This window comes from Gordonia sp. ABSL11-1 (genome assembly GCF_030315685.1).
Classification (GTDB): Bacteria; Actinomycetota; Actinomycetes; order Mycobacteriales; family Mycobacteriaceae; genus Gordonia.
In genome coordinates, this window is record NZ_JASXSI010000029.1 from 1 (window position 1) to 55,024 (window position 55,024).

53 protein-coding genes, 1 pseudogene and 2 riboswitches are annotated in these 55,024 nt (G+C 65.9%); of the genes and pseudogenes, 30 read left to right on the forward strand and 24 right to left on the reverse strand.

The annotated features are described in order from the left end of the window. Window positions 1–648: HNH endonuclease signature motif containing protein (locus QSJ19_RS23270; protein ID WP_286323390.1), on the forward strand; the 648-nt coding region annotated here is incomplete at its 5' end. A gap of 149 nt (window positions 649–797) precedes the next feature. Here QSJ19_RS23270 and QSJ19_RS23275 read toward each other — a convergent pair. The 3 genes from QSJ19_RS23275 to QSJ19_RS23285 all read right to left on the reverse strand — a co-directional run bounded on the left by QSJ19_RS23275 (window position 798) and on the right by QSJ19_RS23285 (window position 3,801). Continuing rightward, a complete protein-coding gene (locus tag QSJ19_RS23275; protein WP_353507173.1) occupies window positions 798–1,154 on the reverse strand; it encodes a hypothetical protein in 357 nt (118 codons plus the stop codon). A gap of 239 nt (window positions 1,155–1,393) precedes the next feature. Beyond that, entirely contained in the window at window positions 1,394–3,466 is a 2,073-nt protein-coding gene (locus tag QSJ19_RS23280; protein WP_286323392.1) for a DUF2339 domain-containing protein, read from the reverse strand. Between the two features lie 86 nt (window positions 3,467–3,552). Continuing rightward, window positions 3,553–3,801 carry a DUF2530 domain-containing protein gene (locus QSJ19_RS23285; RefSeq protein WP_286323393.1) on the reverse strand — a complete coding sequence of 83 codons (249 nt, stop codon included), beginning with the start codon at window positions 3,799–3,801 and terminating at the stop codon, window positions 3,553–3,555. Window positions 3,802–3,994: 193 nt separating this feature from the next. Between QSJ19_RS23285 and QSJ19_RS23290 the strand changes: the two genes are divergently transcribed. Beyond that, window positions 3,995–5,401 carry an NCS2 family permease gene (locus QSJ19_RS23290; protein WP_502876335.1) on the forward strand — a complete coding sequence of 469 codons (1,407 nt, stop codon included), beginning with the start codon at window positions 3,995–3,997 and terminating at the stop codon, window positions 5,399–5,401. A gap of 146 nt (window positions 5,402–5,547) precedes the next feature. Beyond that, complete coding sequence (locus QSJ19_RS23295; protein WP_286323395.1) at window positions 5,548–6,018, forward strand: MarR family transcriptional regulator; 471 nt, start codon at window positions 5,548–5,550, stop codon at window positions 6,016–6,018. 76 nt (window positions 6,019–6,094) lie between these two features. On the opposite strand, the gene QSJ19_RS23300 is transcribed toward QSJ19_RS23295, so the two are convergent. Then, a complete protein-coding gene (locus QSJ19_RS23300) occupies window positions 6,095–7,339 on the reverse strand; it encodes a GNAT family N-acetyltransferase (protein WP_286323396.1) in 1,245 nt (414 codons plus the stop codon). A 103-nt stretch (window positions 7,340–7,442) separates the two neighbouring features. On the opposite strand from QSJ19_RS23300, the gene QSJ19_RS23305 reads away from it, so the two are divergent. Then, window positions 7,443–8,297, forward strand: coding sequence for a TrmH family RNA methyltransferase (locus QSJ19_RS23305; RefSeq protein WP_286323397.1), 855 nt, complete (start codon window positions 7,443–7,445; stop codon window positions 8,295–8,297). Beyond that, window positions 8,294–8,644: a DUF2537 domain-containing protein gene (locus QSJ19_RS23310; RefSeq protein WP_286323398.1), complete on the forward strand. Its 351-nt coding sequence runs from the start codon at window positions 8,294–8,296 to the stop codon at window positions 8,642–8,644. Before QSJ19_RS23305 ends, QSJ19_RS23310 begins: the two co-directional genes overlap by 4 nt. A 119-nt stretch (window positions 8,645–8,763) precedes the next feature. Here QSJ19_RS23310 and QSJ19_RS23315 read toward each other — a convergent pair whose 3' ends face one another. The 4 genes from QSJ19_RS23315 to QSJ19_RS23330 all read right to left on the reverse strand — a co-directional run bounded on the left by QSJ19_RS23315 (window position 8,764) and on the right by QSJ19_RS23330 (window position 12,641). Beyond that, entirely contained in the window at window positions 8,764–9,537 is a 774-nt protein-coding gene (locus QSJ19_RS23315) for a DUF6928 family protein (protein ID WP_286323399.1), read from the reverse strand. 11 nt (window positions 9,538–9,548) lie between these two features. Then, window positions 9,549–10,571: a septation protein SepH gene (gene sepH / locus QSJ19_RS23320; protein WP_286323401.1), complete on the reverse strand. Its 1,023-nt coding sequence runs from the start codon at window positions 10,569–10,571 to the stop codon at window positions 9,549–9,551. A 323-nt stretch (window positions 10,572–10,894) separates the two neighbouring features. Further along, window positions 10,895–12,040 carry a phosphoserine transaminase gene (serC, locus tag QSJ19_RS23325; protein ID WP_286323402.1) on the reverse strand — a complete coding sequence of 382 codons (1,146 nt, stop codon included), beginning with the start codon at window positions 12,038–12,040 and terminating at the stop codon, window positions 10,895–10,897. Window positions 12,041–12,050: 10 nt separating this feature from the next. Continuing rightward, window positions 12,051–12,641 (reverse strand): hypothetical protein, encoded by a 591-nt coding sequence (locus QSJ19_RS23330; RefSeq protein ID WP_286323403.1) that lies wholly within the window; start codon window positions 12,639–12,641, stop codon window positions 12,051–12,053. Window positions 12,642–12,801: 160 nt separating this feature from the next. Here QSJ19_RS23330 and QSJ19_RS23335 point away from each other — a divergent pair, with 160 nt between their 5' ends. The 3 genes from QSJ19_RS23335 to QSJ19_RS23345 are packed head-to-tail and all read left to right on the forward strand — an operon-like array spanning window position 12,802 to window position 16,038. Beyond that, window positions 12,802–13,467: a TetR/AcrR family transcriptional regulator gene (locus tag QSJ19_RS23335; protein WP_286323404.1), complete on the forward strand. Its 666-nt coding sequence runs from the start codon at window positions 12,802–12,804 to the stop codon at window positions 13,465–13,467. Beyond that, window positions 13,451–14,398: an ABC transporter ATP-binding protein gene (locus QSJ19_RS23340; protein ID WP_286323405.1), complete on the forward strand. Its 948-nt coding sequence runs from the start codon at window positions 13,451–13,453 to the stop codon at window positions 14,396–14,398. Before QSJ19_RS23335 ends, QSJ19_RS23340 begins: the two co-directional genes overlap by 17 nt. Next, a complete protein-coding gene (locus QSJ19_RS23345) occupies window positions 14,395–16,038 on the forward strand; it encodes an ABC transporter permease (protein ID WP_286323406.1) in 1,644 nt (547 codons plus the stop codon). The genes QSJ19_RS23340 and QSJ19_RS23345 overlap by 4 nt, the downstream gene beginning before the upstream one ends. 39 nt (window positions 16,039–16,077) lie before the next feature. Here QSJ19_RS23345 and QSJ19_RS23350 read toward each other — a convergent pair whose 3' ends face one another. After that, window positions 16,078–17,205 (reverse strand): citrate synthase 2, encoded by a 1,128-nt coding sequence (locus tag QSJ19_RS23350; protein WP_286323407.1) that lies wholly within the window; start codon window positions 17,203–17,205, stop codon window positions 16,078–16,080. A gap of 140 nt (window positions 17,206–17,345) precedes the next feature. On the opposite strand from QSJ19_RS23350, the gene pdxH reads away from it, so the two are divergent. The 6 genes from pdxH to QSJ19_RS23380 all read left to right on the forward strand — a co-directional run bounded on the left by pdxH (window position 17,346) and on the right by QSJ19_RS23380 (window position 23,691). Then, a complete protein-coding gene (gene pdxH / locus QSJ19_RS23355; protein ID WP_502876336.1) occupies window positions 17,346–18,041 on the forward strand; it encodes a pyridoxamine 5'-phosphate oxidase in 696 nt (231 codons plus the stop codon). A 77-nt stretch (window positions 18,042–18,118) separates the two neighbouring features. Beyond that, complete coding sequence (locus tag QSJ19_RS23360; protein ID WP_286323409.1) at window positions 18,119–19,393, forward strand: MFS transporter; 1,275 nt, start codon at window positions 18,119–18,121, stop codon at window positions 19,391–19,393. Between the two features lie 241 nt (window positions 19,394–19,634). Further along, the gene (locus tag QSJ19_RS23365) at window positions 19,635–20,387 is read left to right on the forward strand and encodes a FadR/GntR family transcriptional regulator (protein WP_286323410.1); all 753 of its coding nucleotides are present in this window, start codon (window positions 19,635–19,637) and stop codon (window positions 20,385–20,387) included. Between the two features lie 315 nt (window positions 20,388–20,702). Continuing rightward, window positions 20,703–21,473: a precorrin-6A synthase (deacetylating) gene (gene cobF / locus QSJ19_RS23370; protein ID WP_286323411.1), complete on the forward strand. Its 771-nt coding sequence runs from the start codon at window positions 20,703–20,705 to the stop codon at window positions 21,471–21,473. Then, on the forward strand, window positions 21,473–22,948 hold the full coding sequence (locus QSJ19_RS23375) for a cobyric acid synthase (RefSeq protein ID WP_286323412.1): 1,476 nt from the start codon (window positions 21,473–21,475) through the stop codon (window positions 22,946–22,948). Before cobF ends, QSJ19_RS23375 begins: the two co-directional genes overlap by 1 nt. Next, on the forward strand, window positions 22,948–23,691 hold the full coding sequence (locus tag QSJ19_RS23380; protein WP_286323413.1) for a cobalt-precorrin-6A reductase: 744 nt from the start codon (window positions 22,948–22,950) through the stop codon (window positions 23,689–23,691). Before QSJ19_RS23375 ends, QSJ19_RS23380 begins: the two co-directional genes overlap by 1 nt. Here the strand turns inward: QSJ19_RS23380 and cbiB are convergent. From cbiB to QSJ19_RS23410, 6 genes are all read right to left on the reverse strand, one after another. Then, window positions 23,684–24,643 carry an adenosylcobinamide-phosphate synthase CbiB gene (gene cbiB / locus QSJ19_RS23385; protein WP_286323414.1) on the reverse strand — a complete coding sequence of 320 codons (960 nt, stop codon included), beginning with the start codon at window positions 24,641–24,643 and terminating at the stop codon, window positions 23,684–23,686. The two genes, QSJ19_RS23380 and cbiB, sit on opposite strands and share 8 nt — an antisense overlap. Window positions 24,644–24,714: 71 nt before the next feature. Further along, a complete protein-coding gene (locus QSJ19_RS23390; RefSeq protein WP_286323415.1) occupies window positions 24,715–25,500 on the reverse strand; it encodes an adenosylcobinamide-GDP ribazoletransferase in 786 nt (261 codons plus the stop codon). After that, window positions 25,497–26,558: a nicotinate-nucleotide--dimethylbenzimidazole phosphoribosyltransferase gene (cobT, locus tag QSJ19_RS23395; RefSeq protein ID WP_286323416.1), complete on the reverse strand. Its 1,062-nt coding sequence runs from the start codon at window positions 26,556–26,558 to the stop codon at window positions 25,497–25,499. Before cobT ends, QSJ19_RS23390 begins: the two co-directional genes overlap by 4 nt. Window positions 26,559–26,567: 9 nt before the next feature. After that, window positions 26,568–28,991, reverse strand: a complete 2,424-nt coding sequence (gene cobBC, locus QSJ19_RS23400; RefSeq protein ID WP_286323417.1) for a bifunctional hydrogenobyrinic acid a,c-diamide synthase/histidinol phosphate aminotransferase CobBC — start codon at window positions 28,989–28,991, stop codon at window positions 26,568–26,570. After that, complete coding sequence (cobO, locus tag QSJ19_RS23405; protein ID WP_286323418.1) at window positions 28,985–29,599, reverse strand: cob(I)yrinic acid a,c-diamide adenosyltransferase; 615 nt, start codon at window positions 29,597–29,599, stop codon at window positions 28,985–28,987. Before cobO ends, cobBC begins: the two co-directional genes overlap by 7 nt. Beyond that, window positions 29,599–31,665 (reverse strand): VWA domain-containing protein, encoded by a 2,067-nt coding sequence (locus QSJ19_RS23410; RefSeq protein WP_286323419.1) that lies wholly within the window; start codon window positions 31,663–31,665, stop codon window positions 29,599–29,601. The genes cobO and QSJ19_RS23410 overlap by 1 nt, the downstream gene beginning before the upstream one ends. A 25-nt stretch (window positions 31,666–31,690) precedes the next feature. Then, a riboswitch (cobalamin riboswitch) is annotated at window positions 31,691–31,873 on the reverse strand. 10 nt (window positions 31,874–31,883) lie between these two features. Here QSJ19_RS23410 and cbiE point away from each other — a divergent pair. Then, window positions 31,884–33,104 (forward strand): precorrin-6y C5,15-methyltransferase (decarboxylating) subunit CbiE, encoded by a 1,221-nt coding sequence (gene cbiE, locus QSJ19_RS23415; RefSeq protein WP_286323420.1) that lies wholly within the window; start codon window positions 31,884–31,886, stop codon window positions 33,102–33,104. Window positions 33,105–33,109: 5 nt separating this feature from the next. On the opposite strand, the gene bluB is transcribed toward cbiE, so the two are convergent. From bluB to QSJ19_RS23440, 5 genes are read right to left on the reverse strand one after another with little or no spacing between them, the layout of a single operon-like run. Next, window positions 33,110–33,793: a 5,6-dimethylbenzimidazole synthase gene (gene bluB / locus QSJ19_RS23420; RefSeq protein ID WP_286323421.1), complete on the reverse strand. Its 684-nt coding sequence runs from the start codon at window positions 33,791–33,793 to the stop codon at window positions 33,110–33,112. After that, on the reverse strand, window positions 33,790–34,572 hold the full coding sequence (cobM, locus tag QSJ19_RS23425; RefSeq protein ID WP_286323422.1) for a precorrin-4 C(11)-methyltransferase: 783 nt from the start codon (window positions 34,570–34,572) through the stop codon (window positions 33,790–33,792). The genes bluB and cobM overlap by 4 nt, the downstream gene beginning before the upstream one ends. After that, a complete protein-coding gene (locus QSJ19_RS23430; protein ID WP_286323423.1) occupies window positions 34,569–36,095 on the reverse strand; it encodes a precorrin-2 C(20)-methyltransferase in 1,527 nt (508 codons plus the stop codon). Before QSJ19_RS23430 ends, cobM begins: the two co-directional genes overlap by 4 nt. Then, a complete protein-coding gene (locus tag QSJ19_RS23435; protein ID WP_286323442.1) occupies window positions 36,092–36,745 on the reverse strand; it encodes a precorrin-8X methylmutase in 654 nt (217 codons plus the stop codon). Before QSJ19_RS23435 ends, QSJ19_RS23430 begins: the two co-directional genes overlap by 4 nt. 20 nt (window positions 36,746–36,765) lie before the next feature. After that, a complete protein-coding gene (locus QSJ19_RS23440) occupies window positions 36,766–37,671 on the reverse strand; it encodes a ferredoxin-like domain-containing protein (RefSeq protein ID WP_286323424.1) in 906 nt (301 codons plus the stop codon). Between the two features lie 170 nt (window positions 37,672–37,841). Here QSJ19_RS23440 and QSJ19_RS23445 point away from each other — a divergent pair, with 170 nt between their 5' ends. The 5 genes from QSJ19_RS23445 to QSJ19_RS23465 are packed head-to-tail and all read left to right on the forward strand — an operon-like array spanning window position 37,842 to window position 41,831. Next, window positions 37,842–39,029, forward strand: coding sequence for an acetyl-CoA C-acetyltransferase (locus tag QSJ19_RS23445; protein ID WP_286323443.1), 1,188 nt, complete (start codon window positions 37,842–37,844; stop codon window positions 39,027–39,029). Window positions 39,030–39,089: 60 nt separating this feature from the next. Beyond that, complete coding sequence (locus QSJ19_RS23450) at window positions 39,090–39,803, forward strand: energy-coupling factor ABC transporter permease (RefSeq protein ID WP_286323425.1); 714 nt, start codon at window positions 39,090–39,092, stop codon at window positions 39,801–39,803. Beyond that, window positions 39,790–40,143 (forward strand): energy-coupling factor ABC transporter substrate-binding protein, encoded by a 354-nt coding sequence (locus QSJ19_RS23455; RefSeq protein WP_286323427.1) that lies wholly within the window; start codon window positions 39,790–39,792, stop codon window positions 40,141–40,143. Before QSJ19_RS23450 ends, QSJ19_RS23455 begins: the two co-directional genes overlap by 14 nt. 18 nt (window positions 40,144–40,161) lie before the next feature. Then, window positions 40,162–40,914: a cobalt ECF transporter T component CbiQ gene (gene cbiQ / locus QSJ19_RS23460; RefSeq protein ID WP_286323428.1), complete on the forward strand. Its 753-nt coding sequence runs from the start codon at window positions 40,162–40,164 to the stop codon at window positions 40,912–40,914. After that, on the forward strand, window positions 40,911–41,831 hold the full coding sequence (locus QSJ19_RS23465) for an energy-coupling factor ABC transporter ATP-binding protein (RefSeq protein ID WP_286323429.1): 921 nt from the start codon (window positions 40,911–40,913) through the stop codon (window positions 41,829–41,831). The genes cbiQ and QSJ19_RS23465 overlap by 4 nt, the downstream gene beginning before the upstream one ends. 25 nt (window positions 41,832–41,856) lie before the next feature. Here QSJ19_RS23465 and QSJ19_RS23470 read toward each other — a convergent pair whose 3' ends face one another. Further along, window positions 41,857–42,432: a cob(I)yrinic acid a,c-diamide adenosyltransferase gene (locus QSJ19_RS23470; RefSeq protein ID WP_286323430.1), complete on the reverse strand. Its 576-nt coding sequence runs from the start codon at window positions 42,430–42,432 to the stop codon at window positions 41,857–41,859. Between the two features lie 126 nt (window positions 42,433–42,558). Further along, a riboswitch (cobalamin riboswitch) is annotated at window positions 42,559–42,681 on the forward strand. 29 nt (window positions 42,682–42,710) lie between these two features. Here QSJ19_RS23470 and cobA point away from each other — a divergent pair. The 6 genes from cobA (at window position 42,711) to QSJ19_RS23500 (ending at window position 49,511) form a co-directional block, all read left to right on the forward strand. Then, window positions 42,711–43,889, forward strand: a complete 1,179-nt coding sequence (cobA, locus tag QSJ19_RS23475) for a uroporphyrinogen-III C-methyltransferase (RefSeq protein WP_286323431.1) — start codon at window positions 42,711–42,713, stop codon at window positions 43,887–43,889. Between the two features lie 123 nt (window positions 43,890–44,012). Beyond that, window positions 44,013–44,432, forward strand: a complete 420-nt coding sequence (locus QSJ19_RS23480) for a cobalamin B12-binding domain-containing protein (RefSeq protein ID WP_286323432.1) — start codon at window positions 44,013–44,015, stop codon at window positions 44,430–44,432. Beyond that, on the forward strand, window positions 44,408–45,853 hold the full coding sequence (locus QSJ19_RS23485; RefSeq protein ID WP_286323433.1) for a phenylacetate--CoA ligase family protein: 1,446 nt from the start codon (window positions 44,408–44,410) through the stop codon (window positions 45,851–45,853). Before QSJ19_RS23480 ends, QSJ19_RS23485 begins: the two co-directional genes overlap by 25 nt. Next, window positions 45,850–46,845, forward strand: coding sequence for a methylmalonyl Co-A mutase-associated GTPase MeaB (meaB, locus tag QSJ19_RS23490; RefSeq protein ID WP_286323434.1), 996 nt, complete (start codon window positions 45,850–45,852; stop codon window positions 46,843–46,845). Before QSJ19_RS23485 ends, meaB begins: the two co-directional genes overlap by 4 nt. After that, window positions 46,838–48,556 carry a methylmalonyl-CoA mutase family protein gene (locus QSJ19_RS23495; RefSeq protein ID WP_286323435.1) on the forward strand — a complete coding sequence of 573 codons (1,719 nt, stop codon included), beginning with the start codon at window positions 46,838–46,840 and terminating at the stop codon, window positions 48,554–48,556. Before meaB ends, QSJ19_RS23495 begins: the two co-directional genes overlap by 8 nt. 214 nt (window positions 48,557–48,770) lie before the next feature. Further along, window positions 48,771–49,511, forward strand: a complete 741-nt coding sequence (locus QSJ19_RS23500) for a FadR/GntR family transcriptional regulator (RefSeq protein ID WP_286323436.1) — start codon at window positions 48,771–48,773, stop codon at window positions 49,509–49,511. Window positions 49,512–49,533: 22 nt separating this feature from the next. Here the strand turns inward: QSJ19_RS23500 and QSJ19_RS23505 are convergent, their stop codons facing one another. Continuing rightward, window positions 49,534–49,908 (reverse strand): hypothetical protein, encoded by a 375-nt coding sequence (locus tag QSJ19_RS23505; protein WP_286323437.1) that lies wholly within the window; start codon window positions 49,906–49,908, stop codon window positions 49,534–49,536. A gap of 85 nt (window positions 49,909–49,993) precedes the next feature. After that, on the reverse strand, window positions 49,994–51,013 hold the full coding sequence (gene ilvC, locus QSJ19_RS23510; RefSeq protein ID WP_286323444.1) for a ketol-acid reductoisomerase: 1,020 nt from the start codon (window positions 51,011–51,013) through the stop codon (window positions 49,994–49,996). A 204-nt stretch (window positions 51,014–51,217) separates the two neighbouring features. Between ilvC and QSJ19_RS23515 the strand changes: the two genes are divergently transcribed. From QSJ19_RS23515 to QSJ19_RS23525, 3 genes are read left to right on the forward strand one after another with little or no spacing between them, the layout of a single operon-like run. After that, entirely contained in the window at window positions 51,218–51,865 is a 648-nt protein-coding gene (locus QSJ19_RS23515; protein ID WP_286323438.1) for an L-lactate permease, read from the forward strand. A gap of 39 nt (window positions 51,866–51,904) precedes the next feature. After that, entirely contained in the window at window positions 51,905–52,543 is a 639-nt protein-coding gene (locus QSJ19_RS23520; RefSeq protein WP_286323439.1) for a GntR family transcriptional regulator, read from the forward strand. Then, complete coding sequence (locus tag QSJ19_RS23525; protein WP_286323440.1) at window positions 52,540–53,781, forward strand: MFS transporter; 1,242 nt, start codon at window positions 52,540–52,542, stop codon at window positions 53,779–53,781. Before QSJ19_RS23520 ends, QSJ19_RS23525 begins: the two co-directional genes overlap by 4 nt. Window positions 53,782–53,817: 36 nt before the next feature. Here QSJ19_RS23525 and tpx read toward each other — a convergent pair whose 3' ends face one another. Then, window positions 53,818–54,318, reverse strand: a complete 501-nt coding sequence (tpx, locus tag QSJ19_RS23530) for a thiol peroxidase (RefSeq protein ID WP_286323441.1) — start codon at window positions 54,316–54,318, stop codon at window positions 53,818–53,820. 164 nt (window positions 54,319–54,482) lie between these two features. On the opposite strand from tpx, the pseudogene QSJ19_RS23535 reads away from it, so the two are divergent. Then, window positions 54,483–54,882: pseudogene (locus tag QSJ19_RS23535) on the forward strand (M67 family metallopeptidase); the annotation flags it as partial. Window positions 54,883–55,024: the final 142 nt, after the last annotated feature.

Here is a 55,024-nt window from a genome sequence, read left to right on the forward strand (position 1 = left end):
AATGATCTGAAACGCGAAGCTGGTGTGGCGACCACCGCCACCGGGTCGCTGCTGCCGATCGGCGACGTGATCCGACTGGCTGCCGACGCCCAGCAGTATTTGGCGGTCTTCGCCGAGCACACCGCGGTGCCGTTGTATCTGGGGCGGGCCAAACGGTTGGCCTCGCAAGGGCAACGGTTGGCCTCGTTCGCCCGACCCGACGGCGAGGTGTGCTCAGCGCCTGGCTGTGATCAGCCGGCCACCCAGGTCGAGATGCACCACGCTGCACAGGATTTCGCCGAGGGCGGCGCGACTGACATCGTCGACTTGGCGCCGGCGTGTCCCAAGCACAATCGGATGGTCGGGCATCGGGTCGGGCAGTTCACCACCGGTGTATACCGAGTTGGCCCGCACGCAGGGCGTGCCTGGTGGCGGCGCAACAGTTCTCCCGATGCGCCACCCAATCCCGAGCAGATGAATCGGCGTCCCGACATCGCATCGCTCTACAACCAGTATTTGGGGCAGGCGCGTGCCCGGATGCACCCACCACCACCGACAACCGAACCACCACCGGAGTCCAGGCTGCAGCTCGCGGAGACCATCCCGCCACCGCTCTCGGTCGTGGAAGCACGCCTGGCACTCCTGCTCGTCACGGGCACCCGCTCCTGACCGTGGTCCGGGCCTGACAGCTCGCCGACCGAGCCCAAGACTTCATCGAGTGTGCCCACCGCCACGGGGACACTCGACAAGAATTGAGCACGGTCAGCGCTGTGCGGCGGACTCACGCTCGATGGTGTGAGGTGACCGCCGCCGAGCCGTCATGGCCCTTGTGGGTGGTCTCGGAGCTGAGTGCAGCCGCTGGCAATGGCGTGAATCCCCAGGTCCTCGCTGCGGATTCCGTCGAGAAAGGAGGTCAGGTATCGCTCGTAGACGTCGGGGGCGACGTCGCGGGTGCTGTCCATGATGGGGGCCATCGCCGACTGGATGAACGTGACATCGGTCGGTTCGAAGTCGTCGCGGATGACTCGGGCCTCCTTGGCGCGCCGTACGAGTTCGACGATCAGGGAAGCGATACGGACGCGGACGTCGGCGATCCGTGTGTCGCCGAGGGTCGGATCGTCGAGGATCTGATGCAGACCGCGATCGCCGAACTGCATCCGCAGCGCGCGTCTCAGGTGAGTAGGTCAGCGCCTTCCACGGGTCTGGTTCGTCGAGCGCTTCCCGGGCGACCGCCTCGACCGGCCTGCAGCCGTTCTTCGAACAGCGTGTCGATGATCTCTTCCTTGTTCGCGAAACGACGGGACGCCGTGCCGACCCCGACGCCTGCATGTTCCGTACGCGCCGGAACCCGTCGACAAGGAGGTCACCGACGCCATGCCGCTGGACCTGGACGTCGTGACCTTCGGCGGGTAGGTCAAAGGTGAGAGTGCGCCGCTCCGCGCGACGTCTCGTCGCGGCCCAGGATCTTCGCGTACCACGACCCCAGGGCGAGCAGGCTCAGGCCGACCACGATGAACACGACGACCCGGAAGATGCCGTCGAGGGTGGCCAGATCGAACAGGAACAGTTTCGCCATGGCCGCTGCGACGAGGGCCAGTCCGCCGGTCACCGCGGCGTTGCGTGAGGGGCCGTGCATCCTGCGTGCGTAGAGAAGTGCCGTCGTTGCCAACGCCATCCAGCAGATGGTGGTCGCGACGTGTCCCGCGAGAAACCCTCGGTCCCCGCCGATGAGCACACCCACCACCACGCTGACCAGGGCGACGGCGTAGATGACGGTGACTGCCGCGACCGAGGAGGCCAGCCGACCCACCCAGGCGAGTTCCGGGGCGGTGCCGATCATCTGCGTCACCGCCCTGGCGATCACCACGGCCGCAGCGGCCAACAGCAGGCCCGAGATCAGGATCGTGGGCGATGCGGCCGCCGCTGTGGCATCCGCGTCGGAGAGGACGCGGATCGGGGCGTCGGTGAGCAGACCCTGAAGACCGAACAGCCAGAACATGATCGAACTGCCGAGCCACACCGGCGCCAGGGTCGACCGTGACCGGGTGGAACGTGGCCCCGTGGAACGCGACTGCGTGAAAGCTGATCGGGCCGCGGTTGCTCCGATCGCCGACAGGCCGAGGATCACGGGCACCGCGACATCGGCATCGAAGGCGACTGCGGTCGCGATGAGCAGCAACACCGCTGCGAGCGCGGCGAGGACCTGACGTACGACCGGGGAGAAGCCCCGCCGGTCACGGCACAGACCGACGACGGCGAGGACGAGCGCGGCGGACGCTCCCGCGATGCCCGCCGCGGTGACTCTGTCGACCACCGCGCCCGATGCCAGCACCGGGATGGTCGAGCAGACCACGATGACCGCATGGGCAACGCCGTGGGTACTGTTCGGGAGCAGGATCACCGCGGACCCCAGAGCGAGGACCAGCGTCAGGGACACCGCGAGCGAATACTGCCACGCGGAGCCGGTGTCCGACGAGGTGATCGAGGTGAACACCGCGATCAGCGTCAGCGGAACCACCGGGGCCGCCATCCGGACGGCGTGCAACCAGATCCAGTCGCGGCCGATCTGAACACCCAGTCCGGCTGCGGCGAGGACGATCATGAACGCGATCAGCACGAGGTCGAGCCCGTCGGTCAACACCGGAGCCAGGACGATCAGCGGTACGACGACGAGCAGGCCGAGTGCTTCACTGTCCCAGAGCCGTGCGATCGCGAGCCCGCCGCCGGCGACGACCGCGGCCACGGTCAGTCCGGCGACGATGGGCAGCCAGCCGTAGATCCTGGTGGCGGCAAGGACGTCCAGATAGGCGGCGGCGACTCCGGTCGCCGCGAGGGCGACGGCGCCGGTGCGCCCATCGGCCCTGCGGCGCAACCAGGCTGCCGCACCGATGAGCCCGCCGGCGAGGATCGCGCCACCGGCGACCCGGAACTCCGGTCGCAGAACGCCGGCCTGCGCGGCGAGCACCAGCAACAGTGCGACGCCGATGAGCGTGACGGCGACCCCCGCCGCGGCCAGGAGCTTGCCGACCGTACCCCGATCCGACGCCGACGAAATGCTCTCGGACAGAGATGGTCTGGGCGGTGTCGGCGGCAATGTGGGTGGCGGTGCCTGCGGGTGTGGCCGTCCGATGTGGGCCCGGGGGGCATACCCCTGGGGAGGATATGGCTGTGTCTGATTCTGGTGAGCCGGATAGTGCTGCGCCGGATATGGCTGTGGCGCATACGACTGGATCGGCGTCGGCCCTCCCGGATACGCTCGGCCGGGGTAGGCCTGGGTGGCCATCTGTGGGTACGGCGTCGCGACCGGTGGTGCGGGGTGCGGGGCCGGTCCGTCGGACTGTGGCCGACGCGCACCGCGCGACGCCAGGACCGTCCGCAGCTCCTCGAACTCTGCAGACACGGTGGACATCTGGCGCGAGATACCGGCGAACTCGGCGGCGATCCGGTCCAGGACCGCGGTGGGCTCGGCGTCGGGTGATGTGGTCATGACCCGAGCATGTCGCCGATTGCTCCCACGCGGATGAGTAACGCTACTCACCTGCGTTGGGGGTTTGTCCCGGAAGGTGCCTCCGGTCAGTCGAGTCCCTGCTGCGCCGTCCGGTCGCCGCGCCGCGACGCGGCCCGCTGTACGAGAAAGATAGTCGTACCGAGCACTCCGACGGCCAGTCCGACGAGACAGACCTGAACCGCGCGGTCGCCACCCCACCCGGTCATCCACACCACGACGGTCGCGACCATCCACACGACCATCCCGGCGATGATGACGGGCTCGGGGGCTCGCAGGACGCGCGGGAGTTCGGGGATGTCGGATGCATCGGGCATGGCTTCAGAGTAACTTTCGACTGTGCCCACCGATCCGTCGAGCGAGCCCACGAAATCGTCGATCGAGTTCGCGGAGTCGTCGACGGCGTCCACCTCCTCATCGAACGCGGCGTCACCACCGGCAGACCCACCGCCGACGGCAACCGGAGACACGCCGACGGCACACTCCGGGACCCTTGATCGCTTCTTCAAGATCAGTCAGCGTGGGTCGACGCCGAGCCGTGAGATCCGCGGCGGTCTCGTCACCTTCTTCACGATGGCCTACATCGTGGTGCTCAACCCGATCATCATCGGCGGCATACCCGGGGGCGACAAGAACGCCGACGTCCTGGGCAACGTGCTCCCGCTCGCGCAGGTCGCGGCGGTCACCGCACTCGTCGCCGGCGTCATGTCGATCATCTTCGGGCTCGTCGCCAACTACCCGTTCGCGATCGCCGCGGGGCTCGGCATCAACAGTCTGCTCGCGGTGACGATCGCACCGCAGATGACCTGGCCGGAGGCCATGGGTCTCGTCGTGATCGACGGCATCATCATCGTGTTGCTCGCGGTGACCGGATTCCGCACCGCCGTCTTCAACGCGGTCCCGGCCGAGCTGAAGGCGGCCATCGCAGCCGGTATAGGTGCGTTCATCGCCTTCATCGGTTTCGTCGACGCCGGGTTCGTCCGCCGGATCCCGGACGCAGCGGGCACGACGGTGCCGGTGCAGCTCGGCACCGACAACTCGATCACCACGGTCCCGACGCTCATCTTCTGCCTCGGTGTTCTGTTGATGGGCGTCCTGGTGGTCCGCAAGGTCCCCGGCGGTCTGTTGATCGGCATCGCGATCACGTCGATCGTGTCAATCATTCTGGAGGCGACTCTCGACCTGGGGTCAAGCGTCAGTAATCCGAACGGGTGGAGTTTGTCGGTCCCCGAAGTGCCGGACGGACTCGGCGGGCTGCCCGATCTGAATCTGGTCTTCGACGTCGATCTGTTCGGCGCCTTCACCCGGATCGGGGTGCTCGCGGCCTCGGTTCTCGTATTCACTCTCGTGCTGTCGAACTTCTTCGACGCGATGGGCACGATGACCGGGCTGGGCAAGGAGGCGGGACTCGCCGACGAGAAGGGAAACCTCCCCGGCATCGGCCGCGCACTCGTCGTCGAGGGCTCCGGTGCGATCGCCGGTGGTGTGGCGTCGTCGTCGTCGAACACGGTCTTCGTGGAGTCGGCGTCGGGTATCGCGGAAGGGGCCCGCACGGGTCTCGCCAACATCGTGACCGGTGTGTTGTTCCTGGTTGCGATGTTCCTGACCCCGCTCTACGAGGTCATCCCGCTGGAGGCGGTCGCGCCCGCACTGGTCGTCGTCGGGGCACTGATGATCGGTCAGGTCACCTCGATCGACTTCACCAAGTTCTCCTACGCCCTGCCGACGTTCCTGACCATCGTCACCATGCCGTTCACCTACTCGATCGCCAACGGCATCGGCGTCGGATTCATCAGCTGGGTGGTCATGGCGGTGGCATCCGGGAAGGCCAGAACCGTCCACCCGCTGCTCTGGATCGTCGCCGCGGTGTTCGTCGCCTACTTCGCGCGCGGACCGATCTCCGACCTCATCGGCTGAGCCGGCGTCGATCAAAGAGACCAATCTGCAACGCCCGTTGTGGGCAAATGCCGCTATTGCATGGCACCGACGCGGAAGTGAATTACGCTTAGCATCGGAAAACACGTGGTCTCAGACACAGATCGCACGAACAGGACACCTACGACATGACACTCACACACCTCGACCTCCAGGATCTCGACATGTCGGAACGGACCCTCTCCGGCGAGTTGTCCCTGGCCATCGTGCGATTGGCGAGACGGCTCCGGGGGAGACGGGTGAGCAAGGTCGTGTCGCTGACCCAGTTGTCGGCGATGTCGACCCTCCATCACGAGGGGCCGATGACCCCTGGTGCTTTGGCCACGGCCGAACGTGTTCAGCCGCCGTCGATGACGCGGGTCATCGCATCGCTCTCGGACATGGGCATGGTCCGCCGTGAGCCGCATCCGACCGATGGTCGTCAGGCGATCGTCACCCTGGCAGACCGCGGCAATGAGGTGATCAACGCCGAACTCGACGCCCGCGAGGAATGGCTGAGCGCACGCCTCGACGAGCTCACCCCGTCCGAGCGTGAGACGTTGGCAGCGGTCGTCCCGATCATCACCAAGATCATCAGCGGCGGCGACGACGGCCACTGAGTCGCTTCTCCGGTAGTCGGCCCGCCGGTCAGCGGAGACGCTAGCGGCGGTTCACCAGGTGACGGCTCGGATCGCGTCAGAAGAACGTGCCGGCGAACGGGGCCTGTGTCGTCGTGAAAGCGCGGTCGAGGACGTCGAGCGTCTCCGGACCGTCCGTCCACAGCCGGTCAGCGGCCGCAAAGGTGCGTGCCGTCATCCCACCGAGGAACAGCGAGCCGAGGACCGAGATGTCGAGTCGGACCGTCGGCGCGGCCACGCTCGGTACCACGATGGCGCCGCCGTTGCGGATCGACAGGTCGAAGACGCCTCCGCGGCCGCGGAATTCGTCGGTCACCTCGATGACGACATCGAGATCGGCGGAATAGCTGCGCGCGGTCAGCGCCCGAGGGACGTCGAGGATGCGCAACCACATCTTGTCGTCGACGCCGGTCACCGACACCGCCCTGTGGTTGGTCAGCTTGGCCTGCAGCGGGTCGTCGACCGGGATCGACGCGGTGAGCGTGGGCAGGAGATCGAGTCCGACGAGGACGCGCCACAGATCGGTGTGGGCGGCGTCGGTGACGGCGAAGACCTCGGCGACGTCGGCACGAGTGGGCTCGATGGACGTGTTGATCCGGTAGCTCGCGTAACCGTCGGGATGCAGGAGGTAGTGCAGCCCGCTGCTGTGCGCCGGGCGCTGCGATTCGCGGTCGGCCAGGATCGGATCCCACCAGGATCGTGACCGGGCGAGCGCGCCCGGGGTCATCGCCGCCCATCGTGCATGCAATTCGGGGATTCGCGCTGCGACGTCGTCGGCCGTGGCGTAGTTGACCGGCGACGACTTGCGGTCGGCCCGACGACGGACCTTCGCCGCGGCGAGGTCGACGCTGATCTCGGTGGAGAAGCACGCGGGGCCGAAGCCGAACCGCTCGTAGATCGTCGCCTCACTCGCGGTGAGGATGGCGAACACCTGCTCCTCGGACTCCCATTGATCGAACAGCTCCGTGATCATCGTCCGCAGGATCCCGCGGCGACGATGGGTACCGGCGACCGACACCCACGACAGACCGGCCGCGGGATGCTGCGTCTCGCCGGGCACGGTCATCGTCATGCGGTAGAACATCGACACCCCGACGAGCGGTCGACCGACCAGTCCGTCGGGGTCGCGCACGAGGACGACGTCGGCGTTGTCGACCTTCCCGCGCATGTCCGCCTGCTCGGCCGCCGACAGCGGATTGGTGAACAAGAAGGCTCGGGCGTCGGTCGCGAAGATCTCGTCCCAGTCGTCGTCGGTGGCACGAGCCACGGTGAGTTCGGACGATGCGGCCTGCGGAATACTCACCCGACAACCGTTTCACAACGCCCTCGACAGGCATCGCCCAACCCCTCCGAAATCGCCATGGCCTGCCCGAAGCGGTCGCGCGGTGGCTTGGCAGACTGTCGAGGTGGACAGCATCCGAGTCGACGTCATCGACATCGACGACCCCGCCGATCCCCGCGTCGACGACTTCCGCGATCTCAACTCGGTCGACCGCCGACCCGATCTTCCTGCACTCCCCGGCGGACGGGTCGGCAAAGGACTGGTGATCGCCGAGGGCGTGCTCGTCGTGCAACGCATGATCGCGTCGCGCTTCGCCCCGCACGCCTTCCTCGGCGTCGACAAACGACTGACCGAGCTCGCCGACGACCTCACCGAGCCGTCACTCGACGGCGTGCCCTTCTATCGTGGGAGCGCCGAGGTGATGGCCGAGGTCGTCGGATTCCACCTGAACCGTGGTGTGCTGGGTGCGGCGCGCCGTCCACCGGCCCTGCAGGTCGACGACGTGATCGCGATGGCACGAACCGTCGCGATCCTCGAAGGTGTCAACGACCACGAGAACATCGGCAGCATCTTCCGCAACGCCGCCGGTCTCGGAGTGGACGCGGTCCTGTTCGGCGCGGGATGCGCCGATCCGCTGTACCGACGGTGCGTCCGCGTGTCGATGGGGCATGCACTGCTGGTGCCATTCGCACGGTTCGACGACTGGCCGCGGGACCTTCCTACGGTGCGGGACGCGGGATTCCGGCTCGTCTCCCTCACCCCGGGGGAGGGCTCGGTCCCGCTCGCCTCCGCCGTCGATGCCGACCGGATCGCGTTCCTGGTGGGCGCGGAGGGGCCAGGACTGTCCGAGACGGCCATGCGCGCCAGCGATGTCCGCGCCCGAATCCCGATGAGCCGCGGCACCGATTCGCTCAACGTGGCGACGGCCGCGGCGATCGCGTTCTATGAACGAGCCCGATCGGGCACCATGGACGTATGACCTCACCCGACCGCGAGCGTCCCCGGCGACTGTCCGCTGCTGCGCTCGCGTCGTCGGCGGCCGATGACGATCGGGTTGTCGAGCCGACGCCCTGGGGCCTGGGCATCACCGTGACCATCGCCTGCGCCCTGTTCGCGACGTTCCTGCTCGTCGGTGTCTACGAACTGATCGGCGGTCTCGTTCCGTGGCTGGGGGTGGCGGCAGTCGTCGTCGTGACGGTGGGCCTGGGATGGACCCTGTGGGATCTGCGCGATCGGCCCGTCTGGCGCTGGATCGTCTGGGGCAGCCTCATCGGACTGCTGGCCGGATCAGGTTCGGCCGTGGCACTTCTCGCGCTCGGGCGTTGATCGCTGCGCCGTCCGCCACTTGATCTGTGAGGAATGAGGCGCCAGCCGAGTGTCGAAGGGGGCCTTCGTGACACTCGGCCTTCGGCGCTGCGGACTTCTTCGGGATCGAGTGCGGACCGTCAGCCGAAGCCGAAGTACCGCGCCAACTTCCCGCGTCGTCGCGTCGGCTGTTCGGTATCGTCGGCGGGCTCCGGACCGACGGTCGCGACTCCGCTGCGATGCTGGTAGCGCTCCCTGTCCGCCGCCGACGGAACGTAATCGGACGGATGAATGGCGAACGCGGTGACGGGAATCCGGTTGGGATCGAGATCGGACTCGACGAATGGTGGGGTGAACCGGAATCCGAGCCACTCCCGGTTGGCCTGTTCGGCGAGTTGTTGCGGGTGGAACGGCAGGGCGAGCGGTTCGGGTGCGACCCCCGGCGCGTACTGCAGCGGGAAATCGCCCGCCCAGAAAGGCCTTTCGAACGGATAGGGGAGGCCGGTGTCCTCGACGATGGTGATCGGGTCGGCCGCGAACGATCGGCGCAGCTCGCCGTCCTCCCACCGGGCGAACGCACCCACCGAACGTTCCGGATCGGTGACCAGCAGCGTGGCCGCCGCGCTCTGTCGGATGGACGCGATCGTTCGGGTCAGGGTGGACGGCTCGGTCGTCGCGAACAGCGAGCAGGAGATCACGGCGAGACGCCCGTACCAGCCGGCGTAGACGTGGGCGTCCTGGGCGGATGCCGCGGCGGCCAAGCTGGTGTCGGCAACCGGCACCAGGACCCGGTCACCGTAGATTGCTTCCGCCAACTTCTGTGATGCGACAACGTCATTGGCCGCACATCCGCGGAGGAGTGCGACGGGATCGTCGCTGTCGAGGAACCAGAGGGTGACTGCGCGTGCCGACACGTCGATAGAGGTTAGCTGTTGCCGTTGCTGCGGACGCCGAGGAGTACGTCTTCCCACGCCGGGACGGCCGGCTTGCGGGAGCGACGGCGCGGCTTGGCGGGCGCGGCATCCGAACCGTCGGCGGACTCGCCCGATGCGGTCGTCGCGGCGGGCGCGGTGTCGTCGTCCGACTCGGTACCGGTGCCCTCGCCTCGGGTCTCGGTGGTCCCCTCGGATGCCGGCTCGCTCCAGCGGTCGTTGTCGTCGGTGGAACCGAAGTCGAGCGCGACGGTTCCGTGCTCGTCATGAGTCGGCGGGATCGCACCCGACCGGGTGCGCTGCGCATCGATCAGGCGATCGGCGTCGAAGGTGACCTCGTCATGGCCGTCGGCCGAGCGGCCGGCCACCCGGGCGGGTTCCACCGCGGGTGCGAGATCGGGCGTGGCCACCGGGGTGAGTCGACGACGCGGCGTGATGGTCTCGGGGTGGGTCAGTTCGTCGGCGAGGTCGTCGAGCGGATCTGCGGTGCCGCCGTGGGCTCCCGGCTGGAAGCGCCAGTGTGCGTGGTTGTCGGTGCGGCCCACGTGCCAGCCGACCTGTACGACCCAGTGGCCGTCGTCGCCCTTCCACGCGTCCCATTCGACGTCCTGCTGGCTGTGGCCCAGCGCGGTGAAGGCCTCGGCGACGACCTCACCCAGGGTGGAGACCGACGGTCCGTCCTCGCGGATCGGATGGGACAACGATGCCAATTCCGTCGCGCGGGAGCGCTCGAGCAGGACGGGGTGGGCGAAACGTTCGATCTTGTCGAGCGGGACGCCGGCCAGGGCGGCGACCTCGGTCACAGTGGCGCCCGCACGGATGCGGGCCTGGATTTCGCGTGGCCGGAGTGAGCTTTCCATTTCGATCTCGATCTGCCCCAATCGTGAGATGTCACCGCGGGCCGCGGCGCGGAGACGCTCATCGGCTGCGATCCGGAACTTCTCACCCGACTCGGAGTCCTGGCAGATGACATGGCTGCCATCGGTCTCTACGCCGACGACGCGAAGCTCACGCATCTGCTCCTCCTCCAGCCACCACGAGTGCGGGCATTGCGGTCAGGGTAATCCAGCCCGGACTCGTCCGAGCGCGGGACACGCGGTAAAACCGCAGATCAGCAAGGTTGTTGCCGATGTGGCCCGTGGGGCCCAGGCTACAGGTGTGTCACCTGATGGTCACCCACGCGCTGCCTGATGGTCGACCAGCCGCGAGTGGGCGGAGCGAGCCCGAGGCGTATCGCGGCCTCGCACATCGATCTCGATACGCCACTCACTCTTGTTCGCAGCTACTCGATCAGCGATGGGTGTGCGGCCACCACTCGATCAGTGGTGCGGCCCTTGCCTCAGAGCTTGTCGACGACGAAGTCGATGCACTCGGTCAGCTTGCTCACGTCGTCGGGGTCGATCGCCGGGAACATGCCGACGCGTAGCTGGTTGCGGCCGAGCTTGCGGTACGGCTCGGTGTCGACGACACCGTTGGCGCGCAGGGCCTTGGCGACGGCGGCGGCATCGACGTCGTCGTCGAAGTCGATGGTGCCGACGACCTGGCTGCGGTGTGCAGGATCGGTCACGAACGGCGTCGCGAATTCGCTGGCCTCGGCCCACTGGTACAGCCGTGAGCTGCTGTCGGCGGTTCGCGAGACGCACCAGTCGAGTCCGCCCTGCCCGAGCATCCACTGGATCTGGTTGTCGAGCAGCAGGAGTGACGCGACCGCAGGTGTGTTGTAGGTCTGGTTCTTGCTGCTGTTGTCGACCGCGGTCGGCAGCGACAGGAACTCCGGGCACCAACGGTCGGTCTCGGCGATCTGAGAGATGCGTTCGAGGGCACGTGGGCTCATCAGGGCGATCCAGATGCCGCCGTCGGAGGCGAAGCATTTCTGCGGCGCGAAGTAGTAGACGTCGGAATCGCCCACTTCGACCGGCAGTCCACCGGCACCCGAGGTGGCGTCGATGGCGACCAGCGCGTCGTCGGAACCGGCGGGCCGGGTGACCGGCACGGAGACGCCGGTCGAGGTCTCGTTCTGCGCCCAGGCGATGAGGTCGATGCCGCCGAAGTCGTCGGCGGTCAGGGCCGCCGGGTCCGGAGCGGTGCCCGGGTCGGTCGAGATCACCGACGGCGAGTCCAGGAACGGCGCTTTCTTGGCGACGGTCGCGAACTTCGACGAGAACTCGCCGTAGGTCAGGTGCAGTGAACGCTGCTTGATCAGGCCAAAGGCCGCGGCGTCCCAGAATGCGGTGGTGCCGCCGTTGGACAGGACGACCTCATAGCCCTCGGGGAGGGCGAACAGCTCGGCGAGTCCGGCTCGGATCGACCCGACGACGTTCTTGACGGGAGCCTGTCGGTGGCTGGTGCCGAACACCGACGCCCCGGTGTCGACGAGGGACTGCAGTTGTTCGGGGCGCACCTTGGACGGACCGCAACCGAAGCGGCCGTCCGACGGCAGGAGGTCGGCGGGGATCGTGATCGGTGCGGTGGCGGTGTCACTCATACCGGTGAGTCTAGGGATGTGGCCGCGACCACCCTGGTCGTGGTCCCTCGTCACCGTCGGCGGCGACGAGTCCCGCCCGCCAGCCAGGTGCCCGGCACCCCGCAGGTGGGCGCAGTGATGTCAGGTCATGACCGCTGCGCACCAGCAGCCATGCGATGACCGAGTTCGAGTTCCACATGTCGCCGACGCCGATCTCGTCGCGCCCCCAGGTGTGCATCGGCACCTCGCCGGCGAGTTCGATCAGAGCGGACGTGCGCGTCGGATCGGACGGGATCTCGGTGTGTGCCAAGGCTCGATCGAGATCGGGAATGGTGCCGCCCGGCCAGCAGCGGATCTCGTAGCGGAACAGGCGGAAGCGTCCCAGCCATCGCAGGCCCACCGGTCCGGTCATGCGCACACCGCGGTCGGTGTGCCGGTCCGCCCACGCCGGTGCCTGCTCGACGGTGTGGACCAGGCCGTCCTGCTCGACGGTCAGTGCGGCGTGCACGAGTTGTCGGCGGGTTCGGTGCTCCCTGACCGCACAGACCGCCTCGTAAGCGCGACCGCAGTGGGGAACCACGCTGCTGCCGGCACCGAGCGGAATCCAGTGGAGTGTCGTCACCTCCATCACCGTCCTCGGGTCGCCTGTCTCGTCAGTGTGCACGCCAGAGCAGATGACGGAGAACGTAACGCTCACCGTTACGTTCTCCGTCATCTGTGAATCGGGGCCTACGGCGCCGATCCCTTTGACCTCCGCTGAACACGCGTTTAGTCTACTGAACATGCGTACAACGCATGCCGACGATCGCACGACCCGTGCCCGTCTGCGAGACACCGCGATCGAGGTGTTCGCCCGCGACGGGTTCTCGGCGACCGTGCGCACCATCGCCGACGCGGCCGGGGTGAGTCCGGGGCTGGTGATCCATCACTTCGGCAGCAAGGAGAAGCTGCGTTCGGAGTGCGACGACCACGTATTGCGCCGGACCCGTGAGGTGAACGAGGCCAGTCTCGACGTCGGCGCCGGCCCACAGGCGTTCGGCGGAATTCTCACCACACTGGACACGATCGATGAGGACGGGCCGCGCATCGTCTATCTGATCCGCAGTCTGCAGGCGGGTGGCGACATGGCCCGGCAGTTGCTCGATCACCTCGCCGGCGACGCCGAGGCCACATTCCGTCATGGGGTCGTGACGGGCACCGTACGTCCGTCGCGGGATGAACGTGCGCGGGCGCGTTACATGGTCGCGCAGTCGATGGGCGCACTGCTCGTCGACGTCGTCATGCATCCCCCTGCGGACTGGTCGGATGCCGGCTCGATCCTGCGCTCCTACGTCGACCGCGTGCTGGTCCCCGCGACGGAGGTCGCCGTCCACGGCGTGATGGCCGACGAGTCGTTGCTCGACACGGTGCTCGCCTACCGAGAGGAACACGATGCGCCCACGAACTGATGCGGTGATCGATGTGGTCGGACTGTGCAAGCGATTCGGTTCCTTCCGCGCTCTCGACGGTCTGGATCTGCGTGTGGCGCCGGGGGAGGTGGCCGGGTTCCTCGGGCCGAACGGGGCGGGGAAGTCGACGACGATCCGCGTCCTGCTGGGTCTGTATCGACATGACGGCGGACATGCACGTGTCTTCGGTGCCGATCCGTTGTCCGATGCCGTGGACATCCATCGGCGGCTCGCCTACGTCCCGGGCGACGTGAACCTGTGGCCACAGCTGACCGGCGGTGAGTGCATCGACCTGTTGCTGTCGCTGCGCGGGGTCCGCGTCGAATCCGGTTCGCGCAAAACCGAACTCATCGACCGGTTCGAACTCGACCCGACCAAGAAGGCATCCACCTACTCGAAGGGGAACCGGCAGAAGGTGGCACTCATCGCGGCGCTGTGCGCCGACGCGGAACTGCTCATCCTCGACGAGCCGACGTCGGGGCTCGACCCCCTGATGACGCGACAGTTCATGAACTGTGTGCGGGAGCGGGCCGCGGCCGGCTCCGCGGTGTTGATGTCGAGCCACATCCTGGCCGAGGTCGAGGAACTCTGCGAGACGGTCACGATCATCCGCGCGGGACGCACGGTCCAGTCGGGCAGTCTCGCGGACCTGCGCCATCTGCGCCGGTCCCGGGTGACCGCCACCGTGGCCGGTGATCTCGGCGACCTGTCGATCGTCGACGGAGTCCACGACCTCGACGTCCAGGACGGTGTCGTCGTCTTCACCGTCGACGACGCGGCACTCGGCGCGGTGACCAGAGCACTCGCCGGCCTCGACGTCAGTGCCCTGTCGGTCGAACCGCCGAGCCTCGAAGAGCTGTTCCTGCATGCGTATTCCGACGACCCGGTCTTCGCCGACCAAGCGCTGTCCGACGACGGGACGCGGCCATGACCACCGTCGTGTCCGCGACATCATCTGCGACGCGGGCGCCGAGCTCGTCGGCGCTGTTCACCCGGACCGGACTCCTGTTGCGCCTGGCCGTTCGTCGTGAGCGGCTTCTCGCGGTGATCAGCGTAGTCGTCTTCGCGCTGATCAACTCCTCGACCGCGGCGTCCATCACGAGCATGTACTCGACCGCCGAACAACGTGCCGGTGCGCGGACCGGTCTCGGCGGGAACGCGGCATTCCTGTTCTTGCTCGGTCCCATCGACAACACCGATTCCGCTGCCGCACTGACTGTCTGGCGGGCCGGCCTGTTCATGATCGCTGCACTCGCGGTGTGTGTCGTGTTGCTCGTGGTCCGCCAGACCCGTAAGGAGGAGGAGCTCGGCCGTGCCGAATTCGTCCGGGCGGGTGCCACCGGACCGTTGGCATCGCTCGCGGCGGCGTCGATCGCGGCCACCGCCTTCAGTGTGGTGATCGCACTGGGGATGTCGGTGATGCTCTTTCCGTTGGGGGCCGGGGTCATCGATGTGCTCGCGGTCTTCGCGCAGTACGCGAGCACCGGGATGGCAGCTGCCGGAGTCGCGCTCGTCGCCGCGCAGATCGCGAAGACCTCTCACATCGCGAATCTGACGGCCTCCTCGGTGGTGATCCTCGGCTATCTGCTGCGGGGTGTCGCCGACGCCTCCGGCAGCTGGGGCGGGCTGCGGTGGATCTCGCCGATGGGGTGGGCGGAATCGATCGATCCGTTCGCCGACAACGCCGTGTGGTGGGCACTGCCCTCGCTTGCGGTGTTCGTGGGCGGTGGGATCCTGGCGGGAGTGCTGTCCCGGCGCCGCGACATCGATGCCGGCCTCATCGCGCCACGACCCGGACCGGCGGCGACATCGCGCCTCTCGTCGCCCGAGGCGGTGGTGGCCCGACTGACCCTCCCGCTGCTGGGTTCCTGGGTCGGCGCGCTCGTCGTCTACGGTCTCGTGGTGGGCTTCATGCAGCCCTCGGTCGACGAACTCGCCTCGGGCAACTCGCAATTCGGCGACGTCGTCCGCCAGTCCGGGGTCGACGCCGATCTGAGCACCCTCTTCGGGATCACGATGATGGGGTTCTTCGCGGTCGCTGCGGGTACATGGGCGGTCAACGTCGCGACGCGGATGCGGGGTGAGGAGACCCGGGCCCGCACCGAACTCCTGCTCGCCACGCCGACCGCACGCGGCCGGTACCTCCTCGACCACGCCGCTCTGACCGGCGCCGGTGTCGTCGTCATCCTGGAGCTGGCCGCGACCGCGTTGACCCTCGGGAACGGGATCGCCGGCGGTGACTGGTCGTCGGCGGGCGGCGATGCGTTCCGGTCGGCGACGGCACAGATCCCGGCCGCGCTCGTCATGTCGTCGATCATGCTGGCCCTGTACGCGATCCGAACCGCCCTGGTGCCGATCGGGTGGTTGCTGGTCATCGTCGCTTTGTTCCTCGGACCGCTGTCCGGCATGTTCGACTTACCCCAGTGGGCGCAAGATCTGTCGCCGTACACGCACACCCCTCTGGTGCCGGTCGAGCCGATGGTGTGGACTCCGGCGATCGTGATGCTCTGCCTCACAGTGGTGTTCACGGCTCTGGCGTGGGCGGCATTCCGGTGGCGCGACATCGGGTGAGGTCCCACCCAGCCGATGCCGACAGTCGCCCCCGGCGACTCAGAGCCCGGGCTTGGTGAGTTCACCCCAACCGGGGACGTCTTCGGGCCGGCGTGGGGCGGGTCCGGTGTAGATGGCGGCAGGTCGGACGAGTTTGCCGAGACGCTTCTGTTCGAGGATGTGGGCGCACCAGCCCGCGGTACGTCCGCAGGTGAACATCGCGGGCATCATGTGCGTGGGCACCTCGGCGAAGTCGAGGATCACCGCGGCCCAGAACTCGACGTTGGTCTCGATGGCCCGGTCGGGTCGACGTTCTCGGAGCTCGGTGAGTGCGGCCTGTTCGAGGGCGGCGGCGATCTCGTAGCGAGGGACGCCGAGTTCCTGTGCGGTGCGGCGCAATACGCGGGCGCGCGGATCTTCGGCGCGGTAGACGCGGTGGCCGAAGCCCATCAGTTTCTCTTTGCGGTCGAGGACGCCGCGGACCAGGCCGCGGGCGTCGCCGGTGCGTTCGACCTCTTCGATCATCGGGAGCACGCGGGCGGGGGCGCCGCCGTGCAATGGTCCGGACATGGCGCCGATCGCACCGGAGAGTGCGGCGGCGACGTCGGCGCCGGTGGAGGAGATGACGCGTGCGGTGAAGGTGGAGGCGTTGAGGCCGTGTTCGGCGGCGCTGACCCAGTACGCGTCGATGGCGCGGATGTGTTGGGGGTCGGGATCGCCCTTCCAACGGGTCATGAAGCGTGCGGTGACGGTGTCGCACTCGTCGATGATGTGTTGGGGGACGGCGGGCTGATGGATGCCGCGGGCGGATTGGGCGACGTAGGACAGCGCCATCACCGAGGCGCGGGCGAGGTTGGCGCGGGCGGTGGCGTCGTCGATGTCGAGCAGTGGCTGGTAGCCCCAGATGGGGGCGAGCATGGCCAGGGCGGCCTGGACGTCGACGCGGACGTCACCGGTGTGGATCGGCAGCGGGAAGGGTTCGGCAGGGGGCAGGCCGTCACCGAAACGGCCGTCGACGAGCAGCGCCCACACGTCGGCGAAGGTGACGTGGTTCTCGACGAGGTCCTCGATGTCGACGCCGCGGTAGCGCAGATTGCCACCGTCCTTGTCGGGCTCGGCGATGTCGGTGGTGAACGCGACGACACCCTCCAGGCCGGGTACGAAATCGTCAGGGACGTTGTTCGCCATGGTGACCACCCATCTCGACACTTCATTGTGGACATCGCTGACTCTAGGGCAGCAGACACTCCCGGGCATACCGGGGAGTAACTCCTCGTGTCAGGGGTAGCCTCACGGACGTGGCCGAGGAACCGATTGACCTGCCGAACATGCGGGTCGGATATGGCGGGGGCATCCCGCCGAACATCGGTGAGGGTGATCGCGCGGCCGGCGCCGACGGCATCCGGGAGAATCTCGATCCGAGTTGGATCCGGGGCGACCCGCCCTGGGTCGACCTGTTCACGGTGTGGCTGCGAGAGGCGATCGACGCCCGGATCCCGGAACCCAACGCGATGGTGCTGGGCACCGCCGACGCGCAGGGGAGACCCTCGACGCGCACCGTTCTGTGCAAAGGCGCCGACGCGGCGGGGATCGTGTTCTTCACCGGGTTCGACTCCGACAAAGGTCTCGAACTGGCTGCCAACCCGTGGGCGTCGATCACCTTTCCGTGGATCGCGCTCGAACGGCAGGTCCATTTCCGTGGCTCGGTGACCCACGTCAGCATGGAGGAGACCGAGGCCTACTGGTACATGCGTCCTCGCGGATCGCAGCTGTCGGCCTTCGCCTCGGATCAGTCGAGGCCCATCGCGAGCCGGATCGAGCTCGAGGCGAGAGCGGCGTCGGTCGCCGACGACTTCGGCGGATTCGCCGACGGCGCGGAGATCCCGGTGCCGTCGGACTGGGGCGGGTACCGGTTGGTGCCGGCAACGGTGGAGTTCTGGCAGGGCCGGGCCAACCGACTGCACAATCGCGTGCGGCTCACCAAGAACGACGACGGCTGGCAAGTCGAGCGACTCCAGCCCTGATCCCGTTCGCGGCGCCGGGCGTGGCGCCAGTACTGGGGAGCCGCGGGCCGGACCCGCTCCACTCGTAGACTCTTCTGGTGCAACGACTGCTCGCCGACACCACACCGCTGCGAAACGCCTACTTCCGTCGCCTCTGGACGGCGAACATCATCACCGTCGTCGGCGCCCAGCTCACCGTCGTCGCCGTTCCGGCGCAGATCTACGAGATCACCGACAGCTCGGCCTATGTCGGCCTGACCGGGATCTTCGGACTGGTGCCGCTGATCGTATTCGGTCTGTGGGGTGGTGCCCTGGCCGACGTCTTCGATCGTCGACTGATCCTGATCATCACGACCTTCGGGCTGATCGGGTGCAGCGCCCTGCTCTGGCTGCAAGCCGCGTTCGATGTCGGGAATGTCTGGATTCTGTTGTGTGTGTTCGCCGTTCAACAAGCCTTCTTCGCGGTCAACCAGCCGACCCGGACGGCGGTGCTGCCGCGACTGCTCCCGCTCGCCGAACTGCCGGCCGCGAACTCGCTCAACATGACGGTCATGCAGGCCGGTGCGATCGCGGGACCGCTGGCCGGTGGTGCGCTGATCCCGTTCCTCGGCTACTCGACGCTGTACCTGGTCGACACCATCTGTCTGTTCGCGACGTTGTGGGCGGTGATCCGACTCCCGGTACTCAGGCCGCAACGCGCCGAGGGGGAACCTCGGCCGGTCGCCGGGTTGCGTTCCGTGGTGGACGGGTTCGTGTATCTGCGCAGTCACCGTGTCCTGATGGCCAGCTTTCTGGTCGATCTCATCGCGATGATCTTCGGCATGCCGCGCGCACTGTTCCCGCAGATGGCGCACGAGAGCTTCGGCGGACCCGAGAGTGGCGGAATCGCTTTCGCGCTGCTGTTCGCGGCCATCCCCCTCGGATCGGTCATCGGCGGGGTCTTCTCCGGTTGGGTAGGCCGCGTCCGACGGCAGGGTCTGGCGGTGATCGTCTGCATCCTGATCTGGGGAGTGGCGATCGTCGTCGCCGGAGCGGTGTTGTTCTTCGCTCACGGCACGGCCTTGCCCGTCCTGCCGGTCGTGGTCGTCGCGCTGATGGTCGGTGGCGCCGCCGATATGGCCTCGGCAGCGTTCCGGCAGACGATGCTGCAGGCGGCGGCGACCGACGAGGTCCGCGGACGACTGCAGGGGGTGTTCGTCGTCGTCGTGGCCGGTGGCCCGCGGATCGCCGACGTCGCCCACGGTGCCGCTGCGGCCATGGTGGGCACCGCCGTCGCCACCGCTGGCGGCGGGATCGGGGTCATCGTCCTGACCATCGTTGCCGCGCTGGCGATCCCGGCGTTCGTGCGGTACCGTGTGGACCGCCTGGCCTGACCTGGGACGGCGAACATCGTCACTGTCATCGAGTAAGCCGACCGCCGTCTTCCGCCAGAGCCAGATCCTGTGGTTGTACCACAGTTCGAATGCCGCTAAGCTATCCGTACGGGCCCGATGAAATCGGTGGAAATCCGGTGCAGTCGCGCTACTGTGACGCTCCTGGCGGGGGCGAAGTCAGACCTGACGGTCCGTAGCCCATCCGTATCCTGGGGACGCTGAATCCCTGAAGGAGGACGCAATGACTGGTGTCGTTTCCATCCACCCATCCGATTCCGTTGCCGCGCAGTGGCAGCCATTGGCCCGTGTGCGCACTCACGACCTTGTGCTCGCTGAGGTCGAGCGTCGTCTTGCCGCGGGCGATCTCCGATCCGGTGATCGTCTCCCGGCCGAGCGGCAACTCGCTGATGCGCTCAACGTGAGCCGCGGCACCGTACGGCAGGCCCTGCGCATCCTCGAAGCGCTCGGAGTCGTCGAGGCAGGAACGGGATCCGGGCCCGGATCCGGCTCGAGGATCGTCTCGGACAGTGGCGCCGGACTCGCCATGGTGCTCCGGATACACCTTCAACTCGCGTCATTTCGTCTCGATGAGCTCGCCGAGGTTTACGGACTCGTGGTGAGTAAGGCGGCACGCAAGGCTGTCGTGAAAGCTACCCCGGCTGATCTCGACGGCCTGCGCGAACTCGTGGTGGCCGCGCACAGGGCTCGGGGCATCGAGGCCGGAACGGTCACCGCAGCGTTCATGAAGAGCGTTGCGCAGATCTCCGGCAATAGGCTTCTCGCAGTGTTGAGCGGTGCGATGCAAGACGCCGCCCGCTCAGCATTCACCCTGAGTCCGATCTCGAATCCGCAACCGCCGCTGGGATTCACATATGGTGCGATTGTGGATGCCATCGCGGATGGCGATGTAGAGGCAGTCTCCGAGCTCGTGTCGGCGCATGTCAGGGACCTGTGCGCCGCCAGCGGCGTCGCGGATTTCGAGCGGGCGGGTTGAGACCCCACCGTCCGGACGCACGGCAAAGCGCCTGATCGGTCTGGTCAACAGAAACAATCCTGCACTAGAGTCTTGGTAGGTCTCGTGGTGAATAACTCGGTCGTCAATCCGGGCGGACTTCACACTGTGATGATTCGCGGGCGATCGCCCGGGGGATCACGTAGCCAGACACTTGTCACGGGGCGGTCGTCGAGGTTGTTCGTATCTCCGGAGGTACCCCGCCATGATCCGATTGCCCATGCGGGCCAAACGCTGCGGTGCAGCCACAGTGCATCGGTCTGAAGACGCCACCTGTGGGTGCGCCGGCGGTGCGTCATGACTGCCGCGGTCAGAGTCAAGATCCTGGGAGTCGGCATGGGCCCCGCACATGTCACCTCGGAAGTGGCGGCTGCGCTGAGATCTATCGACTACGTTGTCGCCGCTGAAAAAACACAGGACGGTGACACCGACGAATTACTGGCCGCGCGACAGGCGATCCTAGACGAGTACGCAGGCGACACGGCAGTGCAGATCGTCGCCGTACCCGACCCGAAGAGGGACCGGTCGGAGAACCTGACGACGCAGCGTTACCAAGCGGCGGTGAACGATTGGCATCGCGCACGGGCAGTCGAATACGGACAGGTGCTCGCGGACCGGGGCGGTACCGCGGGATTCCTCGTCTGGGGTGACCCGTCGCTGTACGACTCGACGATCCGAATCGTGGAGTATGTCCGAGATCTCGGTACGGACCTCGAGGTCGAGGTGCTCCCGGGAATCAGCGCACCGCAGGTTCTCGCGGCACGTCATGCCATGGTGTTACACGACGTGGGTGAGCCGATTCACTTGACCACCGGTCGTCGTCTCCGACAAGCGGTGGCGGCCGGGCAGGAGAACATCGTGTCCATGCTGAACCCGCCGCCGGAGCAACTGGATCTGACCGGGATCGACGATTGGACCATCTGGTGGGGAGCCAACCTCGGGGCGACGGGTGAACGCCTGGTCTCCGGACGACTCGCGGACGTCATGCCCGCCGTCGTCGAGGCTCGCCGTGCAGCGAGAGAGGACGCTGGCTGGGTGATGGATGTATTTCGAGTGAGGAAGCCCTGATGGCCGGACTGCTCATCGCCGGAACCGCCAGTGACGCCGGAAAGAGCGCGGTGACAACGGGTTTGTGTCGCGCGCTGGTTCGCCGCGACGTGCGGGTCGCGCCGTACAAGGCGCAGAACATGTCCAACAACTCGATGGTGTGCATTGGCCCGGATGGCGATGGGGTGGAGATTGGTCGCGCGCAGTGGGTGCAGGCATCTGCGGCGCGCGCGACCCCTGAGGCCGCGATGAACCCCGTGTTGCTCAAGCCCGGGAGCGATCGCCGCAGTCATGTCATCCTGATGGGACGGCCCTGGGGTTCGGTGGAGTCGTCGGACTGGTTGGAGGGCCGCCGGGCGATCGGTCGCGCCGCCCATGACGCTTTCGATGATCTCGCGTCCAGGTTCGATGTGGTCGTCGCCGAGGGGGCCGGCAGTCCCGCCGAGATCAATCTGCGATCAGGCGATTACGTGAACATGGGGTTGGCACGCCACGCCGGGCTACCAACCGTAGTGGTTGGTGATATCGATCGTGGGGGTGTGTTTGCCGCCTTCCTCGGAAGCGTTGCCCTGTTGTCGCCGGAAGACCAGACGCTCGTGGCAGGGTTTGTCGTCAACAAGTTCCGTGGCGACCCCGACCTCTTGGCCCCGGGGCTGCGGGATCTCGAACGTCTCACAGGCCGTCGGGTATTCGGCACGGTGCCATGGCATCCCGATGTTTGGATTGATTCCGAGGATGCGTTGGACCTACCGGGACGGCGAACCTTCTCGGGCAGTGCCCGACGAGTGGCGGTCGTCCGGCTCCCGCGGATCAGCAACTTCACCGACGTGGACGCGCTCGGGATGGAGCCCGACCTCGATGTGGTCTTCGTGTCGGATCCCCGGTCGCTGGCCGATGCGGACCTGGTCGTACTACCCGGCACACGGTCGACGATCGCAGACCTGGCGTGGTTGCGTGGGCGCGGGCTCGATCGGGCCCTCAACACGCACGTTGCAGCCGGGAAGCCGGTGCTGGGTATCTGCGGCGGCTTTCAGATGCTTGGCCGTGAGATTCGGGATGTCGGAGGTGTCGAGGGTCCGCCGACGACGGTGGAGGGCCTCGGCTTGCTCGATGTGACGACCGAGTTCGCCGATGAGAAGATTCTGCGGCTGCCGAGCGGTACCTGGCAGGACGAGCCGGCGGCCGGTTATGAGATCCACCACGGAAGGGTCATCCGTGGTCCAGGAGCCGAGGACTTCCTGGGTGGGGCTCGGGCCGAGATGGTCTTCGGCACGATGTGGCACGGCTCGCTGGAAGGTGATCGGCTGCGCCGGGCATTCCTGCGGGAGTCACTGTCGCTCGAGGCCTCGGCGGCATCTTTTCCGGCCGCGCGAGAGAGACGCATCGACGTGCTAGGAGATCTTGTCGAGAAGTTCGTCGATGTTGACGCCCTGTTGGACCTTGCTCTCCGGAAACACCCCCTCGATGTGCCCGTTCTGCCTCCCGGTGCGCCGTGATGGCGGCTCGGATCCTGTTGCTCGGCGGTACGGCCGAGGCACGGCAACTCGCGAGGCAATTGATCGACACCGGCCACGATGTCACCAGCTCATTGGCAGGACGAGTACCCAATCCTCGTCTGCCGGCCGGGGCGGTTCGAATCGGTGGATTCGGTGGAGTGGATGGATTGCGCAACGCGGCAGTCGACTACGACGTGGTCGTCGATGCGACGCACCCGTTTGCAGCGGGGATCACGCGCAATGCGGCGCTGGCCTGTCTCACCGGAGAATCGCGACGTCCGCTGTTGCGGTTGGAGCGGCCCGGCTGGGGCGCGCGGTCAGGGCCCCTCTGGCACTGGGTCGATGATCATGACGAGGCTGCCGCTCGTGCCGGTGAGTTGGGCACCCGTCAGGTTCTGACGGTGGGACGGCAGCGACTGTCCGAGTTCGTGCCGGTGCTGAGGGAACACGACGTTGTCGCACGGGTCGTCGACGAGCGAAGCCTCGACCTACCGGATCGGTGGCAGGTGATCGCCGATCGCGGCCCCTACCAGCTTGCCGCCGAGACCGCGCTCTTGTGCGCTCATCGCGCTGATGTGTTGGTCACCAAGGACTCCGGGGGTGAGTACACGTGGCCCAAGATGCAAGCCGCCGACGAACTCGGTATTCCTGTCGTCGTGATTCGGCGCCCGGCGAGCCCGCCGGATCTGCAGACCGTACATTCGGTGGAGAGCGTGATGGGGTGGTTGCAGACGCTCACCTGAGCAATGGGGCGATACCCCGTCGGCGGTCTCCCATCCGGGCCGCGGCGATCGCGACGGCCGCCGCCGTACTGACCCCTACTCTTTGTGCCAGCATCACTGTACGGCCGATGTCATCACGAGTGGCCGATCGTCCGTCACCCATGACGGCTCGGGTCTCCGGTGCTCGGCCGGGGTAGCGGTTCACTCCGCCCAGGCGTAGACCGAGTGCGCCTGCGAACGCAGCTTCGACAACGCCGGCATTGGGGCTCGGATGCCTTTGTGCATCGCGTCGCCAGCAACGGAGTGCGCCTCGTGTGTCGGGGCCTATGGCAGATGCCACGACCGCCGTCACCCGGGCTGCGGGCAATCCGAGTAGATCATCGAAACGTGCTGCTGCCCAGCCGAACCTCTCGAGACGTGGGCTCCGGTGACCAACCATGGCATCGAGTGTGTTCGCGGCTCTCAGCATGACCAGTCCCGGAACGCCGGCCACCGCTCCCCAGAACAGGGGCGCGACGACTGCATCGGAGGTGTTCTCGGCAACCGATTCGATCACGGCGCGGGCGATTTCTGTCTCGCTCAGTAGTCTCGTGTCCCGACCCACGAGGCGGGTCAGGCGAACTCGTGCGCCGCTGAGGTCGCCTGACGCGAGGAGCTTGTCGACTACACCGGCTTCGTGTGCGAGCGATCTCCCGCCGAGCACGGCCCACGTGACGCCGGCAATGAGAACGGTTCGGGTGAGCGGGTGCCGCACAGATCGCTCGGCGACGAAACCCAGGACAGTCGGACCGCCGACCATGATCAGTTCGAAACCGACTCCTCGGGCCCGAGAGTCCCGATACATCGCACGCTCGACGTATGTGGCCACGCTGCCGAATCCGGACACCGGGTGAAACCGTTGTGGATCACCGGTCAGCCGGTCGAAGAGAAAGCCCAGGAGAATGCCTGCTGGTCGAGATATCCTGTCGCGCATGTCTGTTGCTCCTTCGGACTGATTCTCCCGGCGCGGGTGCCGATCTTTGGGCTCGCAATGAGCCCAACAGCTCAGATGAGCGTGAGCAGTAGTATCGTGCAGGTGACCTCCACCGAGGCGCCGAGCACATCACCGGTGATCCCGCTGAGGCGACGGATCACGTGTCGCAGCAACAGAGCCAGCACGACGACCGCGAACGCGACGGAGCTCACCGCCCGCCACGGCGAGATTCCGGAGGGCAGCGTGGCGGTGATCAGCACGCCGCTGATCATCAGCAACGAGACCGCGGCGTGCGTGTAGCCCACGGTGCCCGCACACGCAGCACCGAGGCCCGTCGGCCGGGCGCACGGTATCGAACGGAGACAACAGATCGCCAAGCTGACGCGAGATGCCGCGACAACTAGACCCGCCAGTACCGCGCCTGCGGTCGAGTCGACGAGTTCCGAGATCGCGAAGACTTGCAGTCCCATCACGACGATCAACGTGACGACACCGGCCGGCCCTATGTCGCCCGACTTCATGACCTCCAGGGCCCGTGTTCGATCATGCGATGCCGCCAGGCCGTCTGTTGTGTCAGCCAAGCCGTCGAGATGCAGGCACCGGGTCCCCAGCGCGACGACGCCCACGGCGACCGATCCGATCACCGGACCCGGCCACGAGAGCGAGTGGCCGGCCAGTGCCGACAACGCGACGGCAATGCCCAGGGGCAGTGCGGCGATCGGTGCGAGCAACATCGCGACGTGCGCGACTGCCGCGTCGACCTGCCCGGGCGGTCGTACCCGCAGTGCGGTGAGTGTCCCCACCGCCAGTCGCCAGCCGTCGGCTGTGACCTGGCGGCGCGGCGCAGCGGTGGTCACCCGGCCATGAGATCGTCGAGCAGTGCGACATCGCGAAGCACCGTGATCGCGCTACGCACCACGGATACGGCTACGACGGCACCCGAACCTTCGCCCACCCGCATGTCGAGGTCCAATATCGGCGTGAGTCCCATCTTCTCCAGGGCCAGGCTCTGGGCGGGTTCGGTGGACCGGTGGCCGGCGGCAAACCATCGGGCAGCACCCGGGGCGATGCGATCGGCGGTCAGCGCACACGCCACGGACATGAGACCGTCGAGCAGTACCGGGACGCGACGCCGGGCGGCTGTGAGCAGGTAACCGGTGGTTGCTGCGAGGTCGGGACTGCCCAAGCCTGCCAACGCACGTTTCGGATCCTCGGTGTCGTCACCGACCCGGTCCAATGCGGTCTGCACCACGCTCACCTTGTGCCGCAACATCGCGTCATCAATGCCGGTGCCCCGGCCGACGACCTCGGTTGCGGGCAGGCCCAGCCCGGACGCGACCAGCGCCGCTGCCGGTGTGGTGTTGCCGATACCCAGGTCGCCGCTCAACAATAGCTGTGCCCCGGCGTCGATCTCCTCCTGTGCAACGGCGGTGCCAGCGGCGAGTGCAGCCTCCAGGTCGTGGGGGGGCATCGCATCACGTAAGTGAATCGGCTCGCAGCTGCGCCGGACCTTGAACTCCTGCAGCGCTTGTCGCGTGTGATTCGGCAGGTCCGTGAAGTCGTCGTCGACACCGATGTCGAGCACTCGCACCGAGACGTTCTGCTCGGCGGCGAGTGCATTGACCACCAGCCCACCCGACAGTGCGGCGCGCGTGATCAGCCCGGTGAGCGCGGGCGGGAACGCCGACACATCGTGACCGGCGACGCCGTGGTCGCCGGCGAACACCACGAGTCGCGCATGGTCGAGGGGCGGCGGCGGCACGGCGCCCTGGGTGCCTGATGCCCAGACCGCGATGTCGCCCAGACGGCCCAGGGCGCCCGGCGGCGTGGCGAGTCGGTGCAGCCGCTGGATGGCGGCGGAAATCACCTCGGGATCGGGAGGTGCCACCGGTGTCGGCGGTGGGTGTGCGGTCATCGAGGTCTCCTATCGGTCGGTGGGACTCGTGCCGAGGATCTCGTCCAAGGCGGTCAGTAGGTGATCTGTTGTGGAGAAATCGCGTGCGGCCACGCGAATCCAGGTCGAATCGAGCCCGGGAAAGGTGTCTGCGCGACGGACGGCGATGCCCCGCGACCGGAGCGCATCATGCACGCCGGCACCCGGGCGAGCAAGGACGAACGGTGCACCCCCGTCCACGAACGGGATGCCGCGCGCTGCCAGGTGGGTCGTCAGGTGAGTGCGCCACCGATGCAGTCGGTGCGCGCGCCGATCGCTTTCGCGGAGGGCGCGCTCGTCGCTGCACGCAAGTATCGCCGAAATGGCCGGGGTCGACACCGACCATGGGGTCTGGATGCGGGCTGCCTGAGCGATCAGATGGGGGTCCCCCACCAGATATCCGGCTCGGACGCCCGGGATGGACCATTGCTTGGTGAGACTTCGGCACACCAGCAGCCCCGTGTGTCGGTATGCCGCAAGCGTCTCGGGCTCACCCGGGATCGCGTCCATGAATGCTTCGTCGACGAGCACGACGCGCCCAGGCCTCAACAGCGTGAGGATCGCGTCTGCGGGATGGAGGATCCCGGTCGGGTTCGTCGGGTTGCCGACCACGACCAGATCCGCATCGTCGGGCACGGTTTCGGGATGGAGAGTGAAATCATCATCTGCCGTGCTCTGCACCACGCAGACTTCGTGCTCGGCATCGACCAGCGCACGGTGGGCCTCGGTGAACTGTGGGTGGATGATGGTGGGTCGGTGCCACTTGGCGAGCCGGCCAATCAAGGTGAACGCTTCTGCGGCGCCGGCTGTCGGCAGGACATCGGCGTCAGGCCGACAGTGGCGGTTGCCCAGGGCCGTCCGGGCGTCGGCAGCGTTCGGATAGGCGGTGGCAGCTGCCAGCCCACGCCGGAGCGCTTCCTCCAGCCACTCCGGACGTGGCTCCGGGTACACGTTCACCGCGAAGTCGATGAGGTTGTCGCCGGTTTCCGAATCACCGTGGTGACGCAGTGGATCGCGGGGTGCGTGTCGTCGTCGGTCGTACGTGTGGACCGCATCGGCGAAGCGTTGGGCCATCCACGGGTGGCCCGCCCAGTGGGTGTGCAGATACGACGCGTGCAGTGTCGGTCCGGCGAATCCGTCTGCCGCTGGGAGATTCCACGCCGCATCCCCGCTACGCCGATTGTCGCCGGCGGTGGGCGTGACTGTGGTGCGGTGGAACTCATGGCCGGTCACCTGCTCCCCACCCGCCGTCAGCAGTGACGCCGACGGCGCTGTCGCCGTTCGATATCCGAGGGTCAGCCGGGGCGTCATGGCGGCGACGGCGCCGACGGCGCCGACGGCGGCCGCGCCGTCGAGCGATTTGCACAAGTAGGTGAATCCGGCACACTCGGCGACGGTGGGCACACCGTCATCGATGGCCTGCGACAACGCTGCGAGCATGCCGGTGTTCTCGGCGAGCCGAGCGGTGTACACCTCGGGAAAGCCGCCGCCGAGGTAGATGCCGGCGGTCGCCGGTGGAAGTGCGGTGTCGGTGAGCGGGTCGAAGTGCATTACGTCACAACCGGCAGCGCGCAAGAGTTCGTCGGTCTCGGTATATCGAAAGGTGAACGCTCGGCCTCCGGCGAGCGCGACCAGCGGGCGACGCCCGCCGGCCGTGTGGGCCACATCCGGGGGCGTCACCTCGTCCGCTGCCTCCCATACCTCCGAGTGCAACGGATCTGCCGCACGGGCGATATCCAGGATCGCATCGAGGTCGATGTGTTCGGTGATCAGTGCGGCAAGACTCCGCAGGGTGGCAGCGGATTCGGCACGCTCGGCGACGGGAACCAGCCCGAGGTGGCGTGACGGTGTCTCCACCTCGATGTCTCGAGGCAGTACCCCGAGCACTGGAACGCCGAGCCCGCGCACAGCCCGGCGAACCTCGTCGGCGTGACGTTCGGTTCGTGCCTTGTTGAGGATGACTCCAGCGATGCGCACACGGGGATCGAAGGACATGAGGCCGGCGATCATCGCGGCGTGCGTTCGCGATGCGTGCGAGACGTCGACGACGAGTACAACCGGTGACGAGGTCAACGCGGCCACATGCGCGGTGGACGCCTCGCCGTCGGTGCCGAGGCGCCCGTCGAAAAGGCCCATCACGCCTTCGACGATCGCCATGTCGGCGCCCGCTGCGCCGTGCAGGAGTAACGGTGTCACACGTGCTGAACCGACCATGAAAGGGTCGAGGTTGCGTCCTGGACGACCGGTAGCCAATGAGTGGTATCCGGGGTCGATGTAGTCGGGCCCGACCTTGTGGCCACTCACGACGATGCCGCGGTGCACCAGGGCGGCCATGAGACCGGTTGCGACCGTGGTCTTTCCATGGCCAGAAGCCGGTGCCGCGATCATGACGCGGGGAAGATGTGCACCTACCATTCGATGCCTCTCTGTCCCTTCTGGCCGGCGTCCATCGGGTGGGCGACCTTTGTCATCTCGGTGACCAGGTCTGCGGCGTGCACGAGATCAGGATGGGCTCGGCGTCCGGTGATGATGACGTGTTGACGCCCAAGTCGCCGTGTGAGGGTCTCGACTACGTCGTCCACGTCGATCCATCCCCAATTGATCGGATAAGTGAACTCGTCGAGGATGTACATGTCGTGGGTTTGCTCGGCGAGCCGCTGCCGGATCTCCTGCCACCCCTCGGCGGCCGCCGCCGCGTGGTCGTGCTCCGAGCCGGCCTTGCGGCTCCAGGACCAGCCGGCGCCCATCTTGTGCCACTCGACCGATCCGCCCTCACCCGTCTGCTCGTGCAGGGAACCCAGTCGCTCCAGGACGCTTTGCTCACCGATCCGCCATTTCGCGGACTTCACGAACTGAAACACCCCGATCGAGAAACCCTGATTCCACCCGCGCAGGGCGAGACCGAAGGCCGCCGTCGACTTTCCTTTCCCGTCGCCGGTGTGCACAACCAGCAGAGATCGGTTGCGGCGCTGTCGTGTCGTCAGACCGTCGTCGGGGACGACGGACGGCTTTCCCTGTGGCATCAGGCTGCTCCTCGTTTTGTTGCCCCGTCCACGATGTCGGTGAGGGCATCGGCGCTGATCCGATCGAGGCTCACGTAGTCTGCCCGCATGTGGTCGGCGAGAGGCCGGGCCAACCCGAGGCGGGTGAATCCGCTCTCACAGTCGACGACCACCGCGTGCAAGCCGCTGGCGGCCAGGACGGCGGCCGCGTGTCGGGAACGGGGTACGGCATCGCGGCCGGAGGTGGCTCGGCCGTCGGTGAGGATGACGAGTAGGTGGCGCCGGGCCGGATCGCGGAGCTTTTCCACGCGAGCCACGTCCACAGCCCGGATGAGGCCTTCCGCGAGCGGCGTACGACCTCCCACCGGAAGCGATTCCAGGCGGGCCGCGGCGGCCTCCACTGATCGGGTGGCCGGCAGAGCGACTTCGGCACCCGACCCGCGGAAGGTGACAAGGGCCACGCGGTCACGCCGCCGGTAGGCATCCAGCAGTATTGACAGAACTGCGGTCTTCACCTGGCGCAGACGTTCGCGGACGGCCATCGATCCGGAGGTGTCCACCACGAAGAGAACAAGATTGGACTCCTGCCCCTCGCGGATCGCCCGCCGCAAGTCCTCGCCACGCAGGCGGATGGGCCCCCCGGTGCGGCCTCGTGCCCGCTGGTGCGGCGCGGCCGCCCGCATGGTCTCGAGCAGGTGGACCCCGGCTCCCTCGACAGTGCTCGCTCCGACGCGGCGGCCAGTGGTTGTCCGTGCGCGGCTGCGACGTCCGCTGTCGCCGTCCCCGATTCCGGCGACGCGCAACAGACGGGTACGAAACGGAGCCCCGCTGTTCACTTGTGCCAGGGTTTGACGGGGGCGTGCCGACTCGGTGTCGGGGTCCGATGGTTCGGGCGCGGCGTCGTCGGAGCGACGCGAGATGTCCGGGTCACGCCGCTGCGGCCGTGCCGGCGCATCGGCGGGGCTCTGCCCACCGTGGTCGTCATCTGTGCTGGGCGAGGCACCACCGCCGGGCCCGTCCGGGTCGGGGTCGGGCTCGGGATCGTCGTGCGGGGTCTCCGGGGCAAGGAGTTCGTCGAGCTGGGTTTCGTCGATACCGGGACTGTCAAACGGGTTTCGGCGTCGACGATGGGGGAGTGCGAGACGTGCCGCCACCCGGACGTCACCGCTGGTGACCTCGCTGCGTCCGTGCCATGCGGCGTGCGCGGCTGCGGTCCGGGCGGTCACGATGTCCGCGCGCATCCCGTCAACGCCGAATGCCGAACAGACCTCGGCGATGGCGAGTAGCACGGAGTCGGTGAGTTCCACTTCGGTGATAGTGTGCTTGGCGGCCTGAATCCGGTCGCGCAGACGGGTCTCGGCGGTCGCGTAGCGATCACGGAAACCGGCGGGATCGGAGTCGTAGTCGAGTCGCCGCCGGACGACTTCGACACGCCGTGCAGGGTGCTCGGGAGCCGACACCTCGACGGTGAGGCCGAAGCGGTCGAGCAGTTGCGGCCGCAGCTCGCCTTCCTCGGGGTTCATTGTGCCCACCAACACGAAGCGAGCCGCATGGGTCACCGAGATCCCGTCGCGCTCGACACTGAGCCTGCCCATCGCCGCAGCGTCGAGTAGCAGGTCGACGAGGTGATCGTGCAGCAGGTTCACCTCGTCGACGTACAGAATGCCGCGATGCGCCTTGGCGAGAAGTCCGGGCTCGAAGTCGACCTGTCCGTGACTCAGCGCGCGTTCGAGGTGGATCGATCCCACGAGTCGATCCTCGGTGGCGCCGACCGGCAGTTCAACCAACCGAACCGGTCGGGTCTCGATTCCGTTCTGGGCTGCGCTGACTCCATCCGGAGACACCGCTTCCGGGTCGGCAGGGTCGGAGGAGAAGCGGTCGCCCGCAACCACCTCGATCGGCGGGAGAACTCCGGCAAGGGCGCGTACCAACGTGGACTTCGCCGTCCCCTTCTCTCCGCGAATCAGCACACCGCCGATTGCGGGGTTGATCGCACTGAGGATGAGGGCGAGCGCCATGTCGTCGAGCCCGTCGTCAGTGTCAGGGTCGCCACCGACGACGGCAGCAAAGGGGTACAGATTCAGCATGAGGCTCCGCTCGGGTCGCCAACAGGAGTGTTGGAAACGCAAGGTCGGTAGTCGGACTCGCCGAGTGTCCGGGCGTAGATCTGGCGCAGCGGACGTCGGCACACCGTAGCGGGCCTGTGCCGGATTCACACCGGCTTACCAGTTGGGTCTGCTGAACCCGGATCGGGCTGCGCCCAGGCCGGCAGACACCTTGCGCCCACTAGGATAACATCTGCGCCGTGCTGATCTCCGATGTTCATCTCGTCGTCGTCGGCATCGGTGCCGATGGCTGGTCAGGTCTCGCCGAGTCGTCCCGCGCGCCGGTCCTGGCCGCGGACGTGCTGCTCGGATCCGATCGTCAGCTGGCGCTGATTCCGCCGGTGCGCAGGCAGGTTCGCGAGAGCTGGCCGGCTCCGCTTCGCGACGGTCTTCCAGCTGTGCTGCAACGGTTTTCCGGTCGGAAGGTGGTTGCCCTGGCGTCCGGTGACCCCATGCTCAGCGGCATCGGGACCACACTGGTCGAGCTTCTCGGCCAGGAGCGGGTGACCGTGTTGCCCGCGGTTTCGTCAATTGCGTTGGCCCGTGCACGGTTGGGGTGGTCGGCGGAATCGGCCGGGACGGTCAGCGTAGTGGGCCGTGATGTGGCGAGGGTGCTGCGTGAACTCGCGCCGGGGCGGCGGCTCCTCATCTTGTCGTCGGACAAGCGAACACCCGGAGTGGTTCGCGATCTTCTTGTCGGATTGGGCTATGGGCGTAGTCGTTTCGTTGTACTGGGCGATCTGGGAGCTCCAAGTGAGTCACGCGTCGACTCGACTGCCGATGAATTCGACGGTGCGGCAGGGCCACTCAACATTATCGCGCTGGAACTCTCCGGTCCGGTGGTGGGTGGATGGACATCGGGATTGCCGGACGAACTGTTCGTCACCGATGGCCAGATCACCCGCCGCGACATTCGCGCTTCGGCGTTGGCGCGGCTGAGCCCACTACCGGGACAGCTGCTCTGGGATGTGGGTGCAGGCGCGGGATCGGTGGGGATCGAGTGGATGCGCGCGCACTCCAGCTGCCGGACGATCGCTGTCGAAGTGGACCCCGAGCGCGTCGAGCGGATCGCCGTCAATGCGCGACGACTGGGCGTCCCGGACGTGCAGGTCATTCGCGGCAAGGCTCCCGACGCCCTGTCCGGGTTGCCCCGGCCGCACGCGATCTTTGTAGGCGGCGGTGCGACACGACCCGGTGTCTTGGATACGTGTCGAGAGTCCCTGCTACCCGGAGGTCGTCTGGTGGTCCACGGCGTGACCCTGGAGACGGAGATGATGCTCGGTGAGGCCTACCGCGCACACGGCGGCGAACTCGCCCGTATGTCCGTCGAACGCGCCGCCCCGGTAGGGGCTTTCACCGGATGGTCACCTGCCCGGACGATTGTGCAGTGGTCTTGGACCCGCCCGGGGCAAGCGCGGTAAATCGATCACCACGGTTCCGGCCGCGTCCAGCGTTCATGGTGGACGACGTGCTCCAGTGGCGACCGATGCCGCCACCCGAATCGTTCCAGATCGGGCACCTCGGGCAGTGAGTCGACGCGACCCACGCACAACCAGGCGATCGGGCGGATGTGGGCCGGCATTCCCACCAGATTTCGGAGGAACTCCTCACGGTAGAACGAAACCCACCCGACGCCCAACTGTTCAGCCGTGGCGGCGAGCCACAGATTCTGTACCGCGCACACGGTCGAATACAGGCCTGCATCGTCGACTGCGTGACGCCCGAGTACATCCGGACCTCCGCGGGTGGCATCGTACCCGACGACGATTCCCAAGCGGGACTCGCAGATTCCCTCGATCTTGATGCTTGCGAAGGTGCGGGCACGTTCTCCGGTGAGTCTGGCTGCGTACACGTCGCGCTCACCGGCGACATGATCGCGGAAGGCCTGTAGGGTATCCGGATTCCGAACGAGAACGAAGTCCCACGGTTGGGACATGCCGACCGACGGTGCCGCGTGCGCAGCGGCGAGCACCCGTTCGAGTGCATTGTCGTCGATCGATGCGCCGGTGAATTCTCTACGCGTGTCCCGTCGAAGATTGATGATCTCGTAAAGAGCTGCTGCTCTCCGTGATTCGGCGCTTGCGCTTCCCGGGGGGGCGATGGCTCTCATCGTCGGCCTCCTGTGACCTTCGTCGATCGATCTCGATCTCTGTCGTAGAGATAGCTCTCACCGGCCATCGCATCACGGTCGGCAAGTGCGGACCCGACCAGTATCACCGCCGCCTGACGGAGTCGGGCGGCCTCGACCTTCGCGGCGATATCCGAAATCGTTCCGCGTAGAATCCGCTCGTCGGGTTGGGATGCTCGATAGACCACCACCACGGGACAATCCAATCCGTACGCAGGGTAGAGCTCGATCATCAATTCCCGGATCCGGGTGATGGACAGGTGTAAGACCAGCGTGGCCTTCGTCGCCGCGAAGGCGGTGAGGGATTCGGTCGCCGGCATCGCGGTAGACCGTTGCTGCGTCCGCGTGAGGACCACAGACTGAGTGACCAGCGGTATGGTGAGTTCCCGGCCCACCCGTGCCGCTGCGGCGGCATATGCCGGCACGCCGGGCGTCACCTCCCAATCGACTCCGGCATCATCGAGCCGACGGGTCTGTTCGGAGATGGCGCTGTAAACCGACGGGTCCCCGGACACGAGCCGAACCACTTTGAGCGCAGCATGATTGGCTGTCACGAGGTGACCGACGATGTCGTCGAGGTTCAGATCCTGTGTGTCGATCAGGCATGCTGTCTTGGCGCAGTGCTCGAGTACCGCGGGCTCGAGGTAGGTACCGGGGTACAGCACCAGATCGGCCTGTTCGAGTAGTCGTGTCGCACGAACCGTGAGTAGATCTGCGGCCCCGGGCCCCGCGCCCACGAAACGTATGGGATGCCGGCTCATCGAACCCACCTCGGTGACCACACTTGTCCCGATGTTGTGGTTCGAGTGCCCGAGGCTCCGACAATCACCAGGCACTTCATGTCGATCGAGTCGGTGTCGAGTTCGGCCAGGCTGGTGACAGTCACGGATTGCTCGGCCCGGCCGACGTCACGGCCGACCACCACCACAGTGTCGGGCGACCGATGCTCCAGGAGTACTTTGCGGGCGTCGGCGATCTGATCCGGTCGGCTGCGAGATGCGGGGTTGTACAGGGCCAGTACGAGATCGGCTTCTGCCACGGCACGCAACCGGGTATCGATCACCGACCACGGCTTGAGTCGGTCGGACAGACTGATCACCGCGAAATCTGCACCGATCGGTGCGCCGGCGGCGGCGGCGACAGCCTGCACCGCCGAGACGCCGGGGTGCACTGTGATGCGAACGGCGTTGTATGCGGGATCATCTGCCGCCTCGAACACCGCGGCGGCCATGCCGAACACTCCGGCATCTCCACCCGAGACAACGGCAACGCGTTCACCCCGGCGCGCGAGATCCAACGCGAATCGTGCGCGGTCGATCTCCACAGTGTTTCCCGTGGCATGACGTCGAAGGCCTTCGCGCTGCGGGACCCGCGCGATGTATGGCGCGTAGCCGACGACATGGTCGACCTCCGCGAGGATCGCGCTGACCTCGGGTGTCAGCCATCTATCGGGTCCCGGACCGAGCCCGACCACGGCGAGTTCCTCAGGCTTGACGGGCGATACCGCCGGCTTGTCGGCCGGCGCCGCGTGGGACCGCGTCCTGCGGCCATTGAGCGAATCGCCGTTCACGACGATGAGCGACAAGTACGGGACACTCGATTCGTCGACCTCGGCCACCGGCATCCAGCGCGCTTGTGGGTGACCCGCACGTTCTACGTACATGGCGTGCGCGAGCCGTCCGGCCGCGGCCAGTGCCCGCCGCACAGCCGGAAAGGTGCGTCCCAGCTTCATGATGACGGCGCCGTCGGTGTCGGCGAGCCGACGAGCGAGCTCGGCCTCCGGCAGCGTCCCGGGCAGCACGGTGAGGATATCGGTCTGACGAACGAGCGGAGACGTGATGGTTGCCGTAGCGGCAGCGAATGCCGGAACACCGGGGATCACCTCGGTGAGGTACCGCTCGCCGAGCCGGTCGTGCATGTACATGTATGACCCGTAGAAGAGAGGATCCCCTTCTGCGAGGAGCGCAACGGTCCGGCCAGCGTCGAGGTGACTTGCCAGACGCGCCGCGGATTCTTCATAGAAATCCGCGAGAGCGCGTGAGTATCCTCCGGGATGATCGGTGCCACCGGTCGTGACCGGATAACGTAGTTCCTCTTCGGTGACGCCGTCGGCGATCAGATCGGCGGCGATGCCGCGCGCGTAGGACCGCTTGTTGACCCCCGCGTGATAGGCGATGACATCGGCGTCCTTGATCACCCGCGCCGCCTTGCGGGTGATCAGCTCCGGATCTCCGGGGCCGAGACCGACGCCGTAGAGCCTGCCGGGTCGGCTTCCTGTCGTCATTCGTCCTCCGAGGCAAGCGCGTTGATGGCCGAAGATGTCATCGCGGAGCCGCCGCGACGGCCTCGGACAGTCACGAACGGGACATCGATGCCGTGGTCGTCGGCGAACGTCGTCAATGCGTCCTTCGATTCGGCGGCACCGATGAACCCGACAGGACAGCCGACGATGGCAGCGGGTCGTGGAGCGCCGTCGATGAGCATCTCGAGCAGATGGAACAGCGCTGTGGGCGCATTCCCGATGGCCACGACTGCCCCGTCGAGCAGTGGCTCCCAGAGTGAGACCGCTGCCGCAGCGCGGGTCGTGTTCCACTGTCGGGCCAGGTCGGGTACTTGCGAGTCACGGAGAAAACAGTGCACGTCATTGGCTGCGGGCAGCCGGCTTGCGGTCACCCCGGTGGACACCATGTACGCGTCGCACAGGATCGGGGCACCGGCGTCGAGGGCGGCTCGTGCCGACCGCACCAGACCGGGGTGGATTGCGAGGTCACGCGCCAGATCCGTTTGCCCGGTCCCATGAATCATTCGGACAGCGAGCTTTTCGGCCTCGGTGGGGATCCGTGTGAGGTCCGCTTCCCGACGAATGGTCGCGAACGAGTCGGTATAGATGTCGGCCCCGCGATCGATGTACACGTACTGTTTCGGTGGTCGCATGAGGCGCGTGGTGGGGCTGTTCACCGGGTCTCCTGACTCGTCGTCGGCACGAGTAGGCCGCGCCATGGGGTCACGATCAACGTGCTCGTGGGTGTGTTTGTGTCGATTCGGGCTGCGGCGTGAGCGAGGCCGGCGTCGAGTGCTCCACCGGGTACCAGCAGGTGATGCCCGCCCGAGACCGCACCGTAGGGCAGTGGGTCGATAGGTGTGGGAAGACGTGCGTCCGCAGGATGCGCCGGCAGCAGGTCCGTTCCGAGTTCTCTGATGTGCCACGGTGCGGTCGGGCCATGGCCGCGGGCTGCCAGGAATGCTCGCGCGAACTCGGCCAGAGATGTTGCCGCCGTATCGGAGTCGACGATCTTTCCCCAGTGGTCTCCGACACGTAGCTGCAGTTCGTCGTGGTCGACGGCCACCGCACCCAGGTCCGTGCCCAGTCGGCCCCGCGCGGTCATCCGATCGATCAGGTCCCCGCGGCCGTCGTCCAATGTGAACAGGAAGCGTCCCGGTAGCTGGGCGAACACGGGATCACTGCACAGTTCCCGGTCCAGTCGCCTGGCGATGGGCTGCAGGTCGATTCGTCCTCCACTGAGTCCGGTCTGCGGCGACATCACCACGTTCCGGGCCAGCTCAGCGGCCCGGGTCGGCAGCAATCCGGTGGAGCGGATTGCCTCGACTACTTCGGCGGGTAGTGCGCCGGAGCTGCCGGGAAGGCCGCGTAACTGGAGGTTTGCGCGCGAGGTGAGGTACACCCGCCCGTCGGCGTAGCGTTCGCTGACCTCGATCACACTGAGCAGCGACGTACGTGAGATGCGTCCGCCGATGAGGCGGAGGCGGACGAGCAGTCCGTCGTCGGTTGGCCATGGTCGGAAGACCCCTGGGCAGAGGTCGCCGCGGCTACGGACGGCTGCAGGGGCGGGCGTCGTCATGGAAGTTCATCCTTCGTGTCGACCGGTGCATCGCTACCGGGAACGTCCGGTGGCCGATCACCGGCTGAGCGTGCGCTGAGTTGTGCTCTGGTCTGCGGGGTGCGCGGTATGTTGCGGCTGTCACACACATCATCCTATGGTAGGACCACATCGGCAATGAAGACAGGGGAATCATGACATCCGTGATCGTGTCCGGGGCTCGCACCCCGGTGGGACGATTCCTGGGAGCTCTTGACGGGTTCTCGGCATCGGAGCTGGGATCGATCGCCATTCGAGGTGCGCTCGAGAAGTCGACGATCGATCCGGCACTCGTCGACTACGTCGTCATGGGTCAGGTGCTCACCGCGGGGGCCGGGCAGATGCCCGCGCGACAAGCGGCGATTGGAGCCGGCATCGGCTGGGACGTGCCGACGCTGGGCATCAACAAGATGTGTCTGTCGGGGATCGACGCCATCGCGCTTGCGGATCAGATGATCCGCGCCGGCGAATTCGAAGTTGTCGTGGCGGGAGGTCAGGAATCGATGTCTCGTGGGCCACGTCTGCTGACCGACAGCCGCCGGGGCGCGAAGTACGGTGCAGTCACCATGCTCGATCACACCGAGTACGACGGGCTTTACGACGTGTTCACCGAGCAGCCGATGGGTGAGCTGACCGATCGCCGTAACGACGAGTCGGGCTTCACCCGTGCACAGCAGGACGAGTACGCCGCGCAATCGCATCAACGTGCGGCGGCTGCATGGAAGGACGGCATCTTCGCCGATGAAGTGGTGCCGGTGTCGATCCCGCAGCGAAAGGGCGACGCGTTCGAGTTCGCCGCGGACGAGGGCATCCGCGCGGATACGTCGGTTGAGACCCTCGGGCGTCTCAGCGCGGCATTCCGTCCGGATGGCACGATCACTGCGGGATCGGCGTCACAACTGTCCGACGGAGCCGCCGCGGTCGTGGTCATGAGTCGCCGCAAGGCTGACGAACTCGGTATCGACTATCTTTGCGAGATCGGTCCGCATGGGGTGGTCGCCGGACCGGATTCGAGTCTGCAGGCGCAACCAGCCAACGCGATCGTGCGTGCACTCGGCCGCGAAGGGATCACGGTCGATGCGCTCGAGGTCATCGAGATCAATGAGGCGTTCGCTGCCGTGTCCTTGGCGTCCACGGCGCAACTCGGTGTTGACGAAAGTCGCGTCAACGTCCACGGCGGTGCAATCGCAATCGGCCATCCGCTGGGCATGTCCGGCGCCCGTATCACTCTGCACGCTGCTCTGGAACTGCGGAGGAGCGGCGGGCGATACGCGGTGGCGGCTCTGTGCGGGGCGGGCGGGCAGGGGGATGCGCTGATCCTGCGCAGCTCACAACGCTGATCACGACGCGACTTCGGCAGCCGCAACCTGTTCGACGACAGAGAGAGACGGAGTGCGACGATGCACATAGCAGAGGGATTCCTGCCGCCGATGCAGGCGGCGGCCTGGACGGCGGTCGCGGCGCCGTTCGTGGTGCACGGCGGCTACGCGGTGGTCCGCCAGATCCGCGAACATCCAGAGAGCCGCCTGCTTCTGGGTGCGGCCGGGGCGTTCACTTTCGTGTTGTCGGCGATCAAGCTGCCGTCGGTCACCGGGAGTTCGAGCCACCCGACAGGGACCGGGCTGGGCGCGGTGTTGTTCCGGCCCCCGGTGATGGCGTTTCTCGGCACCGTCGTGCTGCTCTTCCAGGCGCTACTGCTGGCTCACGGAGGTATCACGACGCTCGGCGCCAATGCCTTTTCGATGGCGATCGTGGGTCCCTGGGTCGGTTACGCGGCGTGGCGAGTGACCAGGGCGCTGAACGCGCCGGCATCGGTGGGCATATTCTTCGCCATGTTCTTCGCTGATCTGTCCACCTATTGCACCACCTCGATCCAGCTGGGGCTGGCTTTTCCGGACCCGACGAGTGGTGTTATCGGCGCTGTCGCCAAGTTTCTTTCCGTCTTCGCCGTCACCCAGATACCACTGGCCGTCATCGAGGGGTTGTTGGGCGTACTGGTCTTCCGCGTGCTGCGCCGGGTCGCGAGCGTCGAACTGATCAAACTCGGGGTCTTGGATCGCCGCCGACGCCGCGCCGGGGACTTCGAGGAGGAGGAAGCCGATGTCGTCCCGTAAGTCAACGCTGATTACCATCACACTTCTCGCCGCCATCGTCGCGATCTTCGGAATCTCCATGTGGCTCAACCGTGGAGCGTCCGAAGACTCGAGCTTCGTCGGAACCGACACCGCGGCAACCGAGCACATCGAAGCGAATCATCCCGAGTACACGCCCTGGTTCACATCGGTGTTCACTCCGGGGTCCGGCGAGATCGAATCCGGGCTGTTCGCCCTGCAAGCCGCGATCGGCGGTGGTGTGTTCGGTTTTGCGATCGGCGCCCTCTGGCAACGAAACAGGAAGAAGTCGGAAGCTGCTCTGCCACGAAATGATCCGGTGTCGGGTGCGACCGATGGTTGATGTCGTGCGAGTGTGCAGATGAGCCTGGGTGCGGCGACGATCGACTCGGTCGCCTGGCGAAGTCGCTGGCGCCATCGATCCGTCATGGAGAAGGTGGTGCTCTTCGGTGGGGTCGTGACGCTGGCCCTGGCCCTGCCCCCATGGCCGACAGTGCCGCTCCTGGTGGCGGTCTGCCTCGTCGCAGCACGCCGTGCGGGCGTGCCGATGGCGCATCTTGCGAGATGTGCGCGTGCCCCAGCCGTCTTTATCGTGCTGGCGTCGGCCTCGACTATGGTATCGGTCGGATTCGATCCGTTTCGCCTGACATTGACCGGATCTGCGGTGCTGCACGCTATTGCGGTGGGTGCTCGAGCCGCAGCGGCGTCGTTGGCCATGCTCGCGTTCGCCTCTTCGACACCGATGACCACCGTCATGACATCGCTTCGTCGAATCGGGCTCCCCGCTCCCTGCGTAGATGTCATCGTCGTGATGTACCGATTGATCTTCGTTCTGCTGGAGTCTGTTTCGACGATAAGGCAGGCCCAGGTCTCGCGGCAGGGCTATACCACGTTGCGGCGGGGTCTGCAGTCGGCGGGTTTGCTCACCGCCGCGGTGCTGACCAGGTCGTGGAATCGAGCCCATCGACTCGAGATAGGTCTGTCAGGACGGGATTTCGGCATCTCGACACCGGTGCTCGAACACACCCGGATCGGCTGGCGCTTCGTCGTGATCAGCATCGGTGTCCTGCTTGCTGTGCAGGTCGCCACGATGAGTTGGGAGTCCTTCACATGAGCCATCAGCGGCTGGCCGCACGATCGGTCGGCTTCGCGTATCCCTCGGGTGCATGCCCTCTCAGGGACGTGTCGGTCGACATCGCGCCCGGTTCCCGGGTCGCGATCCTGGGGGCGAACGGTTCGGGGAAGACGACACTACTGCGTATTCTGGCCGGCTCACTCCAGCCGACGGGTGGCACAGTGGAAGTCGACGGGAATGTTCTGCGCCACAGCCGTGGTGGTCTGCGACGTCACCGACAAACGGTTCAGCTGGTACTGCAGGATCCGGATGATCAATTGTTCTCGGCAGACGTCGCACATGACATTGCCTACGGTCCGGCGAATCTCGGTTTGACCAATGTCCAAGTCGCTGCGCGTGTATCCGAAGCACTGGCACTGTTGTCGATCACCGGCCTGGCGGATCGGCCGACGCACGAGCTGTCGTACGGGGAACGCAAAAGGGTCACGATCGCCGGAGCCATGGCGATGCACCCCTGTGTACTCTTGCTCGACGAGCCGACGGCAGGACTCGATCCGGTTGGTGTACGCGAACTCTTCGGTGCGCTGAGAGAGCTCGAGGACAACGACACCACAGTCGTGCTGTCTACGCATGACACGGCATTGGCGCTGGCCTGGGCGACCTCCGTGGCAGTCGTGCGTGCGGGCTCGGTACGGCAAGGTGACCCTCGCGAGATTCTCGGCGACCACGAACTGCTCGAGGAATCACGCCTGGTCGCGCCATGGACAGTCGAACTCGTTGAGCGACTCCGCCGACGAGACATATCGCTCCCGGCACGCGACCTGCCCCGCGACATCGACGAGATGGTCGAACTAGTGGCCGATTCCATTCCGATACACCGGCAAGCCCGATCTCGGCGTATGAGTCTGACGGACAGCGGTTTCGAGTCGATCGACGGGCGGTGCCGGCAGCGATGACACCACCCCTCTGCTCGAGGTCGGGCTACTCGCGCTCACCACCAGGTACCCACAGCACGTCACCGTGGCTCCGGTTGCAGTAGCGAGCAAGGATGAACAGTAGATCCGACAGTCGGTTCAGATAGGCGATCGTCAACGTGTTCATCGTCTCGGCGAACTCGGCGTGCGCATGCCATGCTGCGCGCTCTGCACGTCGCACCACAGTCCGTGCGACATGCAGGTGCGATGCGGACGGTGTACCACCATTCAAGATAAAGGAGCGCAACGGTTCCAGCGACTCGTTGAACTCATCGCACCACTGCTCGAGACGGTCTATATAGATCTGCTCGATTCGGAGCGGGGGATACTTCGGGTTCGGTACGACCGGGGTGCTGATGTCCGCGCCGACGTCGAACAGGTCGTTCTGGACGTGTAGCAGAACCTCTTGTGCCTTGCCTCCGATGAGTTCGGTCGACAATGCGAGGCCGATGTGTGCGTTCGCTTCGTCGACCGTGGCGTAGGCCTCCAGCCGTGAGTCGAGTTTGGACGTCGTGCTGAGGTCGCCCAGTTTGGTCGACCCCCCATCTCCGGTGCGGGTATAGATTCGAGTGAGGTTGACCATGTGTTCCATACTACGTAAATAGTTGGCCCAGAAAAGGTTCCGGACGAAAATCGACGATATTCTTGGCGACGTCGGGTCTCGGTGCGGTGAAGTTGTCGCGCCGATGCATGTCCATCGGATAGGGTGAACGGCAACCGTGATCGAGGTGCCCCGACAGGGCCGAACGGGAAGTCGGCGAGATTCCGACACAAGATTCGCTGCGGTGACCGTCCAGGAAGTCCGAAGACCGACCTCGATCCGTCATTCTGCCGTCACAGCGAACTCCGTGGAGGACAATGATGGATCGTTCGGATTCAGGGGCCGTCGGGGTGGTGACCGCGCGCACGGCCGACGTAGGTGCGACGTACCGGGCGGCGTTGCCGGTGGCGGGACGTCGCGTCGCGGTGTTCGGGTCGGGTGGTCCGGCGCTACGGCACGCATCCGCACTCCTGAACGCCGGTGCGGTGGTCACGGTGGTCGGCACCTCGGTGACACCGGCACTCGCCGATCTTGCTGCTCGAGACCTGATCGGTTGGTGTGATAGGGATTTCAGAGCGGCGGATCTGGACGAAATCTGGTTGGCGGTTGCCGCGACGGGAAACGAGTTGGTGGACCGGGCCATAGCGGACGCATGCTCGAATCGTCGGCTGTGGTGTCTGCGGGACAACGGACCGTCGCGGCGCGCTGGTGGAGCCGGTCGCGTCGTCCTGGTCGGTGGTGGCCCAGGCGATCCGGGGCTACTGACCGTCGCGGGATCAGAAGCTCTGCGGTCCGCCGACGTGATCGTCACCGACCGATTGGCGCCGTTGTCCGTACTCGCCGACCTGCCGGGACACGTGGAGATCATCGACGTCGGCAAGATCCCCTTCGGCCGTGCCGCGGCGCAGGAGGACATCAACCGAATCCTGATCGAGCGCGCGTCACAAGGGCGGATTGTGGTGCGGTTCAAAGGCGGAGACAGTTTCCTGTTCGGCCGCGGAGGTGAGGAACTTCTGGCCTGCGAAGCAGCAGGAATTCCCGTGTCGGTGATCCCGGGCGTCTCTTCGGCACTTGCGGTGCCGGCCGCCGCGGGCATTCCGGTAACACATCGCGGCCTCACCCAAGGCGTGACGGTCGTGTCAGGGCACGTTCCCCCGGATCATCGTTCATCGACTGTCGACTACCGGGCCCTGGCTGCTGCCGGCACCACGCTGGTGTTCCTGATGGCCGTGACCAACCTGGACGCCATCACGACGGCGCTGATCGGTCACGGCATGGCGCCGGATACGCCTGCAGCGTGCATCGCGGACGGCACCTTGCGTACCCAACGCGTTGTGCGCTCGGATCTGCGCGGTATCGCGGCGGAGGTGGCCGACCATGGGATGAAACCGCCGGCGATCACGGTGGTCGGGGCCGTCTCCCGCCTCTCCGAGCAGCAACTGGCCTCGACGTACTCCGATGGTGGTTCGGTGGTCGGCCACCGAGGGCTCGACGTCTGATCTGCGCCTTCTCGTCAGGCCGTGACGTGACCTGAGCTGGACCCACAGTGATTTGTTGCGCTGATCACTGACAGGCCCTATGGTAGAACCACAGCTTTGGTAGTTCCATATAGGAGGATTCCCGTGAGTGATCAGTCAGCCGTCCCGATTCGCATCATGCTTGCCAAGATCGGGTTGGATGGGCACGACCGCGGCGTCAAAGTGGTGGCGCGGACACTGCGCGACGCCGGCATGGAGGTCATCTACACGGGTCTGCACCGCAGCCCCGAGCAAGTGGTCGAAGCGGCCACGCAGGAGGACGTGGATGTCCTCGGTGTGAGTCTGTTGTCCGGCGCTCACATGCCCATCTTCACCAAGATCTTCGAGATCCTCGGCGCCATGGAGGATCGTCCGCGATTCGCGATCGTGGCCGGCGGCGTGATGCCGGACGAGGATGAGCTCGAGCTCCAGAAGATGGGTGTGGCAGCGGTTCTCGGGCAAGACACCACGCCGGAGAAGATCGTCGAGACGATCAAGGAGTGCGCACCGGAGATGGCTTCCTGATGCCGGAGATGGAAGAGTGGACATGGCCCCCGAAGTACGATCCGGACTATCGTCCACCGTCTGGACAAGAGCATTGGTTTCCCGAGCGGGAGACCATGGACCCGGAGTTGCGCGACGGGCAGATCCTGCGGCGTATCCAACAGTTGATGGGGTATGCGTGGGAACGGTCGCCGTTCTACCGACGGAAGTGGTCCGAGGTCGGGATCGAACCCGGCGACATCACCTCGCTGGAGGCATTCGAATCGGTACCCGTGATCCGCAAGGACGACCTCCGTTCTGACCAAGCTGCGAACGAGCCCTACGGTAGCTACTTGTGCATCGATCCAGGCGAGGTCGCGCACATCAACGGCACATCGGGTACCACTGGACGGCCGACGGCCTTCGGTATCAACCAGCGCGACTGGACATCCATTGCCAATGCTCACGCCAGGGTCATGTGGGGGATGGGAATCCGTCCCGATGACGTGGTCCTGATCGGCTCACCGTTGGCTCTGTACTGGGGGTCGTGGGGTGCCTACATAGGCGCAGAACGGCTCGGGGCGACGGTGTTCCCGTTCGGTGCCGGCACCCAAGGTGGAAGCCTGCGCACCCTTCAGTGGATGAAGCAGATGAAGGCGACGATCTTCTACGGGACCCCGTCATATGCGCTGCGACTGGCCGAGGTCGCGTACGAGAACGACATCGATCCTCGCAAGCTGGGTCTGCACAAGATGTTCTTCTCCGGCGAGCCCGGCGCGAGCGTACCGGCGATCCGGCAACGCATCATTGATGCCTTCGACGTCGAGGTCTATGACTCGGGCAGCATGGCCGAGGTGGCACCGTGGATGCATCTCGGTTCCTCGCACAACGGTCCCGGTGTCTTTTGTTGGCAGGACCTCGTATACGCGGAAGTCTGCGATCCCGAGACGATGAAGCGCGTTCCCTTCGGCGCGGAGGGTACGCCGGTGTACACGACGTTGGAGCGAACCGCGCAGCCCATGATCCGCCTGCTGTCCAACGACCTCACACGCTGGGAGGCGCCCGACATCGCACGCGGACGCACGTATCCGTTCCTGCCGAACGGAATCTACGGGCGGATCGACGAGATGTTCCAGATTCGCGGCGAGAACGTGCATCCCAGCGCGATCGACGAAGTCATCATGGCTGCACCGGGGTACGGCGGGGAGCATCGGATCGTCATCACTCGTGAGAGTGCGATGGACGAGCTCGTGGTCCAGGTGGAGTTCGATCCGACGAAGGCTGGCATCACCGATGCCGCATGGATCCAAAAGCTGGGCTCCGACCTGCGCACTGTTCTCGGCGTCGGCGCCACGGTGGTGGTGGTCGCCCCGAACACGTTCGATCGCACCGACTTCAAGGCGCGACGCGTGATCGACGACCGGAAGCTCTTCGAGTCGATCGAGAGGAAGGTGCTGTCATGACCCAGGCAGTGGCGAACCGACCCATGACGGAGTTGGCCGAGAAGATCCGTGCTGGATCTCAGCCGGCGATCGCACGCGGGCTCACCGTGGTGGAGCGTCGATCCGCCGCCGCGTCGGAGTTGCTGGCCGACCTCTGGAAGCACAGCGGACATGCACATGTCCTCGGCGTCACCGGGCCGGCAGGCAGCGGCAAGAGCACGCTGGTCACGCGGATGGCCAAAGGGTGCACAGCGCGCGGGTCGAAGGTGGCGATCATCGCGGTCGATCCGTCCAGTGCATACTCCGGTGGCGCGATCCTGGGGGACCGCATCCGGATGACCGAATTGGCCGAGGATCGCGAAATCTACATCAGGTCGATGGCTTCACGCGGGGCGACCGGCGGGTTGTCTCGTGCGGTACTCGACGGAATCAGTCTGCTCGATGCGGCAGGTTTCGATGTCATCATCCTCGAGACCGTGGGTGTCGGGCAGGCCGAGATGGACGTGATGTCGGTGGCCCACACCGTGCTCGTCGTCAGCGTTCCGGGTCTGGGTGACGACATCCAGGCGATCAAGGCAGGGCTCATCGAGATCGCTGACATCCACGTGGTGAACAAGGCCGACCGGCCGGGCGCCGACCTGACCTACAAGCAGCTCCGCGAGTCGCTGCGACTGGCGCACCGGGAGGCGGGAAGCTGGAACGTCCCGATCGTGAAATGCGTTGCCGCCACGGGTGAGGGTGTCGCCGAATTGCTCGACAAGTCTGAGAAACACCAGAGGTGGATGAAGGACCACGGCGGGCTGCGCGAAGTCGAGCGCCGAAATGCGGCGACCCGGATCCGCTGGGCAGCAGAGGTTCTCATCTCCGAACAGCTGCGAGCCGGCGATGCCGGCTTCGATTCCGCGGTGAACTCACTCATCGCGCGGGAGATCGATCCCCGCACCGCAGCCGACCACCTCTTGAGAGCTATGACCCGACCGCACACTGATCAGAAAGAGAAGACCGATGCCTGAGAATGATCACGTCACGCCCGACGAGATGCGCCTCGCGACCGACGCTCTGGTGAAGCGCGCCAGCGCCGATCTCGATGACTGGGAGGGGCGTGAGCTCGCCGAGTTCCTCGCGCGTGCTCCAGAGTCGAAGGACAAGTACCTGACCGGTAGCGGTGCTGAGGTCAAGCGCGTGTACGGCCCGCAGGACCTCCCGGAGAGCTGGGACGAGATCGGTCTGCCGGGCCGATACCCCTACACGCGCGGTCCGTACCCCACGATGTATCGCGGACGGGTGTGGACCATGCGCCAGATCGCCGGATTCGGTCAGGCTGAGGAAACCAACAAGCGCTTCCAGTACCTCATCGAACAAGGCCAAACCGGCCTGTCGGTCGACTTCGACATGCCGACCTTGATGGGCCTCGACAGCGACCATCCGATGAGCCTCGGTGAAGTCGGCCGCGAGGGTGTGGCGGTTGATGTCCTGCCGGACATGGCAGCGCTGTTCGACGCGATCAACCTCGAAGAGATCTCGGTCTCGATGACGATCAACCCGTCGGCCTGGATTCTGCTCGCCATGTACATCGCGGTGGCCGAAGACCGTGGCTACGACCTGAACAAACTGTCCGGCACGATTCAGAACGACATTCTCAAAGAATATGTGGCACAGAAGGAATGGATCTTTCCGGTTCGTCCGAGTATGCGCATCGTGCGGGACTGCATCGCCTATTGCGCCGACAACATGGCCCGTTACAACCCCGTCAACATCAGCGGGTACCACATCAGTGAGGCCGGCGGCAACGCAGTGCAGGAGGTCGCATTCACGATGGCGATCACCAAGGCATACGTCGAAGATGTGGTCAAGGCCGGTGTCGATGTCGACACCTTCGCCTCGCGGCTGTCCTTCTTCTTCGTCTCGCAGGCCGACCTCTTCGAGGAGGTCGCGAAGTTCCGGGCAGTCCGCCGGTACTACGCGAAGATGATGAAGGAGCAGTTCGGAGCGAAGAAGGCCAACTCGATGCGGTTGCGTTTCCACGCCCAGACCGCTGCGGCGACATTGACCAAACCACAGCCGATGGTGAACATCATCCGTACCGCACTCCAGGCGCTGTCGGCAGTGATGGGCGGTGCTCAGTCGCTGCACACCAACGGCCTCGACGAGGCTTACACCATCCCCAGCGAGATGGCCATGAAGCTGGCACTGCGGACCCAGCAGATCATCGCCGACGAGACCAACGTGCCCAACGTCATCGATCCGCTTGGTGGTTCGTACCTCGTCGAGGCCCTCACCGACGAGATCGAGCAGGGCATCGACGACTACATCAAGAAGGTCGAGGCCATGGGTGGCGTCGAGGCCGCCATCGAGCAGGGCTTCTTCCAGAAGGAGATCTCTGACACTGCGTACGACTACGCCAAGCGCAAGGCCACCGGCGACCGGCCCGTGATCGGTGTCAACAAGTACATCGACGCCGAAGAGGACCAGAAGATCGAGGTGCACAAGCTCGATCCGGAATCCGAGGCTCGTCAGATCAGCCGACTCAAGCGGGTACGTGGTGACCGTGACCAGCAGCGTGCCGACGCTGCGCTGAGCAACCTGATCGCGGTTGCTCGCGACGACAGTGCAAACCTCATGCCGGCCACGATCGAGGCGGTTCGGGCGCATCTGTCGATGGGTGAGATCACCGGTGCGTTGGGTGAGGTGTTCGGCACCTACCAGGAGACCCCGGTGTTCTGACCCAGAGCGCGGGGAATCACGTGGCGATTGATCGTCGCTGCGTTCGTTCTGCGGTCGCGGAACCGAAGGTCCGCGATGCGGGTCATACCGACCACAGCACGGTAGTACGACGCATTGGTCGGTATCATGACGGCGTCGATTCGATCCGGTGACGGGTGATTGCCACAACGAGGCGGTCGGGCAGGCCCGGTCGGGGTGAGGGGAGCGTTGGACCGTGACACAGGAAGTCCGTTGGCAACCACTGCAGCGTTTGCGTACTCACGAACAGGTCATCGCCGAGATCGAGCACCGATTGAGCACTGGAGCCCTGGCCGCGGGTGATCGTCTGCCGCCGGAGCGGCAGCTGGCCGAGGCCCTCGGTGTCAGTCGAGGCGCCGTTCGCGAAGCGCTGCGAATTCTCGAGGCCATCGGCGTGGTCGAGGCCGGCACCGGATCAGGACCGACCGCGGGTTCGACGATCGTGCGCGACAGTTTTTCCGGGCTGGCGATGGTGCTGCGGATTCACATGCAGGTGGCCTCTTTCGAGCGTGATGACCTGCTCGAGGTGCGGCTGTCCATCGAACGGCTGGCGTCGCGGAAAGCCGCCAGGGCGGCGACCAGTGAGGACATAGACGAACTGCGGGCGCTGGTCGAGCGGATGCGCGGAGTCGACTCGGTGGCGACGTTCAACGATCTCGACGCGGCCTTCCACATACAGATCGCCACGATCTCCGGGAATGACCTGGTTGCTGTTCTCATGGCAGCGATGCGGCAGGCATTGCGCGACACCATGGTTACTGCATTCGAGCAGTTGACCGACCCGCAGGCCGCCATGCGAAAGTTGACGAACGAGCACTCGAAGATCGTGGACGCGATCAGCTCCGGCGCCGGTACCAAGGCCGCCAACGCGGTCGGCCGTCACATTTGCGGCTTTTACGAGGCGGTCGGCTTCACGATTTCTGATGAGGGCGAGTGACTGGGTGCGTGAGGTGTGGTACTCAGTGCAACTGCCACCCGGAGACGCGCACCACAGCGAGCACGAACTGTTCGAAGGACTCGAACCCGAGGTGTGGAAGTCCGGGGCGGGTTCGGTAGATCTCGCCCCGCCACTGCTCGTCGGCAGCGATGATGAATTTGGACCGCGTCGGAATGTCTGTGCTGCAACGGGTCCGCTGAAAGGACCGCTGGCAGGCCGCTGCTTGCTTGTCGGTGCCGGAGTTGCGGTCGGGACCGCTCGGCGGTGACACCTCGATCTGCCAGCCGGTGGCGCCGAGGAAAGCCTCACAGAAGCTCTGTAGATCGTCAAAGCCGTGACGTCCGTGTCCTGGCCGGGTGTGATAGAGCTCCCCGCTCCACGGACCGTCAGCGGCCACGATCAACTTCCATCGCAACGGGTGTGATCTGGGTTTCGACGACGAGTGGTCCCGCTCTGCTCGGGCCGGCAGAGAGACAATGGAGTCATGCACGGCGAGCCGAACCCTGATAATCGGTGTCATCGGTCTTGATCCAGCCCATCAGGGCGCGTAGATCGCGTCCCACCGCCTCGATCTGATGCTTTTCACCGTGCTCGCGGAGAACGCGGAATTCGGGCGCACCGTGGTCCTGGTCTTCGATGAATCGTTGTGCGAACGAGCCGTTTACGACATCCTCCAATACGGCTTTCATGTGCTCTTTGACGTCGGGGGTGATGATCCGCGGTCCCGAGACATAGTCGCCGAACTCGCACGTGTCCGAGCACGACCAGCGCTGCTTGGAGATCCCGCCCTCGTACATGAGGTCGACGATGAGTTTCAATTCATGCAGGCATTCGAAATAGGCGATCTCTGGCTGGTAGCCGGCCTCGACCAGGGTCTCGAAGCCATAGGTCACCAACTGAGATGTGGCCCCGCACAGTACCGATTGTTCACCGAACAGGTCTGTTTCGGTCTCCTCGGCGAAGGTGGTCTTGATCGCTCCGGCACGGAGGCCACCAATTCCTTTGGCATACGCCAACGCAAGGTCCATCGCTTGACCTGAGTGGTCGGCATCGACGGCAACAAGGACAGGTACCCCTCGGCCGTTGACATACTCGCGCCGAACGAGGTGGCCCGGTCCTTTTGGGGCAACCATGAACACATCTACACCGTCGGGCGGGGTGATATAGCCGAAGCGGATATTGAACCCGTGGCTGAAGGCCAGTGCCTTGCCGGGCGTGAGCTCGGGCTCGATCTCTTCGCGATACAACGTTCGCTGATGCTGATCGGGTACCAGCATCATGATCACGTCGGAGTCTCGCGCTGCTTGCGCCGGCGTCGCAACCTGCAGACCTTGATCCGCGGCCTTCGCTCGGCTCGTTGAATCCGGTTGCAGGCCGACGCAAACCTCGACTCCGCTGTCGCGCAACGACAGAGCGTGAGCGTGACCTTGACTTCCGTAGCCGATCACTGCCACTCGCCTGGCCTGGATCAACGTGAGGTCGGCGTCGTCATCGTAGAACATCTCGGCCACATGAACTCCTCATCGCCGGTGTGCGACGCTGCCGGTCGGCTCGAGCGTCCTGTGGTTCGACCATACGACTGCGGGTGCAAGTGGCGCAAGCCTTGTGCCCCCGGGTGAGTGGGGTACGCAACTTTCGAGTTTTGCTTGTGCTGCGAACCACAGTAGTGGTAGGACCATAGGCGTCACTGGTTCGAGGGAGCTTTCATGTATCAGCAAGATGTGTCACCCCTGGGAAATCTCGGTCTATCGGCGCTCGTGGCCGCGTTGCCTCTGGTGGTCCTCTTCATCCTGCTCGGCGGGTTGAAGGTCAAAGCCTGGATTGCATCACTGGTGGGCCTCGCGCTCGCTCTGGGTGTCGCGATCTTCGCGTATCAGATGCCCGCCGACCAAGCGGGACTGTCGGCACTCGTGGGCGCCGCGTTCGGCGTCTTTCCGGCGATGTGGGTCGTTGTCAATGCGTTGTGGATTCACAACATGACCGTGAAGTCGGGCGCATTCGACATCATTCAACGATCGTTCGTCGCGGTGAGCAACGATCGTCGAATTCAGGGCCTGATCATCGCGTTCTGTTTTGGTGCAGTTCTCGAGGCCCTGGCGGGCTTCGGCGCCCCGGTCGCGATCTGTGCGGTGCTGCTCGTCTCCATTGGATTGAAGCCGCTGAAGGCGGCGACTGCCGCACTGGTTGCCAACACCGCCCCGGTCGCGTATGGGGCTGTCGCTCTGCCGATCATCACGCTGTCGGCGGTCACCGACCTTCCGCTGCGTGATCTGAGTCAGATGACCGGCAGGCCGACGCGACATGTCGAGTCGGGCCGTGAGGTCGAGATCGCCGGATCGTCCGGATCGGGTTGAATGCATGCTTGCATGCAAGCGCGTGCTACGGTGCTTTGTGTGGCTAAGCAAACGCTGAATGCCGTCGACCAGGCCTACTCGACGGTCCGCGACCGGATCGTGGCAGGTGAGTTGTGCGGGGGTGAGCTGCTCAGTGAGGTCGAGATCGCCCATGAGCTCGGCATCAGCCGGACTCCCACTCACGAGGCCTTCCTGAGGCTCGGCGCCGAGCAACTGCTCACCTTGATCCCGCGTCGGGGAGCGGTGGTGACCCCGGTCGATCCAGCGGAAGCCTCGAATGTGTTGGCCATGCGCCAGGGGGTGGAAGGTGCGGCGGCCGCTCAGGTGTGCGCCGCCGGAGGGCCGAGCGAGTCCGCGCGTGTGGCCATCCGCGACAATCTCGCTCGACAGGGGCGTTGTGTGGCGCACTCCGACATGGTCGGGTTCGTGGTCGCTGACGACGAGTTCCATGCGCACATGGTGGCGGCCTCCGGAAACCCCATTGCTGTGCACTTCTACGAACAGCTCCGAGGCCGCCAGCAGCGACTGCGTAATGTCCTGCTGTCCGTCAACCCAGACAAACTGTCGGCCGCGTATGATGATCACACGCAGCTGGCCCAGGTGTTGTTCGACGGCGATCTGTCGCGATACTGCGACCTCCTCGCGGCGCATTTCGACCGGTATCGCGGTGCGATATGACAGTGCGTGAACACATCTCGGGATCAATAGGCGCCTCGGGTGGGCAGCCGACGCGTCCCTGGCTCATGGTGTTCGGCGCGCTGTTCGTCTGCGCATGGTCGGGCAACCAGTTCAGCCCGCTGCTGCTGATGTATCGCGATGTCGAACATTACTCGTCGGCCACGGTCACCCTGTTTCTCGGTGTGTATGTAGCGGGCCTGGCACCGGCATTGGTCATCGCGGGCGCGGTCTCCGATCACCAGGGCCGGCGACCATTGATGATCGCCGGTGTGGCTTTCGGTCTGTTGGGCAGCCTCTTGCTGGCCTTCGACGAATTCGGGCAGATCCCAATCATTCTCGGGCGATTGTTCGCGGGTATGTCGGTGGGCACGGCCATGACGGTCGGGACGAGCTGGCTCAAGGAACTGTCGGTGGCGCCGCACGACGCCCGCGCGGATGCCGGTGCGGGCGCGAGACGTGCCTCGTTGGCCTTCACACTGGGTTCCGCCCTCGGCGCACTGATCGCCGGCTGCATCGCGCAGTGGGGCCCCTACCCACAGATCCTGCCGTTCCTGATCCACATCACGGTCTCCGTTCCGTTCCTGTGGATGCTCCGGCGACCGCCCGAGACGGTCACCGCCGGGCCGCCGGCCCCTATGCTGACCCGTCTGCGAGTCACGTCCGTGCGGCATCGACGCTTCGTTCGCGTGGTGATGATCTGTGGGCCATGGTTGTTCATCGCCTGCGGTCTTTCCTACGGATATCAGCCGGTGCTCCTGGCCGACGCCGCGGGCGGGATGGGTCTGGCGTACGCGACGCTGCTCAGTGTGATCGCGTTGGGTTCAGGTGCTCTCATCCAGCCGGTGGCCCGCAGGATCGATTCGCATTCGAGTGCGCGCGGCCTCGTCGTGGCGCTGCTGACCCTGGTCGCCGGGCTTGCGGTCATGATTCTCGCGGTCTCCACGGAGAATCTGCTGGTCGGCGCGGCCGCCAGTGTGGTGCTCGGTTCCGGCTTCGGCATCGGGCTGGTCTCCGGGCTCATGGAGGTACAGCGGATCGCGCCGCCACACGAACTCGCGAAGCTGACCGGGGTGTTCTATGCGGTGGCCTACACCGGATTCGCCGCGCCGACCATCCTGGCGGCTCTGACGCCACCCTTCACCACAATCGAATTGTTGCTGATACTCGCGACCTTGCTGATGGTGTCGCTCGCAGTCGTGCTGAGCGCTTCCCGTAAACACCTACCGTCGCACGACTGAATCCGACTGTCGGCGCGGTACGCCAACTCCCGGACGCTACTTCGGTTGGGGAACCGAACGAAGAGCGGCGTCGTAGTCCGGCTCCTGGCTGATCTCAGGGACCAACTCGGTGTAGGTGACGATTCCGTCGGTGATCACGACGATGGCGCGCGCCAATAAACCGGCCATCGGTCCGTCCATGATGGTGACGCCATAGTCGGACCCGAATGTGTCGCGGAACGCCGACGCCGCGGTGACGTTGTCGATGCCTTCAGCGCCGCAGAAGCGCTGCTGGGCGAACGGAAGGTCGTTCGACACACACACGACGGTCGCACCGGACTCGCCGGCCCGTTCATTGAACGTTCGCACACTCGAGGCGCACACCGGGGTGTCGATGGACGGGAAGATGTTCAGGACCAACCGGTGCGACCCGAAGCTGCTACTCGAGATCGACGACAGGTCGCCGCCGGTCAGCGTGAACTCCGGAGCGGGTGAGCCGATAGTGGGGAGTTCGCCGACGGTATTGATCGGATTGCCGCCCAAAGTGATCCTTGACATGGAAACCAGTGTGCCAACCGGGGGCCGGCGCGTCGAGCCACCGAGTCCACACGCTGCCCCGGACCACATGGGAACAGCGTGGTGGACAGCGACGTCGTCGATCACGATGACCGTTGACTGGCGCGCCTTGGCGCGTGGACGACAGTAAGGGCAGAGGTCCACGAGTGCTGATGATCGGCGGGGAGTTGGTGGACGATGGTGGCGCACGCACGCGCCGACCATCCCGACGAGGCCTGCGGGATCATCGCGGGAGCGGAGGGTTCCGATGTCCCAGAGCGCTTCATCCCGATGATCAACGCGGAGCGTTCGCCCACCTTCTACCGGTTCGACTCGGCCGAGCAGCTCGAGGTGTGGCGGGAGATGGACCGCGTCGACGAGGAGCCGGTGGTGATCTACCACTCGCACACCGCGACCGACGCCTATCCGAGCCGTACCGACGTCTCCTACGCGAGCGAACCGAACGCCCACTACGTCCTGGTGTCCATCCGTGACGCCGACGACGCCGAGATCCGCAGCTATCGCATCGTCGATGGCGTCGTGACCGAAGAACCCATCGAGATCAGGCCTGAGTTGGACCTCCTGATCCGATTCTCGTCGCTGCGCCGAGTCCACACCGTCATCGTCGATGTCGACGGTCACCCCTCACCGCCCGCGCCCCGCTCGACGACGTCGCCGAAACGATCGTCGTCGCCATCAACGCCAGGCA

What these genes read in the sequence shown, in the direction of transcription:
- QSJ19_RS23280 (WP_286323392.1), bottom strand. Translation starts at nt 3,466, where the DNA reads ATGACCACATCACCCGACGCCGAGCCCACCGCGGTCCTGGACCGGATC.
- QSJ19_RS23285 (WP_286323393.1), bottom strand. Translation starts at nt 3,801, where the DNA reads ATGCCCGATGCATCCGACATCCCCGAACTCCCGCGCGTCCTGCGAGCC.
- QSJ19_RS23295 (WP_286323395.1), top strand. Translation starts at nt 5,548, where the DNA reads ATGACACTCACACACCTCGACCTCCAGGATCTCGACATGTCGGAACGG.
- QSJ19_RS23310 (WP_286323398.1), top strand. Translation starts at nt 8,294, where the DNA reads ATGACCTCACCCGACCGCGAGCGTCCCCGGCGACTGTCCGCTGCTGCG.
- sepH (WP_286323401.1), bottom strand. Translation starts at nt 10,571, where the DNA reads ATGCGTGAGCTTCGCGTCGTCGGCGTAGAGACCGATGGCAGCCATGTC.
- serC (WP_286323402.1), bottom strand. Translation starts at nt 12,040, where the DNA reads ATGAGTGACACCGCCACCGCACCGATCACGATCCCCGCCGACCTCCTG.
- QSJ19_RS23335 (WP_286323404.1), top strand. Translation starts at nt 12,802, where the DNA reads ATGCGTACAACGCATGCCGACGATCGCACGACCCGTGCCCGTCTGCGA.
- QSJ19_RS23340 (WP_286323405.1), top strand. Translation starts at nt 13,451, where the DNA reads ATGCGCCCACGAACTGATGCGGTGATCGATGTGGTCGGACTGTGCAAG.
- QSJ19_RS23345 (WP_286323406.1), top strand. Translation starts at nt 14,395, where the DNA reads ATGACCACCGTCGTGTCCGCGACATCATCTGCGACGCGGGCGCCGAGC.
- QSJ19_RS23350 (WP_286323407.1), bottom strand. Translation starts at nt 17,205, where the DNA reads ATGGCGAACAACGTCCCTGACGATTTCGTACCCGGCCTGGAGGGTGTC.
- pdxH (WP_502876336.1), top strand. Translation starts at nt 17,346, where the DNA reads ATGCGGGTCGGATATGGCGGGGGCATCCCGCCGAACATCGGTGAGGGT.
- QSJ19_RS23365 (WP_286323410.1), top strand. Translation starts at nt 19,635, where the DNA reads ATGACTGGTGTCGTTTCCATCCACCCATCCGATTCCGTTGCCGCGCAG.
- cobF (WP_286323411.1), top strand. Translation starts at nt 20,703, where the DNA reads ATGACTGCCGCGGTCAGAGTCAAGATCCTGGGAGTCGGCATGGGCCCC.
- QSJ19_RS23375 (WP_286323412.1), top strand. Translation starts at nt 21,473, where the DNA reads ATGGCCGGACTGCTCATCGCCGGAACCGCCAGTGACGCCGGAAAGAGC.
- QSJ19_RS23380 (WP_286323413.1), top strand. Translation starts at nt 22,948, where the DNA reads ATGGCGGCTCGGATCCTGTTGCTCGGCGGTACGGCCGAGGCACGGCAA.
- cbiB (WP_286323414.1), bottom strand. Translation starts at nt 24,643, where the DNA reads ATGCGCGACAGGATATCTCGACCAGCAGGCATTCTCCTGGGCTTTCTC.
- cobT (WP_286323416.1), bottom strand. Translation starts at nt 26,558, where the DNA reads ATGACCGCACACCCACCGCCGACACCGGTGGCACCTCCCGATCCCGAG.
- cobBC (WP_286323417.1), bottom strand. Translation starts at nt 28,991, where the DNA reads ATGGTAGGTGCACATCTTCCCCGCGTCATGATCGCGGCACCGGCTTCT.
- cobO (WP_286323418.1), bottom strand. Translation starts at nt 29,599, where the DNA reads ATGCCACAGGGAAAGCCGTCCGTCGTCCCCGACGACGGTCTGACGACA.
- QSJ19_RS23410 (WP_286323419.1), bottom strand. Translation starts at nt 31,665, where the DNA reads ATGCTGAATCTGTACCCCTTTGCTGCCGTCGTCGGTGGCGACCCTGAC.
- bluB (WP_286323421.1), bottom strand. Translation starts at nt 33,793, where the DNA reads ATGAGAGCCATCGCCCCCCCGGGAAGCGCAAGCGCCGAATCACGGAGA.
- cobM (WP_286323422.1), bottom strand. Translation starts at nt 34,572, where the DNA reads ATGAGCCGGCATCCCATACGTTTCGTGGGCGCGGGGCCCGGGGCCGCA.
- QSJ19_RS23430 (WP_286323423.1), bottom strand. Translation starts at nt 36,095, where the DNA reads ATGACGACAGGAAGCCGACCCGGCAGGCTCTACGGCGTCGGTCTCGGC.
- QSJ19_RS23435 (WP_286323442.1), bottom strand. Translation starts at nt 36,745, where the DNA reads ATGCGACCACCGAAACAGTACGTGTACATCGATCGCGGGGCCGACATC.
- QSJ19_RS23440 (WP_286323424.1), bottom strand. Translation starts at nt 37,671, where the DNA reads ATGACGACGCCCGCCCCTGCAGCCGTCCGTAGCCGCGGCGACCTCTGC.
- QSJ19_RS23450 (WP_286323425.1), top strand. Translation starts at nt 39,090, where the DNA reads ATGCACATAGCAGAGGGATTCCTGCCGCCGATGCAGGCGGCGGCCTGG.
- QSJ19_RS23455 (WP_286323427.1), top strand. Translation starts at nt 39,790, where the DNA reads ATGTCGTCCCGTAAGTCAACGCTGATTACCATCACACTTCTCGCCGCC.
- cbiQ (WP_286323428.1), top strand. Translation starts at nt 40,162, where the DNA reads ATGAGCCTGGGTGCGGCGACGATCGACTCGGTCGCCTGGCGAAGTCGC.
- QSJ19_RS23465 (WP_286323429.1), top strand. Translation starts at nt 40,911, where the DNA reads ATGAGCCATCAGCGGCTGGCCGCACGATCGGTCGGCTTCGCGTATCCC.
- QSJ19_RS23470 (WP_286323430.1), bottom strand. Translation starts at nt 42,432, where the DNA reads ATGGTCAACCTCACTCGAATCTATACCCGCACCGGAGATGGGGGGTCG.
- cobA (WP_286323431.1), top strand. Translation starts at nt 42,711, where the DNA reads ATGGATCGTTCGGATTCAGGGGCCGTCGGGGTGGTGACCGCGCGCACG.
- meaB (WP_286323434.1), top strand. Translation starts at nt 45,850, where the DNA reads ATGACCCAGGCAGTGGCGAACCGACCCATGACGGAGTTGGCCGAGAAG.
- QSJ19_RS23495 (WP_286323435.1), top strand. Translation starts at nt 46,838, where the DNA reads ATGCCTGAGAATGATCACGTCACGCCCGACGAGATGCGCCTCGCGACC.
- ilvC (WP_286323444.1), bottom strand. Translation starts at nt 51,013, where the DNA reads ATGTTCTACGATGACGACGCCGACCTCACGTTGATCCAGGCCAGGCGA.
- QSJ19_RS23515 (WP_286323438.1), top strand. Translation starts at nt 51,218, where the DNA reads ATGTATCAGCAAGATGTGTCACCCCTGGGAAATCTCGGTCTATCGGCG.
- QSJ19_RS23525 (WP_286323440.1), top strand. Translation starts at nt 52,540, where the DNA reads ATGACAGTGCGTGAACACATCTCGGGATCAATAGGCGCCTCGGGTGGG.
- tpx (WP_286323441.1), bottom strand. Translation starts at nt 54,318, where the DNA reads ATGTCAAGGATCACTTTGGGCGGCAATCCGATCAATACCGTCGGCGAA.